The 57671-nt window shown below is 48.3% G+C and carries 27 protein-coding genes (2 of these 27 cut by a window edge); 3 read left to right on the forward strand and 24 right to left on the reverse strand.

Annotation, left to right across the window (positions count from 1 at the left end; all coding sequences use genetic code 11):
• From ABCW45_RS00540 to ABCW45_RS00580, 9 genes are all read right to left on the reverse strand, one after another.
• A protein-coding gene (locus ABCW45_RS00540) for a calcium-translocating P-type ATPase, PMCA-type (RefSeq protein WP_343219971.1) crosses the window boundary here: on the reverse strand, window positions 1-735 show its 5' end (the start). The gene continues 1863 nt to the left of window position 1, outside the view; the window shows 735 of its 2598 coding nt (coding positions 1-735); its start codon is at window positions 733-735; the stop codon falls past the left edge of the window.
• A gap of 112 nt (window positions 736-847) precedes the next feature.
• Entirely contained in the window at window positions 848-7399 is a 6552-nt protein-coding gene (locus ABCW45_RS00545) for a hypothetical protein (protein ID WP_343219972.1), read from the reverse strand.
• Between the two features lie 126 nt (window positions 7400-7525).
• Window positions 7526-12265 (reverse strand): MucBP domain-containing protein, encoded by a 4740-nt coding sequence (locus ABCW45_RS00550; RefSeq protein WP_343219973.1) that lies wholly within the window; start codon window positions 12263-12265, stop codon window positions 7526-7528.
• A 58-nt stretch (window positions 12266-12323) separates the two neighbouring features.
• Window positions 12324-12584 carry a hypothetical protein gene (locus ABCW45_RS00555; protein ID WP_343219974.1) on the reverse strand — a complete coding sequence of 87 codons (261 nt, stop codon included), beginning with the start codon at window positions 12582-12584 and terminating at the stop codon, window positions 12324-12326.
• The gene (locus tag ABCW45_RS00560) at window positions 12565-13350 is read right to left on the reverse strand and encodes a class B sortase (RefSeq protein ID WP_215630908.1); all 786 of its coding nucleotides are present in this window, start codon (window positions 13348-13350) and stop codon (window positions 12565-12567) included. The genes ABCW45_RS00555 and ABCW45_RS00560 overlap by 20 nt, the downstream gene beginning before the upstream one ends.
• Before the next feature lie 117 nt (window positions 13351-13467).
• Window positions 13468-15618, reverse strand: a complete 2151-nt coding sequence (locus ABCW45_RS00565; RefSeq protein WP_215630907.1) for a VirD4-like conjugal transfer protein, CD1115 family — start codon at window positions 15616-15618, stop codon at window positions 13468-13470.
• 56 nt (window positions 15619-15674) lie between these two features.
• Complete coding sequence (locus ABCW45_RS00570) at window positions 15675-17066, reverse strand: VirD4-like conjugal transfer protein, CD1115 family (protein ID WP_343219975.1); 1392 nt, start codon at window positions 17064-17066, stop codon at window positions 15675-15677.
• 47 nt (window positions 17067-17113) lie between these two features.
• Window positions 17114-17620, reverse strand: coding sequence for a signal peptidase I (gene lepB / locus ABCW45_RS00575; protein ID WP_343219976.1), 507 nt, complete (start codon window positions 17618-17620; stop codon window positions 17114-17116).
• A 133-nt stretch (window positions 17621-17753) separates the two neighbouring features.
• The gene (locus ABCW45_RS00580) at window positions 17754-19280 is read right to left on the reverse strand and encodes a hypothetical protein (protein WP_343219977.1); all 1527 of its coding nucleotides are present in this window, start codon (window positions 19278-19280) and stop codon (window positions 17754-17756) included.
• Window positions 19281-19568: 288 nt separating this feature from the next.
• Between ABCW45_RS00580 and ABCW45_RS00585 the strand changes: the two genes are divergently transcribed.
• The 3 genes from ABCW45_RS00585 to ABCW45_RS00595 all read left to right on the forward strand — a co-directional run bounded on the left by ABCW45_RS00585 (window position 19569) and on the right by ABCW45_RS00595 (window position 21313).
• Window positions 19569-20183: a hypothetical protein gene (locus ABCW45_RS00585; RefSeq protein ID WP_215630903.1), complete on the forward strand. Its 615-nt coding sequence runs from the start codon at window positions 19569-19571 to the stop codon at window positions 20181-20183.
• A 236-nt stretch (window positions 20184-20419) separates the two neighbouring features.
• On the forward strand, window positions 20420-20620 hold the full coding sequence (locus tag ABCW45_RS00590; protein ID WP_215630902.1) for a cold shock domain-containing protein: 201 nt from the start codon (window positions 20420-20422) through the stop codon (window positions 20618-20620).
• Between the two features lie 69 nt (window positions 20621-20689).
• The gene (locus ABCW45_RS00595) at window positions 20690-21313 is read left to right on the forward strand and encodes an ImmA/IrrE family metallo-endopeptidase (RefSeq protein WP_215630901.1); all 624 of its coding nucleotides are present in this window, start codon (window positions 20690-20692) and stop codon (window positions 21311-21313) included.
• Between the two features lie 69 nt (window positions 21314-21382).
• Here the strand turns inward: ABCW45_RS00595 and ABCW45_RS00600 are convergent, their stop codons facing one another.
• The 15 genes from ABCW45_RS00600 to ABCW45_RS00670 all read right to left on the reverse strand — a co-directional run.
• Entirely contained in the window at window positions 21383-22060 is a 678-nt protein-coding gene (locus tag ABCW45_RS00600) for a hypothetical protein (protein ID WP_343219978.1), read from the reverse strand.
• A 16-nt stretch (window positions 22061-22076) separates the two neighbouring features.
• A complete protein-coding gene (locus ABCW45_RS00605) occupies window positions 22077-23345 on the reverse strand; it encodes a hypothetical protein (protein WP_343219979.1) in 1269 nt (422 codons plus the stop codon).
• Between the two features lie 591 nt (window positions 23346-23936).
• Window positions 23937-24221 carry a hypothetical protein gene (locus ABCW45_RS00610; RefSeq protein WP_215630898.1) on the reverse strand — a complete coding sequence of 95 codons (285 nt, stop codon included), beginning with the start codon at window positions 24219-24221 and terminating at the stop codon, window positions 23937-23939.
• 25 nt (window positions 24222-24246) lie between these two features.
• Window positions 24247-25278, reverse strand: a complete 1032-nt coding sequence (locus ABCW45_RS00615) for a sigma-70 family RNA polymerase sigma factor (RefSeq protein WP_343219980.1) — start codon at window positions 25276-25278, stop codon at window positions 24247-24249.
• Window positions 25279-25489: 211 nt separating this feature from the next.
• Window positions 25490-26869 carry a hypothetical protein gene (locus ABCW45_RS00620; protein WP_343219981.1) on the reverse strand — a complete coding sequence of 460 codons (1380 nt, stop codon included), beginning with the start codon at window positions 26867-26869 and terminating at the stop codon, window positions 25490-25492.
• Window positions 26847-39443, reverse strand: coding sequence for a SpaA isopeptide-forming pilin-related protein (locus tag ABCW45_RS00625; RefSeq protein WP_343219982.1), 12597 nt, complete (start codon window positions 39441-39443; stop codon window positions 26847-26849). The genes ABCW45_RS00620 and ABCW45_RS00625 overlap by 23 nt, the downstream gene beginning before the upstream one ends.
• Window positions 39444-39545: 102 nt before the next feature.
• Complete coding sequence (locus ABCW45_RS00630; RefSeq protein WP_343219983.1) at window positions 39546-48224, reverse strand: zinc ribbon domain-containing protein; 8679 nt, start codon at window positions 48222-48224, stop codon at window positions 39546-39548.
• A 130-nt stretch (window positions 48225-48354) separates the two neighbouring features.
• Entirely contained in the window at window positions 48355-49740 is a 1386-nt protein-coding gene (locus ABCW45_RS00635; protein WP_343219984.1) for a hypothetical protein, read from the reverse strand.
• A 163-nt stretch (window positions 49741-49903) separates the two neighbouring features.
• On the reverse strand, window positions 49904-52552 hold the full coding sequence (locus ABCW45_RS00640; RefSeq protein WP_215705292.1) for a transglutaminase domain-containing protein: 2649 nt from the start codon (window positions 52550-52552) through the stop codon (window positions 49904-49906).
• Between the two features lie 374 nt (window positions 52553-52926).
• Complete coding sequence (locus tag ABCW45_RS00645) at window positions 52927-54447, reverse strand: HipA domain-containing protein (protein ID WP_343219985.1); 1521 nt, start codon at window positions 54445-54447, stop codon at window positions 52927-52929.
• A gap of 245 nt (window positions 54448-54692) precedes the next feature.
• A complete protein-coding gene (locus ABCW45_RS00650; RefSeq protein WP_343219986.1) occupies window positions 54693-55406 on the reverse strand; it encodes a hypothetical protein in 714 nt (237 codons plus the stop codon).
• Window positions 55407-55542: 136 nt separating this feature from the next.
• Window positions 55543-55941: a hypothetical protein gene (locus ABCW45_RS00655; RefSeq protein WP_215630889.1), complete on the reverse strand. Its 399-nt coding sequence runs from the start codon at window positions 55939-55941 to the stop codon at window positions 55543-55545.
• A gap of 9 nt (window positions 55942-55950) precedes the next feature.
• Complete coding sequence (locus tag ABCW45_RS00660; RefSeq protein ID WP_343219987.1) at window positions 55951-56226, reverse strand: hypothetical protein; 276 nt, start codon at window positions 56224-56226, stop codon at window positions 55951-55953.
• Between the two features lie 3 nt (window positions 56227-56229).
• Window positions 56230-56838, reverse strand: coding sequence for a hypothetical protein (locus tag ABCW45_RS00665; RefSeq protein WP_343219988.1), 609 nt, complete (start codon window positions 56836-56838; stop codon window positions 56230-56232).
• A gap of 185 nt (window positions 56839-57023) precedes the next feature.
• Window positions 57024-57671, reverse strand: partial view of an AAA family ATPase gene (locus tag ABCW45_RS00670; protein ID WP_343219989.1) — the final stretch only. 1443 nt of this gene lie beyond the right edge of the window; 648 of the gene's 2091 nt are visible here — the last part of the coding sequence; the start codon falls outside the window, past its right edge; it ends in the stop codon at window positions 57024-57026.

Here is a 57671-nt window from a genome sequence, read left to right on the forward strand (position 1 = left end):
ACCGCAGGCGCCAACATAACCAAACTGGGAAATCTGTTTTGCAAGTTTGGCCAGTTTTACCTGTAACGGAGTCTGCCGGCTCTCCTCCTGCACTTCCAGTGCCAGCTGTCCAAACAGTGTCTGGTCGCCGACAACCTGTACATACATGTGGGCTTCGCCGCCGCACACAACAGTACCGCGGTATGCGTAGTATTTGTTTAACAGGTCTTTGGTGTCAAAAGACTCCCCGTTTTTACGGGGTTCCTTGGTCGCTTCCTCGGTTTCTCCGTTTAAGGCGGCCTGATCCACTTTAATGCTGCCGTCAAGGATGATACCGTCGGCAGGAATTTTATCTCCGGCCTGCAGATATACGATATCTCCAGTCACCACATCGCTGACATGGATTTCCTTCATGCCGCCATCACGCAGTACCTTTGTTTTTTCCTTAGCAAGCTCTGCTTCCTTTAAGGCAGCTGCCTTTTTCTGCTGTTTGTTTTCACTGATGGATGAGACACCGTTGGAAAGAATGATGGCAATGACAATCCCAACCGGTTCATACCAGTCTGCCTCCCCCATGAAAAACATGACAGTTTCCACAGCCAGTGCCACCAAAAGGATCATGATCATCGGTTCCCTGAATCCTTCCATAATCTTTTTCCAGAGAGGCTCCGGCGGAATCTGAGTAAGGGCATTGCTGCCGTTCGTTTTCCGACTTTCTTCCACTTCTTTTTCTGTTAATCCTTTGAGATCTGACATATTGTTTTTTCCTTTCTTATTTTTGATGTAAGAATTATGGATGTGATTTTGCAAAAATTGGTCAGAACAGGAAAATCCCCTTCCGCGAGAGAAGGGGATCCTGTTGAATTGATTATTTCTTTGTCTGTACAACACCGTTTACGGTCCACTGACCCTTTTCATTGACGGTATAGCCGTCCGGGGTTGTGGTTCCCTTATACAGGCGTCCGCGTTTCCCGTCGGAAACTTCCTGGAAGTAATAGCATTCGGATACGCCGTCTCCGTTATCGTCAATCCAGTTCCAACCGGTGAACATACGTCCAAGGGTGTTATCGGATACCGGGTTCAGATAGAATACATCTCCGTTTGCGTCGGTGTACCAGCCGGTGGTCATGACGGAATCCTTTCCGAAATGGAACCAGTCAAACTGAGACTGTCCCTTGGAAGTATCCGCATACGGATTCAGGATTGCGCCCCACTCATCCGTGTAGGTATGGTCAGTGGAGAAGAACCAGCGTCCCACGTTATCGCGGAGCCATGTACCGCCCTTGACTACATAGCCAGGCAGATTCGGTCCGGTTGCGTTTTGGGTTCCACCCGGTGTGGTAGATTTGGTGGAACCGCCACCGCCGCCACCACCACTGTGGGAACCTCCGCCTCCGCCTCCGCCGGAAGTGGTATAGGTGTTATCCACGTACTTGATGTTTAATTTCACGTTGCACTGATCGGCCATGCGTCCGTCCATGGAAGAAGCGGAAATCACAATAGCGCCGGAAGTGATCGCGTTGTTTGTGCTAGTCCAAGCATGCTTTAAAGCTTCCTTGATAAGTGCATGTGCATCACTTGAGAACTTACTGCCCTGTGCCTGTACCACTTTGCCGTTTGTATCCTTATCGGTCGGCAGTACCAGGGTCAGATGTCCGTTCTGATCTACAGATAACAGACCTGCGTCAGAAGTTGTCCACTTGAGGCCGTTCTCATTCGGGTTCGCGGAGTTTAAGACTGCAGACAGATCCGCTGCGGTTGCTCCGGTCACAGTGTAAGTCGGGTAGCTGCGGTTTCCGGTTGCGGTAATGGTTACGTCCATGTTCTTCGTATTCTCGGACATTTCCACATCCTCGTACTGGAAGTTTACGGTTACATTGGCATGGTCTTTGGTTCCCATATCGCTGTTTGCCGCGATTGCTGCTACCTTCTTCTGGCCGCTGAACTGGTGTTTTGCAACGATATCAAGCTGCCACTGTGCGTCCACAACAGGCTGGATGTTTCCTGCGTCATCCACGGTCAGGATACCACTGTCTTCACTCTGCCAGGTTACCTTGTTGCTCTTTCCAGGCTCCACAAACGCTTTCGCATTAATCTTGCGGATATCGTTTCCGCTCCATACATAAGACGGATTGTTGGTTCTGGAAGTCTGGGTCATGATCAGGCTATAGGTTTCCGCAGTCTTATCCACGATGACCTTATCATAGCGGAAGTTTACCGTAATCTGGCATGTATCTGCAGTTGCTCCGGTGGTCGGGTGCTTTGCAGTTACGGTCACGGTTCTGCTGCCGGAATGAGTATCCTCATTGTAATCCTGTGCTTTTGCAATCATATCCGCAATCCAGGTATCCTTATTGACGCTGACGCGGCCGTCTGCATCCACAGTCACAATATCCGGATCGGAAGTTTCCCATACAGGAGTAACATCCAGGCCGCTTTCATCGGAAATGTGTGCTTTCAGCTGAATCTTATCATCTCCGGTCCAATGGGACTTCACACTGTTGGTGCGGGAATCATCTGTGTACACCACGTCAAAGGTTTCCTCGTTGGACTCCAGTACAGATTTATCGTAACGGAAGTTGATGGTTACCTTATAGCTGTCGGATGTGGTCTTGCCATCCACGGATTTGGTTGCGGTTACCACGCCGCTTACGCTGCCGTTTGTCTTGCCGGAGGCAATCACGTTATCCCACAGGCCCTTGATTGGCACCAGATATCCGTCCTTGTCTACCTTACAGTAGTCCTTGATGTCTCCGGAAAGCTCATATACAGCATCGTCCGCTTTGACGCCCTGGCTGGAATATGTGGTGTTGGAAAGCTTTGCGATACCATAGGACCATTTTCTGGTTCCCGGATTGTTAATGCTGTAGTTACCCTGAGTTGCCACAACACCGAGTGTGATCTGGCGATCCTTTACGGAAGCCTTTGCGGTATCGTAAGTATTTTCCGGTGTGGAAGCAGTGATCACATCCGGGGATGCCTCGTATCCTTCCGGCAGCGCGGAAACGGTTGCTGCGTCCATATCAACGCCGTCATAACGGAAGTTCACGGTTACCGGAACCTCGGAAACGGAAGAGCCGTTTGTGGTCTTTGCCTGTACCTTTACGGATACGCTTCCGCTGTTTCCGCTCTTGCGGTTTGTCATGATGTCCTTAATCCACTGTGCTCCCGTCTTGGCGGTAACGCTCTTGGTGTTCTTGTTGTCGGTATCTGACAGGGTAAGGATGGTGGTATTTACACTTCCGTCTTCATTCAGTACGGTAAAGCCTGGGACCTCACTGGTACCGGTTGCTGTTGCGGTTACGGTCTGCGGGTCTGTTCCACTCCATCCGCCTGTTTCACTCACGTCAGTTCCCGCCAGGCTGGTGCGTACGTTCTGGGTATAAACCAGATCAAAGTCCAGGTTCTCCTCGTCGCTGCTCATGGAGCCTGCGGTAAAGGTGACACGGATCGGCACGTAATCTACCTTGCTGTTGTCACGGGTAGAAGTTGCCACCGCATTCAAGGTGACAGTCACACCATTTAAGTTGCCTTTGGAGATCTGATCCTGAATCCACGGAGAGTATGCCATATCAGAAGAATCACTACTCTCTCCATATCCACGGACCGTAATCTGCCCGCTTACCGGATCGATATCAAGCACATCATACGGGTCAAGGTTCGGCTGTGCGGTAATATCGCCATTCTGTAAGGACCAGCGTACCTGGTTGTCGTACGGAGTATGCACACCGTCTGTCGGATCGTAAACCGGGGAAACGGTTGCAGACAGCACCTCGCCGATACCGCCGGAAAGCTTGCTGTTTAAACCGTTGGATACAGAATAGAGATTTCTTGCGGTTACGTCGGTTTTGGAATTACCCTTAAAAGTATAGATCACGCTGTAATCTTTGACATTACTCTTATTGTTGATTTCCACCTTTGCCGGCATGATCTCGGTCTCGTCCACGGTCTTAAAGTTGACGGTTACAAGGCAGGTGTCGGTTGCGGAGTTGTTGTTCGCATCCTTACCGGTTACCTTGATGAACTTCTGCATGGAATAATCCTTCTGCGGAATCTTTTTGTCTTCTTTTGTGTATTTGCTATCCTCGGTATCCGCGAGGTTCTTGATCCACGCGTTATCGCAGGAGGAATCATGCACACCCTTTAAGAAGACTGCAGCATCCTTATAAGCGTTATCGCCAGTTCCGGTTACGGATACCTGGAGAGTGCCGTCATCCTGTTTATCACGGTCACTGTCTACTGCGGATGCCTTTGCTTCTGCGGTCATCTCGCCGCTCTCATCCAGATCATCTTCCTTTACGGCAGTCATGTACCACGCCACATCCTGGTTGCTGAAATAGGACGGGTTGAAGGTAACGCCGAGTGCCGCGGTTGCCTCATCAGCGGAATCCGGACTTTCATTGTTGACCGTGTATTTGACGGTCGGATTTTTGCGGTCGCCGCTTAAAGTACGCACTACGTTGTAAGTGATCTTGTTTCTGGTCAGTGCCGCACCGGTGACGGATACGGAAGTCTGATCATCCACATTAAACTTAATGTCAACGTCAGTGTAGCCGATCGGAGGATTGGTTTTGTCCTCGGAATCATCGACCTGTGCTTTGGCACTGATAACGGAATGATACCAGTACGGAGATTTTGTGGACATATTGTCCTTGTAACCGCCGTCCTTCTGCTTATCCGCAAGCTCTTTTGCCTTATCTGCGATGGCGGAATCGGACAGGTTGAGGGTAAAATACGCTCTCTTTCCGTTGGTCAGTCCGCTTTCCACGGTCATGTTGGAAAGGATGTCGTTTGCTTCATCGTTGCTGGTGGACCAGCTTAAATTGAATTTATCGTTGTCCGCGCCGTTTACCAGGGAATTTAAGAAGAAACGGTCTTCCTGGTTTACATGCTCGGTGCCGTCCGGGTCCACGGTCATGATGACACGGTTCTCCCAGCGATTACCCTTTGCATCGGTAATGATGGAAGCGGAACCGTCTACGTCTTTGTTACCGTTATAAGCGGTTACCATGTACTTGATGGTCGGTTTTTCACGGCTTCCGGTACGCTGCTGGGTTACCTCGAACACGATTTTGGATGGGCTTAACGCAACGGCCTGCGATACCTGCTTATAGATAGCGCCAAGGGTTACGTCAGAATCCGGCATGGTGAAGTAATAGCCGGCGCCTTCGGTGATACCCTCTTTCACGGTATCGTCGGAATATACATAGAACTCGTCGTGCTTATGGTAATTGATGTACGGGTTATTTGCCTGGGTCTTATCCATCTGGAAGTATCCGGTGCCGTCTGACAGGGCCTGGAAAGATACATATACCTTATCGCCCGGTGCAAATGCACCCAGATCCTCGCTGGTCACATGCGGTTTATAGGAACCACTGATGTAAGCACTGATGTTCGCTGCCTTCGTGCCGCTTACGTGCGGGTCTTCGATCGTCAGAAGGAAACCTCTGGTCGGTTTACCCTGTGCATCCGCAGTAAAGTGGTTGATGGTATCAATGTTTCCATTCGGGTCTTCCTCACGGATCTTTAAGATTCCATCCTCCAACTCCTTATAGAAGTACTGTTCACCGCTGGTTACATTATCGCCGGACACGATAGTATAGTAATTGTCGCCCGTATGCCAATAACCGATATGGGCATCCTTTCCGAATTTGCCGTCATCCGCCACGCGGGAGCCGCAGATACCGGTATCGGCCTTTGTCTTGGTATCCGCGAACAGATACGCAAGATCGCCGTCAGCGCCATAGGTAAAGCCTGCGTTGTTGACGCGGGTTCCGATGAATGCTGCGGAATAGTTATTGGTGGAAGTCGGAATCAGTGCGGTTGCGGAGAAACAGGCTACCTTTACATGACCGTAGCAGTAACCGCCGACGATACCGCCGACTGCATAAGAGTTATTGGAGCCGATCTCGCCGTCGTGCACCTCGGTATTGTAAATATCGGAATGGTCGATTGCACCGGCAACGCCGCCGACGTACGCTCCGTTACCGTAAATATGGTTTCCGGAACCGGTATTGGTGCTGACGTAGGTATCGATAATGGAAGTGTTGGCTGCAAAACCGACAATACCACCCACACAGGAGTGGCCATTTAAAAACTCGGAGGTGAAAGTGACTGCTTCATTCGTGTAAGCCGCCACCTTATCCGCCTTACAATCCTCGATGATGGTGTTGCGATCGCCGGACTGCGTAGTGCTAGACTCCGCAAAGCCCACAAGACCGCCGACATAGCCCTTTCCTTTTACGACACCACTGACGGTACAGTTCTTAATGGTAGCATCCACCACATGTCCTGCAAGGATGCCTGCGTAGTCGCTGCCCTCAAGCGTATTGCGGCTGGTGTCGATGGACAGGTTGGTAATGGTTGCGCCGGAGCCAACTTCACCGAAGAAACCGACAGCTTCCTGTTCCTGGATTTCTGCTACCATGGATGATGTAATGCCAAGCGTGGTATTAGCTTTGAAACCAAGGTTCCTGATGTTTGCCCCGTCTTCCGCTGTAATATGGCCATGGAACGCCACGGCATCACCGCCGCTGTTTCTCTGGAAACCTACCGGGATCCAAGAACCGTTCAGATCATAAGTACCATGCTCGATACGGTAGAAAGTATCCTCATTATGCAGGTTCTGTGCAATATTTGCCGCAAAGAAGCGGAGGTCTTCCACGGAATCGATGATGTACGGGCTTTCCTCAGTACCGTTACCGTGCTGATACAGGTCTGCACCTGCTCCGTAGTTATCCGGCCAGAGAGAACCGATTGCGGACAGAGTGGAAACGCCGCGCAGCATGTAAAGATTTAACACGAAGTTGTATGCGTCCTCTGTGTCCGCATGCTCGATCCAGTCCTGGATGATGTCGTTCTTATAGGAACGAATCTCGCCGTCCTCATTTCTGACAACCGCATTTTCCTCAAACCAATCCCAGAACTCATCACTGCCCTCTTCGCCACCGAAGGCAACGTATTCTTTTTCTGCGTCTGAAGCAGTGGCTACGCTGCTTTTTGCGATTGTGGCGTGCCATGCGAGGATTGCAGCTTTTGCATCCTCAGAAGTAAGATCTACATTTCCCTCCTCATCTTTATCGGTAAACAGGGAATCCATCCATGCCCAGAATGCAGAGGTACCGAATACCGGATAATCCGATTTCTTCTGTGTGCTGTCCGCAATCTCAACGTCAGCTATGATCTCTTCCGCATCGGACGGAGTCGCTTCTTCCTCATCTGGAAGAATATCACCATCTGCGATCAGGACATCTTCATCGTCCGGGTCCGCATCGCTTGGTGTTGCTTTTCCGGAGTCTGTCACATCTGCCGCTTCGCTCAGCTCCTTTGCAAAGACCTGAACAGCAGGTGCTGCCGCTGGCGCGGCCATGGACGCACTTAATGCTGCGGCCACGTAACGGCTGATTGCTCTCTTTCTCATAATAAATTCTCCTTTCACAGGCCTTTACCAGCCCGAATCTTTTTGACAGCGTAATTATGGAATTCTTTTTTGTAAAATTGGTAATAAAAAAGTACCGGCAGGATGATTCCTACCGGCACTTACAAGTCAGCTTCCCTGATACATTGCATACATCGGACGGATGCCGATATCACATAAATCATTGTTTTTGGTTGCTTTTACGGATCTCGGCTCAATGGCTCCGGTCTTTAAGTTGACGGTATAAACCATATCGTCTGTTCTGTATTCCGGAGTTCTCAGCCAATAAGAGCCGCAGTATTTTGTGATAATGCTTTCTGCATTATTTTCATTGGAATGATCCACTTTCCAAAGGTAATCTTTCATGGAAAGTGCCTCTTCCAGGGATGGGATGAAAAATCCCGAATAGAGTACCTGTGGGTTGGAACGGGTGTAACGTGAGAATGACTTCGCCGTCACACTGTCAAACAACCCTGTCGCGGAACTTCCGGTGTATTCATTCTTGATTCCGATATTCATGCGTACCAGATTATCTGTATCCGGGTTATTGGCTGTCAGCCATTCATGGATTGCGGAGTATTTATAGTTGTTCGTGCTTCCGAAGAATCTAGTTGACTGTGTGCCATCCGCTTCGTCAAACCCGAGTCCTTCATTGGACGGAATCACGGTGTCACAGAGGAACAGTGCCATGCTCTTGTCCGTAGAGGACTTATCCATATAGTTTTCATCCACGCAGCGGAACAGATAAAGTTTTCCGTTGATTTCACGTGCCTGCAGGTCGCCGACATTCCAGTGTTCCTCTTCCGCTTTCTGGTTTTCACCGGAACGATTCAGGAGGATGACCGGATGTGCTTCATAAGCAGATGCTTTTTCTTTGGAAACGGTTGTGCCATTTGTCAGGATTACTTCCGTATCTGAGTCTCCCTTTGTTAAGTAAATGCCTTCTGGGAAATCAAACTTGTTTTCTGCCTCTTCCCGGTAGTGATCATATTCTTCTTTGGTAAGAATGGAAACCGCATTCCCGTCGATCGAATTTAAGTTCAGACGGTTGGAAAGGCCATCCGCAAAGGCATCATCCAGGAACTGCTGAAGCATTGAGGATGTGTATGCTGCACTGTCGGCTGTTGTATAAGTTCCATACAGGTCGCTTCCGACTCCTTCGGATGCGATGAAGAGCATTTTCCCTGTACCGTTATAATCTGTGTCGATACAGGTAAAAGTATATTTCTTTGTGCCGAAGCCAAGAGAACCGGAATCCCAGGTTACCGCAATCGCATCTCCCAGGTTCTGCGATAACTGGACACTGCATACGTCGCAACGTCCGTCATGGTCCTTATCTTTGTGCCCGGTGGCTGGGACCAGCACGGTCACTTCCTCGCCGCATTTGGTACATCGTACTGTATGGGAGGCTGTCGTTAAACAGTTGCCGCTCAGATCTTCCACGGCTTCCCAGTCATGCGTGCAGGCATTCTGTTCCCACTTACGGTAATAACGCACACGTGAAACGGTATAGGTTACGCCATCCAGTGTAAAGGTATCCACGACCTCATTGGAATATCCAGCGAGCCGGTATGCTGACATGGTGGCGCTGACTTCCGCCGTGGAGGTGTCGTATCCACGTCCGATTACATAGTATTCATGCTGGGAAGAATCATTGGTATGGGAAGCGAAATCATTTAAAATGCGGTTGAAACCCGTATTGTCTTCCACAATAAATTCTTCCTTTTTATTTACGTATGTTTTGTGGTAACGGACTGTCAGCTCATTTGCATCCATGGCACTCAGGACAAAATTCTTCGGGGATGTTTCGTCCGCTTCCCAACGGTTTCCGTCCGAATCCTGGAAAGATGACGGGAAATATACCGGGAAGTCAATACTTGAATTTCCCTTTACAAAAGCCGCATATCCGCTGTACGGATCAAACAGGTCATTGTCATCCTCGTCTACGATCCTGACTGTATATCCGCGCTTATTGTAATCCGATGATGTACCGTCGTTCGGTTTTTCATACTGGGCTGTTTGCGTTTTTCCGTCCGCATCCAGGGTAAAGGAACCAAGGTTTTCGGACGGAATATTCCATCCAGGGATATCCAGTGCCCCAATTTCTACCGTGGAATCTTTCGCTCCCATGCCGAACTGCAGTCCAATATCATTCCAGGAATTCTTTTCACGGTATGCGACAAAGAAATGGTACGGGGTCGTGCCGTAAAAGGCATCCTTCTTTTCCTGTGCCTTTGTTGTCCACTCATCCAGTTTGGTTTCAGATGTTTCTCCTGCCACATAGCGGATCACATACTGCTGGTATGTAGTCTGATCCGTATACTCGATATACGGTGACTGTGTCACGGCGCGGTATGTTACACCGTCTTTTTCAATGGTATCCGGATAGTCAAAACGCAGACGGTCTCCTTTTACGGTAAAACCGCTGACGTTCGGCAGCAGCTGATTTCCATTATCATCCACAAAAAGGGCCAGCCATTCATATCCGTCATATTTCCCGGTGCTCGGATTTTTCTCCGGTCCCGGGAATTTGTTTCTTTTTAAAATCACTTCCACGGTGTTGCCGTCATCGGAAATTACATGATAGTTTCCGGATGTCTGTGCAAATCCATAGCTGTCCGAAGTATTCATATACGGGATCTGATCTCCTACATGCCCGATTCCAGTCGTGATTCCGAGCACGGAGCCGGTGTCTTCCGCCACGTATTTGATCGTGTATTTCCTTTCCGTATTGATCTCTTCCTGCTGTCCGGTCAGTTTGAATTCGATCGTAAAAATATTTGCTGCGCGGTCACTGACCGTAAAGATCTGCGGGCTGTCACCGATAGCGGTCCAGGTTCTCCCCTGGGCATCGTTGTAGACTTTGGCAAAATAATAAGGAAGTTTTTCACCCAATGTCCATGTTCCGGTCACATCGTTCATGACCATAGCATCGTTATCCCCATACGCACGGAACCGGATCGTATACGGAACCTCTTTTTTTACATCCGGCTTTTCCACAATTTTTTTATAATAAAGATAGATTGTGTTGTTGGATTCATTGGAAGAGATTGTGGCACTTTCTGGCAGTTCCCCGGCGGCTTCGTATCCGTCCGGGCAGATCCCGGCAAGGCTTACACTTTCTCCGGTATTTCCAGGAATTGTCTTCGTTTCAATGTCCGCCATTGTGTCGATGTCACGGCACACAACAGTCAGAGAACTGTTTGCGGTTTTCTTGTAACGGAGCGTAAAATTGTTTGCGCCATCCCTGGTTACGGTAATCTCCGCATCATCATCCAGTTCATAACCTTCCACATCGTAAGCAGTCCTTACTGTCACCGGATCATCTCCAACGGTGACGGTGCCGTGGAACACTTTCAATTCTGTCCCGTTTTCATCCACACAGGTCACGGTATATTTCACATCCTCGAAGTCCTCGTCTTCTCCTGTACGGATGAGATAGACCTTGAACATATTTTTACCGGTCCCCACTGTAAAGTGATAGCTGTCTGCATAACGGTATCCGTCAAAGTCCACGGACGGGATAATTTCTTCGTCCTCCTTAGCGGTACCGGTTTCCTTCATCAGGATTTCCCCAGTGTCGCGGTCGATATAGGATACGGTGTAAGAGAATTCTTTCTTGTCCGCATTACTGTCTGTTGCTTTATGGTCGTCATCCGCTTTATTTTTCCGGAACCGGATTACTGCTTCCACACCGTTTTTGTCCACTTTCAGAGCGGAACGGTCCGTGATGCATGTATATCCGTCAAATGTTTTCTTTGGAATGGTGACGGAAGAACCTTTAACAGCGTTTCCGGATACAAGCTCCAGAATATTACCCTCTTCATCTTCATATCGGATCGTATAGGAACAGCTCTCTTCCTTCCGGTTAAAATAAAGCCGGATTACCATGCCGTCTCCGGTTACCGCGAAAGTCGGAGTATTGCCGGCAGCAGCCGTATATCCTTCCACGGAATTTTCTACGGATACTGTTTTTCCTTTTTTTTCACGTCCGGTGACGGCATTTAACGTATGGCCATCCTCGCTATCAATATAAAGGACAGTGTATGCGCATTCACTGCTTTCATCCGTGTTTCCGTTGTCTTTGTCACCATGATCCGGCTGCCCTGCTGATTTTTTATAGATCATCAGGAATGTAGCACCATCCTGTGTGACTTTCTGTGATCCGAGCTGGCCTTCGATGAACTCATATCCGTCAAACTGACGGGTGGCTACGGTAATGAAGGAATTGCGGACCGTTTCCCCTTCCGTGGTGGCCAGAAGGTTACCTTCTGTATCCACATAACGTACCACATAGGAATAATATACAGTTTTTGAAGAGGACCCGCCGCCGGAACTGCTTCCGCCGCCACCGCCACCTCCACCGCCGGAGCTGCGCTTAACTGTTGCTGTCTGACCGGTTGCACTTCCGCCGGGTGATTTTGTGATGATGCCCTTTCCGGATACATATACTGCTTTCCCGTTTTCCATCCACTGTCCGTCGGCGTTTACAACGAAGCCGTCCGGAGTCGTGGTATTCGCATACATCTTTCCCTCCGCATCGAACAGATAGCAGTATCCATCAATCCACTGCCATTTTGATACCAGGGCACCTCCGAACGTGCCATCATGGACGGTATTAAAAAAATACCAGATGCCGTTAATCTGTTTCCAGCCGGAAAAGATCATTCCGTCATCATTAATATAGTATTTTTTCTTATCCGCAGGATCCGTGAACCATCCGCCCGGCTGTTTGGTACCGTCATCACGGACGTAGGACCACTGATTTTGCGGGGTTGAGACCCATGTACCTGCAAAAGATGTCATACACTGACTGGCGGCCAGCGCCAGCACCAGCGGTTTCACCATCTTTTTCTTTCTGATTCGCATTTTCCTTTCTCCTTTCTGTGATTTTTTTAATTATGTGTGCGGAACGCACATTTTTGGTTTAGCCAAGAAACCCAGCTTCCATAAAGAATGCGTGGAGCAGGTTCACAAAGACCTGCCTGAGCCCTGGATGAAGCATGGTCAAAAGCCCGATGGCTGCCAGAATACAGCACAGGGCCGTCCGCAGGATTCCGAGCACCGTCAGTATGGTCACGATCGGTCTTCGTTCCACAACCAGTTCTTCTTCCTGTTTCTTTTCATAACGGTCTTTTAAGCTCAGTCCGCTTTTTTGCAGCGCGGAACTAATCTGTTTTTGTGCCATCGGCAATTCCTCCTTTGATTTCTTGATATTTTTTGCACATCACATACAGGCGTTTATTTTTATCGCTTCCGGTACAGGTGGACAGCACCAGGAGTTTATCATCCCAGGTGAAATCTTCTCGGATCGCCCCGTTTTCCGTAATGTAAGTTTTCAGCTGATCAAATTCTTCCTGTGTGTACGGAATGGTACACTTCATCAGATCCAGATTCCGAACGGAACCATCATACACAGCACATACCTGGTAAATCTCCATGCCGTCCTTTGTGGTATACCGGACATTTTCATGGGAATTTGCGTATTCCGGGTCACGGTAGCGTTTTAAGCTTCCGAACATGGTACCGTTTTTCATGTTGTGTCCGTGCAGCAAAGTAACCGGCCCATTCTCATAACAGGCAGCGTCCACATAAATGCTGCCATAAACGGATCTGGTACCGTCAAAATCACGGGTCAGATAATATCCCGGTTCATCCGAGTGCATGACCGGATAGGAAACGGCGGTGTCCGGAATCTGTAAATAAGCAGCAACATCCGGATTTACCCGCTGCAGACCTGCGATGTCTACAAGGTTTTCTGTATCAACAGAATACTGTACCTCATCGGACGATATCGGAACCGTGTAGGTATATTCTGCAATGACGGAATCCGCGTGTTTTAGCCCTTTGTCCGCTTTGGTATATCGCAACATTCCAAATGTCAGGCCAGCCGCAGAGACCACGATCAGTGCAATGGAAGCTGCGGATAACAAAATTCGGTATTTTTTCTGCAAAACTCTTTTCTCCTTTATCCACCAAAAAAGACCGCACCTGCCAGGACAGATACGGTCAATACAGGTTTCCCTGCAATTATGGAAATTTTTCTTTTGCAATTTGCCTATGTTTTGTCATTAGAACTCCACGTTGCTGAAGCGGTCAATCGCACTGCGGGCTCCCTCCATGCCGGACTGCGGCGGCGCAGCCGGTTTTGTGGCTGTATGTCCCACAACGGTACTTTTTCTGGAACTGGATGAATTTCTTTTTGCGACAGAAGCAATACCGTTCTTCACAGTCGTGATCGTAGCGCCTTTCGCGAGGGTGCTTTCCTTATCATACGCCATGGACGCGGTCTGTGCGGCAATCTGTTTTGCTTTTTCCGCCTGTTCCTCTGGTGTTGGCGGTTTGGTTTCCGGACGGGTTTCCCGACCGACGATTGGTTTTGCCCCCGGACGTTTTTCCTGCTCCGCTTTCTTCACGGCAGCTTCCTGCTTTGCTTTCAGTTTCCGTTCTTTGTCTGCTACGTTTTCCGGTCTGGTGTTACACTGATCAAATTGATACAGACCCACTCCACTTCCCAGATCTCCTAATAATTTTGCCTTTGGGTGTTCAAAGGTGAAGTATTTTTCATCATAGAACGGATCCTCACCTTTAATTACCACGATGCAACAGCCCTTTTCCAGTCTTCTGATCTCATCCACAGTAAGCAGTTCTCGCTTGGTATACTTTATGGAATGGGAATCTGAACCGCCCTTGCCGCTCTTGGTATGGGAACTATCACGGACGCGGATCGTCTGCTGCCCAAGTTTCTTACTCAGGTCCTCCATGGAGGATAACTCGTTACCGCCGAGATAAACCAGTGTATCGCAGGCACCCATCAGGGTCTCCCAGTCATCCTCGTAGAGGTTTTTAATCTGGCCGACTGCCTGAATGAAGATCATAACGGAAAGGCCATATTTTCTCATGGTGGTAAGTTTTACCTGGAAGTCCGGGATTACGCCGATGTTGGCAAACTCATCCAGGATGAAACGCACATCGTATTTCAGTCTCAGACCTTCACAGTCTGCTGCGGCATGGCTGTACAGGGAATCGAACATTTGACTGTACATCATGTTAACCAGGAACGCATAAGGGTTATTACCCTGAGGCACGATGATATAAGTGATCGTTTTTTTGTCGCCAAGGCCGGACAAATCCATTTCATCCTTACATGTCAAGTCCTCCACGGCACTGACATTGAACGGCGCCAGTCTTACGGCTGCCGTGATCAGGATGGACTGCGCGGTTTTTTCGGAAGCCTGTTTGAAGATATCATACTGTTTCAGACAAATGTCATTCTTATTATAAGCACGTACCTCGTCAAAAATCTTATCCAGCTGGGAGGAAGTTGCCTGTGGGTCTGTTTTTGCCTGGCGCAGCAGTTTTGATACCATGGCAAAATTCTGCTTGTCTTTTTTCTGATAACGGATCAGGTAAAAGATGATCGCCTGTAAAAGCGCCGTCTCTGCTTTTTCCCAGAACGGATCCCCGCTCTTTCCTTTTCCCTCCGTGTTCTTAATCAGACAGGAAATCAGGGTCAGAACATCCTCTTCGCCGCGCAGATATTCAAACGGGTTATAGCAATTGGAATGCGGCATGTCGCACAGGTTGAAAACCTTGATCTCATATCCGGCATCTTCAAACATCCTTCCCGTGGTTGCCATCAGTTCTCCGGAAGGGTCCGTAATGACATAAGAACCATACATCTGCATCAGGTTCGGACGTACAATGTTTAATGATTTACCGGAGCCGGGGCCGCCGATGATCATGGAGTTGTTATTCAGTCCGGTCTGTCGGGTGTTCATGGTCACAAAACAATTCTTGGAGTAGATGGTATTCTCATCTCCATCAGCAATCGGTTTCCCATAAGGGGCATTAAACTTTCGGTTAAACATTTTGATGGAACGCGGATTTTGCCACTTTGCCGTACCACACTGTTCTCCATCTTTGTAATGTGCGTTTAGGACTTTATGGTCGCGTGCCACCTGCGCAAGGATCACGATAACGATCAACCCAAGTCCAAACACACTGAAAAAAGTTTTGTTAAATGCCAAGGCAAACGGATTTTCCGACAAAGTCGGAATAACATAAACCATGGCAAGGAACATACTGGTCTGTCCGGTGGCATCCATGTAGTACGCGGTCCTCGCACACAGATATGTAAAGAAAATGAATCCGATACCGATCATGATGTACTGCAATTTGCGGTCGGATTCCTCTTTTTTTACGTTAAGATGTACTGCCAAACAGTTTCCTCCTTTCAGAAAACGGCCGGTTTTTATGCCGGCCGCTTAATATTTCGTTATTCCAGATATCCGCAGAATTTTTCATCCAATGTTGCCGGCATACCTTTCATGCATACCAGGCACATATCGTCCGGGATCTGGCAGATTCCCTCCTGCAAAACCAGCTTCGGCGCAGACTCATGGGCTGTCCTTGCGTTTTCCTCTTCAGGGTCAGATGACTGCGATTCTGTTCCTGTAATGGTGGCGCTGCCAAGTTTGTTTTTAATCCAGTTCCTAGTATTCTCATCGGCTGCCTGACATGATCCGCCCATATATACAACTGCTTCGCACGAAGCCAGGATCGTTTCTGTCTGCTTGTGATACAGACGTTTGATCTGCTCGACGCTCTGCGCCGCCATGACTACAGAAATCCAGGCCGTCCCACAGGCAAGACGGCTGCTCAGTTCAGGGACATAGCCGATATTGGGGAACTCATCCAAAAGCAAAGTCACATGTTCCTTCAGTTCACCTTCATCATATTCAAATGCCGCATGGTAGACCAGCGTATTGAACAACTGCGCGATAAGCATCGGGATCAGGACTTTCTGTTTTTCAGCTGCGTGGAATCCCGTCAGGAATAACGCTGTTTTCGCATCACCAAGTTCATCTAATGCGATGGTGTCGCAATAGCTGATATCTTCTAACGGTTTCCCGTTGAAGGCAGCCAAGCGTTCTGCTGCGGATGCACATACAGCTTTTGCGGTTTTCTCAGGCACAAGCCGGAACACATCATAGCTTAAAACGGCTGGGTCATTTGGTTTCCTTTTGCGCGCTTCCTCAAACAAGGCATCAAATTCCCCTCCGCGCTCTGCTGCAATGGAAACCAGACGGTGCGCTTCATGCAGTGTACACTTTTCGCCTTGACGACGGCGCACCAGAAAGGCAAATACAGCATTAAATAAGGCTGTTTCGCTCTTTTCCCAAAACGGGTCGTTTACCCTGTTTCCCGGTTCCGTATTCTCAAGCAGACAACGGGTCAGATTCAGTGTATCTTCCGCATCTACGCTATACAGAAGTGGATTGTAGCCGTCAGAGGCCGCTGGATTTGCAAAATCCAGAACACGGATTGCATAGCCCTTTTGTCTAAGAGCTGCGCGGCTGCGTTTTAACAGTTCTCCGCTTGGATCCGCTACAACGTATGATCCGGAAGCATGCATCAGGTTCGGCAGTATGACGCAGGAGGTTTTTCCAGAAGCTGTGCTTCCAAGAACCAAAATATCGCTTCTACGTCTTGCCATGCTGTCATTCCATGAAAGGAAAATGTTTTTTGATACGAGCAGGTTATCTTCTCCCTGTGCATAGTCTTCTCCAAACGGGGAATTGTGGGTGCGGTTAAATTCTTTGATTTCATCTTCCGTCCAGCAGAGAGCTTCTGCGGACTGGCATACTTTTTCAATTTCTTTTTTCATGATTCCTTTTGCGGGAGATATGATTATCTCCCTCTCCTCCTTTTCTTTTAACTCACCGGCCCAAAAGACGGTACCGGCCAGTAACGCAGAACCGCCTTTCCGGTAATATTCTCTTCGTATACGATCTTGTTTTCCCAGTATCTTGCATCAAACGAATCATTCCGGTTATCGCCCATCATGAAATATCCGCCGTCTGGGACAGTAATGGAAAAGGTCTCATCTTTTCTCATTGTCTCCTTCAGGTATGGTTCCTCAAGTGGGGTGCCGTTTATGGATATGTTTCCGCCTTGAATGGTTACGGTATCGCCCGGCAGGCCGATGATCCGTTTAATCAGGTAATAGCCGCCGCCGTCCGGATCCGGGAAGATCACGATATCGCCGCGGTTATAATGTCTTATAAAACGCAGACCGATCACCCGGTCGCCGGTCATGATTGTGTTTTCCATGGAGCCGGACGGGATATAGGCATTGATCAGGACGTAATTCATCAGGAATGTCGTGACCAGGAAAATCAGCAGCATAAAACGAAGTGATTTGAAATTTTTTGAAAACATAAAAGATTCCTCCCTGTATGGTTCTCAGGGAGGCGACGCTTCCCTGTATGCCGGTTTGAGTTTCTATGTTTCTATACAGACCCGCGCATAAGGCGGGTCTACCAATCGACTACGAAAACTGTCGGTGGATGCTTTAGCGCTCCTCCTCCATCTCGTGGTCGTTGATTACTGCGGTAATGGTCTGTTCTTTCTCCAGATCAATCAGGATATCCTTCGGCCCGGCTTCCTCCAGCTCATATTTGATCTGTCTGGTTTCTTCCACGCTTTCCTCAATTTCCTGAATGAAAGCAATTTTGACGGAACGGTCTTCTGCGGCAAGTGCGATCATAACTGGGTCTTTATCTGCTTCTTCCAGCATGGCCTGCAGGGCTACCGGATCTTCCAGGGTGGCGTAGCCAAGCGCACGCATACAGAATGCATGGATGAATTCCGAATCCCGCATATCCGCAAGATCCACGGTATTCACATCCCTCTTGCCGAACAGGGATTCCATGTTGTCGCTGCGGTCGGATTTTAAACGCATCTCCAGGTCGGAATTGCCGGACTGGATCGCATGCCAGATGCTGTTATCCAGTCGTACCTGGTTATCTTTTGCCTGTGCTTTTTGTTCCAGATCCATGTTGTCCAGACGGAATTCCATGTGTTCCACAAGCTCGCGTTTGTACATTTCGATCCGTTTCTCTGCATCCAGAACCGGGACTTCCTGTTTAAAGTTTTCAGGTTTCCCTGCTTCGCGGTTTTTTGTAAGATCATCAACCAGATGAATTTTTCCGTATCCGCGGAGAATCTCATAAAGCCGGTCATCCCACCCCTGGTCCATGCGAGAGATCAGTTCCTCCTGTTTGCCGATGTGCAGATGGATTCCTTTTGAGTCGGAAGTGACATAGTGGTCCGGCGCATATGCGTCGTATACCACGCAGGACGCATGGGTATCCCCAAGCTTTGCAATGACATTTTCTATCTGTTTACCCCAGCTCTCGTCCCGTTCTATAATATTGGCACGTGCACTGGCGGAAAGGATTAAAGTCGCATACTTTAATTCACTCATTACCTTGTCTGCATTGGCGGTTTCAAAATACAGCCTGCAGTTGTTGTTTTCCAGCGGAACACTGCAATACGGCACCCGCAGGTCCCCGCGCTTTTCCATATACTCCAGTTTTTCCTGTTCCATGTCCACGGATGAAATACTGATGTTCTGCTCATTGCACCGGATGGCAAATGCCTTTGCATCCGTACGCATAATGGATTCCCGGGTGTTGAGTTTTTCCACGATTTCCCGGGCAAGTTCCTTATCCCTGGCGTCGATTACAAAATGACAAAGATTGGTCAAATGTCCATTCCGGTTGATACACTCTTCCGTCTGGACACGGCTAACCCGGTTGCGGTCAAGCTCTGCGATCACGCGGTCTTTCATGTAAGCACCGCAGGTGATCACCATACCGACGTTACGCTCCAGAATGTCTTTGTTGATATGTCCGTCTTCCCCACGGGAGCGTTCCACAAAACTTAAACCACCAACATCTTCCAGCCGATCCTCAAATTTTACATCGTCATAGGACACACTGTATTTGCTCATGGCGTCATCCGCCATTTCAAACATGAGCTGTAATGTGCCCATCAGATACATGCCGACGTCTTTCATCGAAGCTTCCTTAGCCATAAAATGTTTACCTCCTTATTTTTTCTCGTGGTAATTATGGAAAGGGAAGGCATGGTTCCCGCGGATACGGTTTAAGCAACAATTTAGGTTGCGCCCGGTATCTGCCATATATATAGGGCAGATTAAAATATGGCATTTTTTGTTATCCGCAGAAATCCACTTGCAGATTTTCAGGACCATAATTATAATGAAAATAGATATCCGCAGAAACGAAGTGAAAATTTCAGTTCGGCTTTATCCGCAAAAAAAATGAAACCGCTGATGTTTTTCAATGGGAGGAAAATATATATGGAAGATAAAAGAAAAATTGCTGCCAAATCCGGACAGCTGCGTTATTATACAGAAAGAAAATATGAGGAGAGCCCGATCTTAAAGTCTATGGACCCATACCGTCAGGATCTGCCGATCGGTTATGCAAAAAACTGCACGCGCAGAATGGATGTGCGTGAAAGCACCAAGGACTGTAAGGATGATCTCGGTTTTGGTATCATTCATGCCAGATATCTGGATATGCCTGCTGTCATGGACGGTGTGGATCATTACAATGCTTTCGCACTTCTTGATCTGATGGCAAACGTCTATGATGAGAATGACGCAAAGGCTCCGCAGAACAGTACGGTTCTTGATGCACTTGCGTATCTGGAGACCAGACCTGGTTATACCGTGGAAATGCTGCGCCGTTTTTATCCGAGCAACGCAAACTGGATGGACAGCCAGAGCGGCGAGGGGCCGAACAACAACCGCATCCTTGATCCGGTACAGCATTCCGTTATGATGAAACACCTGCAGGAACGTCCGGAAGTAAGACAATCCATCCTTTGCGGCTCCCGTCATCATCAGTATTATAAAGATTACGAAAAAGATACGACATCCCAGGGATATGAACCGGCGTTTGATGAATAATTATATGTAAATGACCTACCTTATGTGTGGGTCTGTATAGAAACTTTGACAGAATTAATCGCCACATGCTTGTGACTTCAGTCGCGAGAGATGGTTTCATGAGTAATTTAGTGTAAAACCAATTTTCTCTGTTTTTGTTCCATAATTACTGTGTCGATGAGGATGGCTCCGATACACTGTCCTTGGACAATTGCATTACAAGTATAAAAATCAGAAACGAAAAGGAGACACAAGTTATGAATGGAACAGTAAAGTGGTTTGACACCCGCAAGGGATACGGATTTATCGTTGGTGATGACGGACAGGATTATTTTGTCCATTACAGTCAGATCCAGGCAGATGGCTACAAGACCCTGCACACTGATGAGCGTGTAAGCTTTACCGCTGGCAGCGATGCTTCCGGTCGTCCGGTTGCTACCTGTGTATCCGCAATCTAATCACAAAAAGATCCGGAACACCCGCCCTGTTATCAGGGCGGGTCTTTTGGTATCGAGAGGAGAATGTTTATGACAAACGAAGAGCTTATGCAGTTGTTTTTAAAACAGCAGGCAGAAGAACTGGCTGAGATCAGACAGATCCAAAAAATTGCCGAGGGCGTCCTGGATGAATATCACATCACCATCCCGATCAAGGATATTGGTTCTGTTGTTGCAACGCTTGGTGGAAAAATTGAAGAGGCAAAAGACGCCTTTGATCATGGCGTCATCAAAACCGGAGACCACTCTTTTATCCTGAGCCTCTGGCAGTACAAAGTTCCCACTGATGATCCAGTCGCTTATTATAACTATGCAGCCACTAAGCTGCTGGGGCTGTTATTTATCGGTATGGGATTCCAAACGGATGAGGACTTGTGGCAGAGGCAACCGCTTGGACAAATTATCCATTTTCATGACCTTGGTCCTGGAAGTGATCCGGAGTGCCGGGCGCAGGCCTTTGCCAGGGCATTCATGATGCCGCGCAAACAGTTTCTGGACTTTGTGAAGAAGTCCAAAAATCAGAAAAAGCACCGGCTTAACGGTATGTTCAAGATTGATCGCGGCTGCAAATATTTTCATGTACCGCAGATTTGCATTGAGCAACGATACGGTATTGACCGGATTGCAGAACCAAAACAAAGATCGCCAAAATAACCATGCATAGAATTTGGCACAAGAAAAGCTTCCCCCGCAAATCGAGGAAGCTTTTTCTTGCTGCGATGTTTATTGTAAATCTCGACGGATTTTTCGTACAATCATGGAAATTCTGACAGTGTACAACACAGCTGTTATGGCATCTCCTGCTAACGCAAAGCCAACTGCCTCCATAGCCGATTTCCACAAAACGAATGGTGTGCCACTATACCGGTCCCATACAAAACTAATGGCAATCCATAACAATGCCAGCGTGCACTCCGGCGACAGATATTTATGCATTTTTGTTTCGCCATTTGGGAATGTGAATATATCCATAATTTCCAGCAAATGAGCGTTGATATGCGGTATCGGGATACCGTGCGAACTTCTCAGGCCAAAACTAAAAGTAAAGAAGGCGACGCTATGGCTTCGACGATATTCCCCATAATTATTCGGTTCCGTAATACGCTCCGGCGCATAAAATACACGGTACAGCAGATCATACAGTTCCTCTTCCGTTTCTTTACGAATGGAGATTTGCCGCCCGTCCTGCAGAGTTGCGGCTACTACATAGTATTCTGGAAATGTTACACCAAATGCAACACACTGAGATTCGTTCTGCTTTTCTGCATAGTACAGAGTACCACTCACACAACCGGGAAAATGCTCCGCCTGTTCTTTTGGGATCGGGGATGAACCGATTTCCATTCCTTTCTGTACCAGCGGTATGGTCTGAAACATGTTTTCGAATGTACTTTTAGTCATGTCAGAGCGCCCCTTCCTACTCTTTGATTTCATCCGGGATTATTTTCCGGTAAATGTCCGGTCGTTTCCCAAGCAGTTTTTTCACATCTTTCTTTTCCATGGTCACCAGCTCATCACTCCGCCCCATGATACTTAGGATCTTAAAGAAATAACCTGCCGGCATCCGATAATAAAATACTTTCATCTTCCCGTCGCGGATATCCTTCTCTTCTGCCAGATACTGTTCCGCTTTCTCTGTGTCATACAGAATATCATTCATAATAACACTGATTTTCGGTACGTGGGTGTTTAAATAGTAACGCTCCTTCTGCTGCTTGGAAGCAAAGCGGTTGAACCATGCTGTAAAACGCTTCGGATGATGTTCAAACATATAGGCGATCCATTCATCGGAGAGTACAGGCTTTCCCTTGACTTCTGTAAACATTTTCGGGACCTTTTCCGGCTCCTGTGCGTATCTCTCTTCGGCCTCTTCTTTCTGGCCACTTTCGTCTTTGGTGTCTGTCTGGTCCAAAGTGTCCTGGGCCGATTTTATCGTTTCGGATGCGGCGGTCTCTTCTTTGGAAATTTCCTGTTTCCCGTTATCGTTTCTATACGTTTCGTTGTGTTTGGTTGGAACTTCATGCTCCGTCACACTCGAATTTTTGGGCTGCTTTGATTCTGCTTCTTCCGCTGGCACATTCCTACCAGGCTTCTCCTCGTTTTCCCTTGAGTCTTCTTTAGCGGCACCCTCTTCTTTCTTCGGTTTGGTTTTCTGAACATCCTTTTTCTGAAGCCCTACTCCCCCATTGGTTTTGACGCTATCCACATCGTCAGGTTTCCCATCTTCGCCTGTTTGTTTTGGGCGGAACTCTTGAAGCTCCTCGGGGTCTGTATCCAGATTTACTTCCGGTACTTCTTTTTCCTGTTCCGGTTCATCGGCTTTATCAGGTTGTAAGGTTTCTTCTTCTGTTTCCTTTTCTTCCTCTTTCTGTTCTCCTGCGGCGCCCTGGAACGCTTTCTTTACTCGCGACGCTACATGTGCAAAAAAGCTCTGCTTGTTATCCGCAGGCATTTTCTCTAGCTGTCCCTCTTTTTCTTTTTCAGATTCTTCTGAAAGAATGCCGGGTGCATTTGGTCTTCCCGTTTCCTGATTACCGGATGTGTCAGGAGTGTCATCTTCCCAGAACTGTACCATGCAGGTTCCAAGTTTTTCGTAACCGCAGTACGGACAACGATATGATACTGCTTCTCCGTGGTAACGGTAAATACCCCACATAAATTCGTGCAGGCCTTCTTCTCTGGCCATTTCGGCGCCGCAGATCTCACATAATTTTTTTTCAGTTTCTATGATGGTTTCCTCCCTTCTGATCTCTATTTTTTAGTTTCTAATTTCGAGTTTCGAGTCTCTATACAGACCCGCACATAAGGCGGGTCGCACCGTGCAGGTCCCAAGTTTTTCGTAACCACGTTTCTATACAGACCCATGTTTAAGGCGGATCTTCCTTACCCACCACATGTGCCGGATCATAATAGTTTCTATACAGCCCCACGCACAAGGTGGGTCCCTCACTATCTGGTGTTTTCTGATAAACCTATCAGGTTTCTATACAGACCCACGCCTAAGGTGGGTCTACCGGCTTGCCGCATCTCTTCCAGAGACTGCGTTTCTATACAGACCCACGTCTAAGGTGGGTCTTTGGTAAGGTGATGATCCATCCGCAACCAGTAAAACTAGAGTCTGGGCGATTGGAATATAAGTATAGTGAAACCGTTTCTCATGACTGAAGTCACGAGCTCCCAGTATCCGGGTGAACTGCCCGCCACTTAGGCTTATGCCTTGAAGTGTGGGCTTCGGCTCCGAAGAACCTCTGTTTTTCTCGCCTACGAGGAGTCAAGTTTACTTTCCCGAATCTTCCGCTGTATAACCGATGGACTGATTGAAGTCGTCCATGAACTCATAAAACATCTGCTTCGTTTTGTCGTGTGCAGCAGGCGCCTCAACAGAATCAACGCCTTTCTGCATTTCTTCCATCGTATCAATATCCGCCAAGGTATCCGGATCATCCTTGTAAATATCACGCAGATACTCGAAGTATCTATGCCGTCCGTTTTCCTCTCCCTTGAAGCTGCGCAGGACAAATACCTGCTGGCGATTCAACTGTTTTCTCATCTTCTTTGTCATTTTTTTCTTCTCCTTTCTATGCTACCTACCGCAGGTTAATCTGCAGTCTGTATTTCGGGTTTTTCATTTTTTTGAGTGCCTTCGCTTCGATCTGGCGGACGCGCTCACGGGTGACGTGCATGATCAATCCGACTTCTTCCAGCGTCAGTGGTTTGGAACCATCCAGACCAAATCGGTAATTCACTACCTTTCGCTCCCGATCAGTCAGGCAAGAATCCATGCAATCCATGATTGTTTCGTGGATATTGGCACGAATTGCTGCTTCTTCTGGAGAAATACCGACAGAATCTGGAACAAAATCTCCAAGAGTGCTGTCCGAATCTCCATCATCATTACCGATTGGAGTATCAAGAGAAACAGTATCCTGCCGATACGCCATAAGTTCCAATACTCTTTCCCTGGTAAATCCGGTATATTCACAGATAAACTGCATCTCTGCCTCTGCACCGAGCATCTGCTGTTTTGCCTGCGCTTCCGCCTTTCTTAATCGGCTAAGGCTTTCATGCAAATGTACCGGGATGCGGATTGTCCGGCTCTGATCGGCAATCGCCCTTGTGATCTTCTGACGGATCCACCAGGTTGCATAGGTTGTAAACCGATAACCCTTCGTATAATCAAATCGTTCTGCTGCCATCATCAGACCCATGGCTCCTTCCTGGGCAATATCATCCTGAGTCAGGCCGGTACTGGTAAAATGATGTGCAATCTTTAATACGTAACGCATGTTATGTTCAATTAATTTGGTCTTGCCGAGTTTCCGTTCCTCTTCATTTTTTCCATCTTTTGCAAGCTTCGCCCAGTACAGTTCCTCTTCTACCGAAAGAATCGGAATACTGCGGATCATACGTGTGTAATAATCATTGATTTCAATTTTGCCGTCATCCATGAGTTCTCTATCCGGCTCGCGTTCCAGTTCCTTATCCAGTTCCGCTTCGGTGTCCGGATCAAATTCTGTATCTGTTTGTAATTCCTGAAAAGCCTGTTCTTCCCGGTCTTTGTTTTCTGCCTGGAAAACGGTGTTTGCACATTCCTGCCAAATGCTTTTATTCTTCAACATCTATCTCATTCCTTTTTCTGCTCGTCTTATTGCTGCACCAATTATGGAATTTTTTCCCCGTCTTTCGGTATGAATAGGTCATCGATGCACGACATTTTTCGGCTAACCGCAATACGCGGTTGAAAATCGGCCACATGGAATAAAAAACGGCCACAGATATTTCTGCGACCGTTGTATGAAAACATCATCATTTTTTTGTCAAGTTCTTTTGTCAGACACTGTTTCTTTGTCTGTAATGTGGACAACTCTTGCAGATATCCTTGTTGTGTTTCTTATACAGACACTTCATTTCTCCGTTGTAAATGCAGCGGTTCCGTACTTTCCTTGTGATCAGGAAAGCAATAAATGCTGCTGCCAGGATCACCGGAATGGATGTAATGACCGGATGTTCCTCAAACGCTGCAGCTGCTGCCTGGTACGCTGCCGTAATGAAACCGACAACCGCATCTTTGACCCGTTCAAACAGACTTTTTGACTGGGCCGTGCCATCCCCCTTTTCATAGGAAACCGTCACGGACATCGTATAGATAGTCTGTTCCTCGTCCGGGATTTTTTCTTCATATAAGCAACTCCATGTTTTTCCGGAAATGGATGGGAGCGTCACAGTGCCACTATAAACTGCATCAATGTCCCTGACCAGTTTGCTTCCATACGCAGTTGCGGTACTGGTATCGCTTTCTCCTTCAACCGGTTGCAGGTCGATGGAGCTGATCCGGTATGCAGACGGATCCAGATGCAGGATGGCAAGAAGATCGTCCTTATAGTCCATCAGATCAGAATCCTTTGGAATTTCTTTTCCGTTTAACACCAGGATATCCGCATCGTAGCCGTGGATCGTGATATCGAACTGGAACGTGTCATCCCAATACTCTTTTTTGACTGTCTGGCTCACAAGATTCAGAGGTGCCTTTACGGTCTGGCCTGTGTCCGTGTCCTGGAATTCGATTTCTTTTTTGTCCTGAATCTGTACACCTGCCTCAACACCTTTATAGGACACTGTGGTTTCCTTGTATTCCGACCGTTCTTTTGTAGTCTGCATATTCAGCGTTTTGGATTGCAACACATAGTTAAGTCCATCTTCTCCGGTCACTTCCTGTTCCGGCATATGTTCCGCTTCGTCCCCGGTAAACACTTCGCTTTCATAGGACATGGTTCTTGGCCGCGTCGCTTCCTTGGAAACAACCAGCGGCGTCTTCCATTCCAGCACATGATAGGTTTCTCCATTGACTTCCACGGTTTCCGGGAGGTGCGCCGCGGCATTCTCGTCCGGATCATAGGTCTGGTAAGTCACTTTTGTACTAAACTGATCCGCGCCAGCTTCCACACCGTCCGTTTTTACTGCTGCGATGCCATCGTTTTCAAGTCTTGTCAAGGCGATATTTTCCAGGGTCTCACCCCCTGATTCTTTCGTTGTTTCTCCGGTTCCGTCCGTTTCCATCACCGGGGCTGGTTCCACCACAGCAGCCCTTTCAGTACCGGTCATGGGAAACGGTTCTGCCATATCTGCCCAGGCGGTTCCAGCCTGGCACCCTGCAATGAGGGTGCCGGCCAGGATGACCGCGCAGGTTCTATTTTTCAGTGTTCTGCGCATGCTTTTCTCCTTTCTTTCTTCTGGACATTGTAAATCCAATCAGGCCAAGTGCCAGCATTGCGGACAAAGTCATGAACGGGAAATAATCACCGGTCTTATCTTTTCCCGCAAACGGGTGCCAGTTGCCGTCACGGTCGAACCAGCCGTTTCCATAACCGTTGGCATCATTGTTGTAGGTTGCATCAATGAAGCCTTTCTTGCCTGGCTCCGGAAGTTTCGGTTTGTCCTTTTTGGTGTTATAGAAGGTGGTTTCACCTTCCACGCCGCTTGCCTTCACGGTAAATGTGATGTATCCATCAGAAATTTCGTATTCATCCGGTACTTTGTTTTCTCTTACTGCATATGCGCCGTACTGTCCCGGTTTGAAGCTGATCAAGCCATATTCATCGGTTGTTCCTTTGTATACAACCTTGCCGGATTCATCCGTGATCTCGAACCGTACGCCCTTAATGCCTTCTCCTGTCTCCGCATCCGCTTTCTTGATCGTTACGGTACGCGGTGTTTCGTAGTTTGCCATGTTTTCCATGCGGTTTGTGGAAGAAGTGATTTCCAGTTCGTAAACGGTTTCATTTGCCTCGTATCCGTCCGGAGCTTTGGTTTCCTTGTAAGTGTATTTTCCGGTCTTCCCGAACGATACAGCAGCGTATCCGCTCTGTCCGGTCTTCACTGTCTTGTAAACCTTTCCGTCCGCATCGTAAATGGTAAATTCCGCGCCCTCCAGGGCTTTTAAGGTCATTCCGTCATATTTATGGAAGGTAACGGTCGGCGTGGATGATTTTCCGCCGCCACCGCCGCCATGGCTGCCGCCGCCACCCGGTTTCTTATGGTCCACCATGGTTACGGTAAGGATATTGCCAGGCTTTGTGGCCGGCACGGTAAATTCCATATCCGAAGAGATCTGGTATCCGCTCGGCGCCTCAATCTCATGGAAGAGGTAGGTGACGCCAGCTTCCAGTCTTTCCGTAAACTGCAGGGAACCATCCAGACTGAATTCCGGCACGGCAATTTCTCCGTTATCCTTGCGGATGATTGAGAATTTACCACCGCTTAATTCCTTGCCGTTTTCATCCGTCTTCACTACTTTGATTTCTGTCGGTTCATCGACCATACGGATTACCTGTGTTTTCGGCGAATTGGTAACAGTAAAGGTTACAGGGTCTGCCTTATAATATCCGGCCGGTGCAACCTCCTCTTCCAGCGTATAGGTCTTTCCGACATCCAGAACACCTTCCACGTCATGCGGGTTTCCATTGGTCTCCCATGCATCGATCACGTCACCGTTTTCTGCGCGAAGTACCAATTTTGCACCTGTAACAGCGGTTCCATTGCGATCTACCTTCAAGAAGCGCATCTTGGTCGGTGCATCCTTCATATGGATCGCGTTATCCGTAACCGGAATGTCTTTCTGTACGCCTTTGGCAAGTACGGTTCCATCCGGAAGTACAGCATTGCCGTTTCCGTCAATGGTCACGGTTGTCTCGCCGTTTCTCAGGGTGCCGTCCGGTTTTACGGTAATGGATGTGGTATAACCGTTTTCATCATACAGTAAGGTGTTGCCGTTCTTATCCACGTAGTGAGCATCCGATACAGTACCGTCCTTTCCAACAGTAAACTCAATGTCCTCGGAGTAATTGTAACCCTTCGGCGCATTTTCCTCGTGGAAGCGGTATGTTTCCCCAGCAACCAGTTTTTCCTGTAATACATGCGGTACATCCGTGCTTCTCCATGCATCCACTGTAGTCAGTTCGCCGTTTTTGCCCACTTTCTTTAATTCGCAGTAAGCACCAGGCACTTCCTGTCCGGCAAAATTCTCTTTGGTCAGTGTTACTTTGGTTCCTTCATCGTTCATCGGAACTTCCATGCTTTCGCCGTAGTGGCTGACGGTAAATTTCACGTCTTCCGCAGCAGTATAACCATCCGGCGGGGTTACTTCATGCAGCCAGTAAGTATGGTCTGCTTTCAGTACCACATTCCACTCCTTCCAGATGCCTTCCATCTCAAAGGTGTCGATCAGCACTTCGCTCTTATCCTCTGACAGGATCTGGAACTTGCCACCCGTCAGGATATGGTCCGGATCGCCGACACTGTGCTTTAACAGCCAGATGATCGGGTAATCCGGCGTCTCATGTTCCGGCTTATCGCCCTGCACCGGGGTATGTGCATCATCTTCCTTATCCCCGATTCCCGGATACTCCTTGGAATCTCCTGTGGTGCCGTCCGGTTTTTCAGCCTTTACACCGTATGTACGCGCGGTATTCAAGTAACCAAGTCCATCATCCTTTGCTGCGTTGGACAAACGTTCCGCTGCATCTTTGGTAATAACTGCCTGGAAGACAACAACCGCTTCTGCATCCGGTTCGATTCGGATCTTCGCAACTTGGTATCCGACTCCTTCGCCGTATTCCGACAGGTCTTCGCCGCGGATTTCGGAAATCTTCAAATCCTTGAAGTATTTGCTGATCTCCGGTGCATAGGCATCGGTTACATACATGGTTAACGGCATGGTGCCGGTGTTTTTGATGCGGGTCTCATAGCTTACGGTCGTGCCAGGCTTAAATCCGAATTTTCCAGTATCGCCCTTGGCAGGTGCATCCTCTGCTCTTCTCTTATCCATACTGTAGGAAGGGTATTCCTTATCCGGTTTCTGCACCGGAGTATTTGCATCGTCTTTCTTGTCTCCAAGTTCATCCGGATAATCTTTTTTCGTTACAGTTACCTCGGTCTTTTCATCTCCCTTGCCATCGCCGTCATGGTCTTCCCCGCTGTATTCGTAGTATTTACCGATGACGTTGGTGGTGGTTGCGGTATTTAAGTAGCCCAGTCCGTCATCCGGTGCGGAATTGGACAGGTTCTCTTTATCGGTCAGTACAGTGGCTTTATAAGTTACCACTGCATAGGAACCGGCTTTCAGTGTGATATTGGCTTTGGAACCGTTCACGCTATTTAAGGTACCCATGGAGCTGTTTAAACGTCCACTGGTCAGACCATAGAAACGTACTGCGTCAACTTCCGGAGTTGTGAAACGCTCCGGTTCTTCAAAGGCATCATCCACATCCATGGTCAGAGTCGTGGAACCGGTATTCTTAATGGTAACGTCGTAGGTTACGATATCGCCCTTAAAGAAACCGAACTTGTCTGTTCCGGTTTTCTCCGGAGCTTCCGTTACACGCTCTTTTTCCATCTCGTATTTCGGTTCCTTGCCTTCCGGTACGTGATCCGGCGGGTTCTCATCCGGCGGATTGACCACAACGATCGGTCGGTTTTTCATGGTAACGGTCTGACGGTCTCCGTTTTCATTGACGGTGAATTTCACGTCATAGCTGTAGTAGTATCCGTCAATGGTCTCTACCTCATGGAGCGTATATTCTTCGCCTGCGATCAGTTCTCCGCTTACGATGAACTCGCCGCCTGCGTCCGTTGTCCACTCCTTAACGACCTGGTTGTTTCTGTCAATGATCTGCAGCAGGACTCCGGCCAGAGGTTTCTTTGTGACAGCGTCCACCTTGCGGATATCAACATCGGTCGGTTTATCCGTCATGGCCGCTTCCACCTGCTCTCCGTAATGGCCGACGGTGAATTTTACGTCCTCGGCTTTTGAGTAGCCTGCCGGAGGAGTCACTTCATGCAGCCAGTAAGTATGGTCTGCTTTCAGCACCACATCCCATTCCTGCCATGTGCCGTCCATAGTAAAGTTGTCGATTAGGACTTCTGATTTATCCTCGGAAAGTACCTGGAAAGTTCCGCCCGGAAGGATGTGTTCCGGATCATCAACGCTGTCTTTTAACAGCCAGATGATCGGATATACTTTCTTATCCGGCTCCGGTGTATCCGGTTTCTCGTCCGGCTTATCCGGTGTACCAGGTTTATCCGGGTTCTCCGGTGTCTGTACCGGGGTATGCGCGTCATCTTCCTTATCCGGAATCTGCGGATATTCATCTTTGCCACCTTCCGTTCCGTCCGGTTTTTCGGCAATAACATTATAGGTTCTGGCGGTATTCAGATATCCTCTTCCGTCATCCGCTTCTGTCCAGGAAAGGCGCTCCGGTGCTGTATCTGATACAGTTGCCTGATAGGTAATAACCGCTTCCTTACCCGGTTCAATACGGATTCGTGCAGTCCGCGTTCCAATGCCGTGTCCTGCAGCGGAAATATTCTCTCCTTCAATGGCAGTGATCACCGGCGTTGTAAAGTATTTGCTTACGGACGGCGCATAGGCATCCGTTACGAACATCTTTAACGGGAGATCACCGGTGTTTACGATCCGTACCTGGTAGGTAACGGTGTCTCCGCGGTGGAAGCCGAATTTATCGGTCTCTGCCTTTGGTGCTGCAGGGCTGATTCTGGTCTTGTCCATCTGGTAGGATGGATTTTCCGGTGTATTCGGTTTTTGTACCGGAGTGTTCGCATCGTCTTTTTTATCTTCCAGTTCTTTCGGGAAGTCTTCTTTGGTTACGGTTACCTCGGTCTTTTCATCTCCCTTGCCATCGCCGTCATGGTCTTCCCCACTGTATTCGTAGTATTTACCGATGACGTTGGTGGTGGTTGCGGTATTTAAGTAGCCCAGTCCGTCATCCGGGGCGGAATTGGACAGGTTCTCTTCATCCGTCAGCACATATGCTTCGTAGGTTACCACAGCATAGCCGCCGGTGCGGATCGTGATGTTAGCCACGGAACTGTTCATACTGTTGATGCTGCCGCACTCCATATTCTGGCGCACGCTGCCGTTTAAGTAGAATTTCACGGCTTTCACCTGCGGGGTACTGAACAGCTCCGGCTTCTCAAATGTATCATTCACATCCATGGTCAGATCCATGGAACCGGTATTTACAATGGTTACGTCATATTCCACACGGTCTCCCTTAAAGAAGCCAAATTTCTTTGTTCCTTCTTTTGCCGGTGCCGGTGTAGTGCGTTCCTTTTCCATGGTGTAATCCGGGTTCGGTGTTTCCGGTGTCGGCGGCTCTACCTTTGGATATTCATCCGGCGGTGTTACCACCTTGATCTCGCGGTTGCGCATCTGTACTGTCTGCGGTTTTCCGTCGCGGTTGACGGTAAAGGTTACGTCATAGCTGTAATAATAGCCATCCACGGTTTCTTTCTCATGCAGGGTATAGGATTCTCCTGCAACCAGGGTTGCCTTTAAATCAAATGCGCCTGTTTCATCGGTTGTCCATTCGGAAACAACCGCTCCGTTCTTATCAATGACCTGAAGCACGGCGCCTGCCAGACTCTTTCCAGTTGTGGAATCCACTTTGTCAAAATGGATATCGGTCGGTGCATCTTTCATGATGATCACGTTATCCTTGATCTGCATGTCGGATTTTACTCCGCACGCAAGCAGGGTTCCGTTTTCATCCACTGCGTCGCCGTTTTCATTTACAGTGACCGGTTTGCCGTCTTTTTCAAATGTACCGTCTTCCTTCACGATGATATCGGTCTGGTATCCTTCCTTATCATACAGAAGTTTGTTACCATCTTTGTCCACATAATGAGCACTTTCAATGTGACCGTTGCGGTCAATCGTAAACTCGATATCTTGGGAGAATCCGTATCCATCAGGAGCTTTTTCCTCATGGTAGCGGTAAGTCGCTCCTGCAGACAGCTTTTCTCCTATCTCGTGATCTTTTCCTTCTTCGGAAACCCAGCGGTCGATCTGGGTGGTTGTTCCGTCCTTATTGACACGGGAAATCACACAGAGGGCTCCAGGCAGTTCTTTTCCAGCAAAGTCTTCCTTACGTAAGGCGGTATCAAACGGAGCATCTTTCATTTTCAGAATATTGTCAGCAACTTCGATTTCTTTTTTTGCACCTTTTACAAGGATTTCCCCGTTATTTCCAACGATGTTGTCTCCCTGGCGGGTTACCTGTACTTCCCCGTTCCAGTAAGTTTCCATGCCACTCTCATCGGTTCTTACGACGATATCGGAAGGATTACCATCCTCATCATAAACCACGGTCTCGCCGTTTTCATTGACATAGTGGGCATTTTTGACATTTCCGTCACGGTCCAGGGTAAACACGATGTCAAGACAGTAGGTGTATCCATCCGGCGCGCCTTCCTCATGGAATGCGTAGGTCTTTTCCGGTGTCAGCTTTCCCTCAATGGTATACGGTGTTGTACCGGATACCCAGGCGTCGATCAGCTTGCTGCTTCCGTCTTCTTTTAATTCCTTCAGTTCACAGGATGCGCCTGGGATTTCCGCTCCGGCAAAGTCTTCCTTGGAGAAGGAAACAACGGTCGGCTTATCCTGCATGACAACCTTATCAATGGTTCCGTCTTCGGAAACCGTAAAAGTCACATCTTCGGAATATCCGTAGCCGTCCGGAGCCTTTTCCTCATGGAAACGGTAGGTTTTGCCGGCTTCCAGCACACCGGTGAATTTTTTCGGTTCTTTTGCGGATACCCATTCCATTGGGTTTCCGAGTTCATCAATCAGAACATTTCCGTCCTCATCCGTGATGCGGCAGGTTGCCCCTTCCAGTTCTTCGCAGTCTGTCCAATCTGTTTTGGTGAACCATACCTCTGTTTTCTTATTCAGCATGGTCACGTTCTTGACCTGGCATTTTTCGCCGAAGCTGAACTCGTACTGGTTCAGGACCATTGGCTCAGCTTTTGCAAACAGCAGGTTCTCCTTTAATGTGTAGTCCGTATTCTTCTGGAATACAGTACGTTTGCTGGTCTCATTTCTTGTATTGGTAAAAAGTACATTGGTTACGGCATTTTTGGAAGTTTTTCCTTCTGTATTGCGACTTGCAACCGTAAACGGATCATTATCTGCCACGATGCGTGTTACTGTGTACTTCGTATTGTACGGCAGGTCATTGATCAGAAGGAAATCATTGCCGCTTAAGGTTACGGTAAAATCCGTCTCTTTTCCCGCTGCACGGAACACGCCGTCAGAGTAACGCGTGCGATAATCGTATAATCCATCCAGTGCTTCCCCATTTTCTCCAGTCAGAGTCACATGGTATGTAAACTCCGCATTCTCATTTTCCAGATGGGTACCGGAAACAACGTTTGTCAGCACCAGTTTGGAAGTATTCTCAAACAGACCGCTACCCTTATTGACAGCAACCACGTTCAGATAAGAATAGCTTCTTTCTCCGATGAAGATCTTCTGATTGATATAGCCGGATGCATTGTCATCGATTTCAGCAACAATGGTATAGCTTCCATCTTCTTTTTCTGTCGTTGCCTTATAATAGCCGGAGCCGTCCTTTTTTAAGTCATCCGTGCTTAAATAAGTCAGTCCGTCTGCAGGAACCAGAATCACATCCTGGCCTGCGCCGTGATAGGTGATACGGTAACGGATCTGTTTTCCCGGCTGCGCCGCCGCATGGTCTACGCCGTTTGTGCTGGTCAGGCTGCGCACAACCGTCAGTTCATTTGGGTCAGCCTCCAGCGGATTGGCAACGGTATAAGTGCCATTCCCGTCCGGGGCGTAGGTTACAACCGGGTTTCCGTCTGCATCCATGACATCCACGTTCAGCCCGGTCACTGTGTCGTTCAGATCAATCTGCATCCAGTCATGATACAGTTTGGCATTGAATGTTGTGGTGCTTAATCGGTCCGTCGCTCCATTTGTGTATTTTACATACTCGGATGCGCGGTAGCGGTTTCCGTCCATTACATTATCGGAAGAAAGGTTTAAAACGCCGGTCTTTAAGGTACCGAGGTTTTTCTCCGTGCCGTCCGTCAAATCCTCAAGCACGACATAGGTTCCGAGTACTGAATGGGTTGTAAAGGTCACGCTTTCCACAGCGCCTGTATTGTCTGCCGTAAAGTCGATCATGTTCTGTTCTTTCGGATCATACCAGGTCTTGCTAATTCCGGTTCCATCCGCGGAGATCTGGAAGAACATATCATTGGATTTCGTGTAGCCCGCCGGAGCCTCTTCCTCACGCAGGACATAAGTTCCGCCAGCGGTCAGTCCAGTGACTGCATGGGTTTTTTCGTTTTCTTTTACATTCCAGGTCCAGTCTTCTTTTATGGATTTTCCATTGCTCTTCCAGGTTCCGTTTTCCTGTACTGCTTCATAAATGACCAGTTTTGCCCCAGGTACCGCGGTGCCGTCTTTAAAATCAGCCTTTGAAATTGTCAGCTGGGACTCTTCATCCGTTACGGTCAGGATACCGTCCTTGATTGCGGCATCTTTCGCGTTGACCATAATGGCTGCGGAACCGCCGTCCACTTTTTTGGTGTCCATGGTAAATTCATGGATGGTCGGGTCCAACGTGTACCCGGCCGGAGCGCTGACCTCTGTGATCGTAAAGATATATGGGTCGAGTTTTCCATCTGCTGCAAAGCGTGCTGTATCGGTAATGTTTAACGCTGCGTTGCCGTCTGCGTCTGTGGTCATTGTACCCACTTCGATGCCACCAAGGGTTTTATTCTTCACAGAAAAAGTCGCGCCGGCCAGCGGGCTTCCTTCTTTGTTTTTCTTCACAACCTTTACGGCAACCGGGAGCGGTTTATCCACAACGCGGATTCCGGTCAGAGCATCCGCTGTGCTTAAATCCGTCACATGGATTTCCTGTACCGGCGCTGTTTCATAATATGCCGGAGCGGAAACCTCCACGAGATAATAATAGCCGTTCTTTAAGTCCGTTACCGTGTGCGGGCGGTAGTCGCCGATCTGGTCCTTCCGGATCAGTTCCGCTTTATATTCCGCTTCCGTATAAACGCCATCCTTGCCGGTTTCAAAACTTTCCGCCAGGACTGCACCGCCGGGGACATTACCGTCTGCAAAAGCGGTTTCATAATCCGCAATCTCGGTTTCGCTGTAATAAAGGTTCATGGAAGCTCCCGGGATGACTGCGGCATGCTGTGCATCTTCCTCGTTGAGCGCGGAACCATTCTGGGTCCCGGTGTAGTATGTCTGATCTTTCTGTCCGATTTTTGCAACGGACAGCTGTTTCTCTTTATTCTCTAAGGTATATCTCTGAACGGCATCCATGTTTTCAACCGTTACCTGCTTATCGGCGGCGGTCACATAGCCGGATGGAGTTTCGGTCTCGCGGAGGATATAGTTGCCTTCCGGGATGTAATCAAAGCGGTGCATACCGTCAACCGTATCATAGGTCACCATATTGGCATATTTTCCTGTATATCCGTCGGTGTAGTTAAAACCGAAGGAAACGCCGTATGCCTGGCTGCCGGATTCATTTCCGTCATTAAGCGGATAGATACTGATGTGCATTCTGGTGCCGTTGCTGACATTCCATACCTGGTCGGACAGGGTTCTGGAGGCAGCTTCGTCCTTTTCCGCTGACATGGTTTCCTGATAGGTAAAGCTTCCTTCTTCCTGGTTTCTCTTTGCATATGCCTCACGGAATGCCTCCGGCGCATCGTCCGGCGCATTCCCTGACAGGCAGGTGATTCTTGTGCCGTCGGAAATGATCCAGATCTCCTTTTCAGCAGTGGAAGCGCCGGAGCGCACTGCTTCCCTGGTTACTTCCCAGGAAAACTGCGTCATGTCCGTATTTCCATTCTGAACCTGTTCCGTAAAACTTTCCACAAAACTTGTCTTTGCGGATTTGCCGGTGAAGAAATTCGCAATGCGTGTCCACACAGATGTGGATGTTTTCTTTTCCGTGTTGTTGGTATAATCGGAAAGATCATCCGTTTTCCATTCCGCCACGGTATTGCCGTCCTGGTCGATCAGGGACAGGCCTGCTCGGTTGGTATTCGGCATATGACGGTTCTGCATACCATCATAATAGAACTTCTCGATTTCCAGTCTGGTATGCTCATCGGTCATGCCGAAGATCTGCACGCCGCTTTCCCCGGTAATGGTCAGATTCTGCGGTTCCATGGTTACGTAGCCATCTGGGGTTTTAACCTCGGTTACGGTGTAGTTTCCGGCCGGGATGCCCTCTAAGAACAGCGGGGATGAGGTATCGAATTCCAGATACCAGGAACCGTTTTCTTCTTTTTTCGTAATCTCTTTATTGCCGGTTACCTTGACCCAGTCGCTGAAACTTTTCTTTGTTTTGGTATCCGCAGCTTTTAATGCGAGAACCGCACCGTTCACGTGCTTAAAATACCACTGTCCCTTTGTTTCCTTTACGGTTACGGCCGCACCGGCATCGTTCTTTTCCTGCTCGCCGTTTACATACAGATCTTTTTCGTAACCATCCGGGGCATCCACTTTGATGAACTCTGTTTTGACGGTGGTATCGGTCATTTCTGCCGTCTGTACATCCGTGCTTTCATTGACTGTCACGCCGACCGGCAGCCCTTTTGCGTAGCCGTCCGGGGCTTTACGCTCTTCCATGATGTAGGTGCCCTGGTTGACACGCTTTAACATGTCAGCCTGTCCGCCGGATTTGGTATCGGAATATACATCATTTCCGGTTTTCCCGTCAGCACTGATGGTGTTCTTTCCATCCGCAGTGTTTTCCACGGTATCCACTTTCTGGGTGTCAAACGGGTCATTCGGAGTATTTTCTCCAGTTGTCCATACGTTTTCCATCAGATAGGCGTCGCCGAGTCTGCGGTAAAGCAGATTATCCGTGGAATGGATGTCACCGGAACCACTCTTAAACTCACCGGCGTTTGCGTCAAAGGTCACGGTAACGGTCTCCGTTTTTCCGGTTGCTGCGCGGTCGGAATACCACTGGGCATTCTCGGTTTCATCCATGCCGCTTCCATCCGCATTCTGCCAGCGCGCTACTGCTGTTTTTTTCGCGGTCAGGCGGTTCGGTTCAATCAGCCATCCGGCAAACACATGGTTTTCCCTTACCGGGACAGGAACGGTATTCTTTCCGTTTACGATATAGTTTCCATCCATGTCGATGGTTACTTTCACATTCTGTTTGTCCGAATACTGGTAATGGGTACTCTGGTCAAACGGATTATCATCATCCCCGTTGTACAGGGTTTTATGGTCATTGATTTTATAAGCGTTCTCATTTTCGGTATCAAGGGAGTCTTTGTAGGTATACCCGATGTACTCATCACCGTCATAGTCATAGCGGTCTTCGCCCTTGACGTAGGTTTTATCGGATTTCCGGTAGTAGACCGGATGCCCGTAAATATCCAGAACCGGGTTCATGCTCTTCTCAAAAGAAGCGCCATTCAATGTTCCGGTGGTATATTCCTGCGCGGTATCCGCATTTATGGTAGCGATTCTGGTGGTCAGGATCTTCTGGAAGGTGCGGGAACCGGACTGATTGCCCTGGCTCGCACCGGAACCGTCATAAAAGACATTGACCGGCCAGACGAATAACTTGGTATTTTCCGTACTGTCCGTATCGTTGACATCATGGATATTGTCGTGGCCTGCCTGCGGTTCGATCTTTTCCTCAATATACGCAATACCGGTCTGCGGATCTACCATGGCGTCACGGTTGCCGTCCTCGTCCAGGTGGTACATGACGGTGTCTTTGCCGACCCGGATGGTCTTATTCGGCAGGCTGTATCTGATCTCGTTAAAATCGCCGCCGACAAATTCATAGACCGGGCGTGCACTTCCAGCTTCATACGCATAAATGGAAAAATCACGCTCGTCCTTCTGATCAATGTTTACCACGTTTCCGTCTTTGTCAAAACCATACAGCGCATTCGCTTTATTGTATCGTTCCGCGCCGTATACTTCGTCCACTTTGGAAGTATTGGTCAGTCCAATGGATGTGTATTCATCATTGGAAGTCACATGAAGGTTATCCAGGCTGTAAAACAGGATCGGGGTGTCCTCGCGTTCGATGGTTTTTGCGATCCATACGCCGTCGCCGGAGTCATTGATCTCGTCCTGGTAGTTGTAGTTATCGTCCACTACTTTACCGGTACTGTCGATCTCGACCTTGCTTCCATCCTCTTTCTGAAGGACGTACATAGTCTGGTTTCCGGCATGTCCCTTATTCACGTAAACACTGGTGACGTTATTGGAACCGGAGTCGCGGACAACGGTTACGCCGGTGAAACGATCATCTTCCCCATAGTATTCCCCGTCCCTGGTTACTTCCGGATTACGGAAGATCTCCACGGCATCATACAGTGCCATTTCGGCACCGGCAACGTAGCGGTTGGCATCGTCTGCGGTTTCCAATGTCCGTGTTACATAGGCATAGCCTTCGAACACGCCTTGGGCATTATACATGATCTGCATGGTCTCATTGAGCCCCTGTGCCTTCCGGTTCATGAGATATTCCAGGGTACCCTTGAGCCATCCGTAACCCAGATAGGCATTGTTTGAAGAATAAGCCAGCTCGATGTGGTCTGCGCCGTAATCCCGCAGCAGATCTGCGGCCGCACCTTCCACACGACCGGAAATTTTATAGGTGACTGTGTTTTTCTGTGGTGCGTCCGTCTTATCCGGAGCGATGCCTTCATGGCCGCCCACTTCTGTTTTTACCTTAGATACCTGCAGGCGCGCAGGGGTATCATTGATGTATGTTCCCTCCGTGTTGATGGTATCCTGTGGTTTGTTTCCGTTCGGCGTTGTTCCGTCCGGATTGACGGGCCTTTGCGCATCCACGGCATAGGCAGTCATGCTTGGCGCGATGTTACCAAATATCAGAGCTGTGGATAACAAAAGCCCTGTCACTCGTCTGATCCCTGTTTTGAACAACATGATCGTTCCTCCTTTAATTTTGATGTCCTAATTATGGATGGAAATTCCAGGATTTTGGTATGGAAAACCGCCCGACATGTTTCCACGCCGGACGGTTTTTCTTTAATGCTTATAATTGATGTCTGTCAGTAAATTTCCTTCGTAGCGTACCGCGTCGGTCTTGCTGTACATATCGCCGTCCACGTAATAGCTGGTTTTATCGGAATATACCTCGTATGCGACCGGTTTGCTTCTGACGTAGCCCGCCGGTGCCTTGATTTCGGCCAGAACGTATACGCCTGCCCCGATCGGCTGCGGTGTTACAAAATAACCGGTATTCTGGTTTACATACTCTTTTGCATCTGCATTTTCTTCCGTTGTCACTTCCACGTCGTTCATGGTGGAGTAGACGGTCATCTGACCGGTACGGTTTCCGATTTTATCCGTCAGCATGATGCGTTCGCTCTCCACACAGATCGGAGTTCCTTTCGGAACGATACCAGTATAGGTCTCGCCGGCCCCAGTGGAGGTTTCCACGATACTTCTTCCTCTTGCTGCTGCCTTGATGTCATGGGCACCCATGGCTTTTAAGAACTCCATACTGCCTTCGATCATGGTATCCTGCAGATAGAACTTTGCATCGCCTGGTTTGAACTGTGCCAGGAACTTCTCCCGCTCCGTTGTGTCCGTGATAAGCTTCGCATCTTCCTCGATCTCCTCAAAACTCTGGTAGCGGCTTCCTGCGTAGAGTGCGAAAATCGCATCATCGTGCAGAATGTATTCGCCGGTCTCGGAGTCCGTCTTGTTGATCCGCAGGAAAGTGGTGAAGAAACCATTCCGTTCATTGATGTCCGCATAACCGTTGAATTTGGAAGCATCATAGGCTTTTGCATCTGCCGGTTCCGTTACGGTCCACGGTACAAGCATCTGGGCATAGCGTCCGGAATAAGCAGTCAGCTCGCCGGTCATGGAAACCACACCGTCTTTCCACTGCATACCGGATGCATTGTTGTCATCCGTCTGTCCACCCTTGTACATGACATCATTGGCGGCACCACGGTCTTCGGATATGCCCGCGTAGAAGAAACGATCCTGCAGCACTTTCCCGTCATAGTTCGTTCCGTTTGCGGTGTCCGCTCCGTCCGTACGGTCAATGGCCATATAATCGGAAGCGTTATTCCCACCGTTCTCCGTGCCAATCTTTGCGGTTCCTGCTTCGCCGCGGTGTTCCGTGTCGTAATAGTCCTTTAATGGATCAGTCTCTTCCTGGGTGCATTTCCAGCCGTTATGCAGGAATGAATCCCCATAATGAATGCCATCATAACCGCGTTCCCCACTGTTTAACAGGTCAATATCAAGACCGTACTTATAAATCTCGTAATCACCGTAATAGTTGTGGGCACGGATGACGTAGTGGCGTTCATCCTGTCCGGCATTCGCCGCTTCATCAGACCATTCCTCGCCGAAACGGATCATGTAATTGGCCGCCCTTGCCTGTTCTTCGGTCGGCATGGTCTCATCGTAGCTGTAATGTGCGTTGTAGTTATCCGTGGTATCATTGCTTTCTCCTGCGTCATACAGGCTCGGTACCAGGACTTCCTTCGGTTTCTCGATGCTGTAGCTTCTGTTCTCCCAGTCATTTACGGAACCGTCCCGTCTTGCAGGCTGCTGTTCCACGATTACATAGGTACCATACGGCAGATATGCGGATATCGCGCTGTGCTCATCTCCATCATCAAAATCAATGGACAAGGTCGTTACATCGGAATCAGAACCACCGTTTTCCGCACTGTCCCACTCAACACTGTAAATGGTGTCAAGGTCGTAGGTGTAGAACGGCTTTAAGTAGTTGTAGGATTTCGCAATCGCCTCAAACAAAGCGTGGTCGTAAACTTCCTCATCATATTTAATGGTTCCGTCGTTATCCGCAGAAATATTCTCGTCGTTTCCATTATTGGTCATCAACTTCGCGGCTTCCTGTTTTAAATACCATTTGGTTGCGAACTGACGTACCGCATCGGATGCTTCGGCATTGGCCCTTGCGTAATCGGAAGTGCTCATCACAGTCTCTATGTTGACACCGTTCTGCTCTGCCGGATACTTTTCATAATCCGCGCGGTCACCGAAGACTTTCTCGCGGATCCAGCGGAACGGCTTGAAAGAGGTATCATGGTCTCCGCCCGCTGTGCCGTCCTGATCAGTACCGTCCGTATTTTCCATGGTATGTCCCGGTTCTGTGTCATCCTTCTGGTACTTCTCATAGAATGTCTCAAACCAGTGCTGTTCCGGATAGTTTGCCATGCCATTGCCCGTAAAGGTGGAATGCATGTCGTCATCCCAGATGTCGGTATTGGCTGCCTGTACGGCGTCGAAAAATTTCTCGTAGTTATATTCTTCCACATCCCTGGTTCCGGTTCCGTCTTCTACGGTATGGAGCGTGGTTTCCAGGAGTCTGGTCGGGCTGTTTGCGGCATTCTCCGTATCGTGGATACGGTCACTTTCTGCCACATCGGTATTCTTTCCGGTGTACTGGTACAGGGAAGCTCCCGTTCTTACTGCCTCGCCGGAAGCATCACCAGGGTTGCCTGCCGCATCCGTACGCTCTGATGTGGAGAATTCTTCTTTTTCGCCCATCTCATAGGAACCGCCAGTCTGCGGGTTTCCGTACTCGGCCCACACGTTGTTTGCCCTTGCGGAAGTGGTCTTTGAACCTTCCTTATGCGGAATCTCCGTGTAGATCTTCTGGACGTTGGCTGAATCCAACGCCGTACCGTTTGTCTTGTCCTTTTCCGGGAAATTCACGGTCTTTCCAGTGTAGGCATCCGCATATTTCCAGGTAAAGGTGTCGTAATTTCCATCGCCGTTTGTATCCTCGTACTGCGGAGTCATGACATTGCCGTTGCGGTCCATCCAGACGATGTTTCCATCTTCATCGCGGTAGAGGCGTTCCAGGTTACTCTTTAAGTATGCCTTGAAGCGGAAGTTCGGGATATCTGTTGCGGATTCCCCGTCCACTTCGCCGCCCATCAATTTCGTCAGCCAGTCTTTTACGGTGTCGTAAAGTCCGGCATCCCTCTTTGCGGAAATGTTTTCCAAATGCACGGCGGAATAGGTATCATGTGCATACTTGATGGTTTTTGTCTCTTCCGTAGTACGCTCATGGCCGCATGTTTCACAGGTATCCCTACCGTCCTCGTTCTCGGTGCCGCAGTTTAAGCAGTACCATACGTTCTTCGGCTCTGCCAGGGTCTGGATATCCTTGAATACTTTGACTTTCTGGCGGATCGGACGCTCCTGTACCGGGATCGGGGTCTCAATAGTGCCATGCCCCGGTGTGCCGGTTCCATCCTGGAAGGTCTTATCCTGCCCCGGATAGGTCAGCTCGGCCTCAACCACGTACGTGCCTTTTTTTGCTTCCTGTTTCTTTGCATAGTCCAGATATACGGAAGCCTTGGCATTTAATGCTTCCACTTCATAAAATCCGCTGGATACCTGATCGCCCGGCTGCAGGCGTTCCTGGTCATCCCTGGAAAGCGCCTCCCAGTCATCCTGGGTCAGTATATGTTTGGTTTTCGGGCATACCGCCTTCAGTGCGATGTCCAGTGTTTTATCTGCATCGGTCTGTACGTTTCCGTAGGAATCTGTGTACGGCATGTCGATGTGGATCACATAGTTTCCGGTTGCTGCATCATAAGCGGCGTCCAGTTTGGCCCACTGGGTTTTTAATACATTGGATGTCACATCGCCGTATTTCGGTACACGTTCGGTCTCCGGAACCTTGTTGCCATCCTTATCATATACGAATTCGCCTTTCTTGTAATACTTCGGTCTGGTTGCATATTTGGTCATGATGCTTCCATCCCCGTTCACAACGGAGTCCGGTGTACACATGGCATTTAAGTAGGTGTAGGAGCTGGATGTCGCGGTCTTTAAGTTGGTGTAGTAACCGAACGCATCATCTTCGTTTCCATCCTCGGTATATTTCACATAAACATAGTACGGCTCAAAGTTTGTGTCATCCGGAACAAATTCTTTCCGTACATAGATGTCGTATCCATTGCCGTCATCCGATACGGTTGCGAATGCACCATCCGTTGTGTAGAGATCGGATGCGTACAGATAGAGATCCACACGGTCAGAATGCTCTTTGTAGCTGTCAAGTCCGCCGAAATTATACTGCGGATTGTCAATGTAGTACTGGATCAGGTTACGGATCATATCTTCCGTGGTCAGAGCCTGTCCGTTTGCCGCTTTACTAATGGTGACCTTTACGATCTGCGGACCATATGCCGTCGTCTTTGCAATTTCGCCCGGGTTTACGCCGGAAACACCGTAAATATCCACTTCGCCCTTGCGGACACCGCGGGAGTAAACGGAATAGTTTTCCGATGAAAAGGTTTTCTTGCCGTTTACATAGGTAGATGGTGTTGTGACGCTTCCGCCGCCGCGGATCGCAGTCTCCAGTTTGGCTTTCATGAGTCCCCAGTCATTGGAGCTCCATACCCTGGAAAGACGTACCTGATCCGGATAATACACAGTCCCGTCTGGATTTACTGCGGAATTTCCACGGAGGAAGTTATCAATCTTCTCCTGGCTGAAGGTTCTCTTTTTCTTCACGGCCACATTATTTGCTCCGATCGTTGCCGGAATCTTTTCGGTCAGTGTCGTGTAGGTTCCATCGCCGACATAGATCGGGTCAGATGTATCGGAGGACGCCCTCTTATAAATAATGTTACCGTTGGCATCCGTCTTATTGACTACTTCCCATCCGATCTGCTGCTTGGTTGTTTCCTGCGTAGACAGGGAATCCTGGCGATAGAATTCGGTGCCCTGCGGCATTTTGGAAACCACAATATCGAATCCTCCATTTGCTACGGTTCCATCGGATGTCACATTAAAGAATGGCTCATTTTCCGCGCCGATTGCTTCTTGTCCGTTGATATAAAGGTTTCTGGATACGGAAACGGTTCCCTTGCCATCTTCCGCGCGGTTGACTTCATAAACGGAATCTGGATTTTCCGGATCATAGTTGGTATAGGCATTTGCCTTGCCGTTTACGGACAGCTCGTATCCTTCGGAACGGGAAAGTTCCTTAATATAATACTTACCGAGAATCAGCGGTCTACCAATCCAACTGTTGCCGTTATTCTCCTCGTTGGCGTCATACACGCGCTCCGTGCGGCCGGCGATAATGTGTTCTCCTTTGTCATCTGTGTAGTCATCCACTGTCCAGCTGGTGTCATGGAAGTCGTTGACCACTGCGTGGTTTTCTTCTTCGATCGGCTTTGCATCTTCACGGAAACGGTTCTTTGGCGCGCTGTCGTACCAGGCAGTTTTTTCGATCTTACCGGTCTTGTAGTTGTACACCACTCCCGGCGCTTCCGTATAGGCCATGAAGGAACCATCGCCGTTGCGGTCGGTTGTTGCAACCGCCACAAGATCGCCCTCTTTATAGACCGTGCCAGTCTTGCCGTCCGGATGCACAATATCTTCATCCGCAAACAGACCGTATACGGCGCCCTCCAGGGAACCGTCACCGTTTTCCTGGGCGTAGGAATCGAACTGCTCAGACTGTGCATTGTCAAGGTTCAGGTCACGTTTATTGAAGTGAATCTCACCTTCCGTACGATGGTCGTAAACGCGCCATGCGTTTCCTTCGCCGTCGCGGTCGTCACAATGGGACCAGTTATCTTCCGGTCCAAGTTCCACTGCAAAATCATCGGTCTGTGCATCGGTAAATGCTTTTTCAAATACAGACTCAAAATCTGCAGAACCGTCCGAACCGCCGTCTCCATCGCCGTCATCATCGTCATCGGATGCGAGGCTGATGCTGTCCTCTGCGGAAAGGCCGCGGAAGTTCAGAATGGAAGCGAGGAAGGATTTCTTTTCCGATGTTTTGTTTTCTGCACTCTCTTCAGTCGGCGCCTGTGTTTCCGCAGATGCGAAAGTTTCTTTTTCCACAGCAACGGTTGTTTCGCTGCTTACCGATGCTTCTGTCTGTTTTTCTTTTTCGGTTTCTTTGCTTTCTGTCTCTGCTTCTGTTTCTGTTCCTTCAGCAGTTTCCGTCTCGGTTTCTGCAGATACGATCTCTTCTGTTTCTGCTGAAGTCCCTTCTGCCGCATATGCCTTGATTGTCAGCAGGTCGGAAACACCGTCTTTGATTGCTGTGCCGACATTCTCTGCTTTTCCAAACAGGTCGAGATCCGGGACGGTGATGTTGTCGTCCTCATCCTCTTCTGCTTCGGAATCCGTTGCGTTGGAAGGGGTGGCAAAGGAACCGGTCAGGAATTTGACTGCGTCGAGGATCTTCTCCTTAAAAGCACTGAAGCCGGTCTTTTCAAAACCGTAATCTTCGCGGATATACGGCTCCAGCATGTACGCACTGTTATCATCGGTTTCATCCGTATCCACCGCGAATGCGGAAGACAACAGGGAAAGCATGGTAGTGCTGCCTTCATCATCTCCACCCGCGCTGACAGGTGCATTCACGCTGTCATTGATGGTGATGAACTTGTCGTATTTCTCATCGCCGATCGCGAACGTGGAATTTGCGCCGTTCTGGGAAGAATCGGTGGTGATCGCTTCGATCAGAACATCATCCGTATGGGTGTCATGGACGATATATCCCTCTCTGGCTTTTTCCTCTTTCCATGTGTAGGTATATTTTAAGGAAATGAACTTGTCATAGGTGTCCTCAGTATCCTGCTTACAGCCGGAACCTTCATAGGACGCTTCTTTATCAAAGCATTCGGTCGGTCCGCCGTTCGGTGTGGTGTCTTCGTCTCCGCCGCTTCCGGCAATCTCGCGGATCTTGCTTTCGTCCACACCATCACCGAGCCAGTGGAAATGAACACCGTCGCGCTCTTCTGCTTTTTCCTGGCAACCTTCATAGTAACCGATCCATTTTTTAGCTGCAGCACGGTTCTGTTCTTTTGCTGCTTTCACTTCGTCGCTGTTATCCTCTCCGGTTTCCGGATCGGATTCCAGTTCCGGAACCGCCGTGAATTTCGGTGCCGGGTGACCATCGCAGTATGTCTTTTCATAATGATAGTTTTTTGGTACATCCGTCTCGATATGGCCGTTTCCATCCGTGGTGTAGGAGTTTACTTTGCGGAAATCATCCCACAGAACCGGTGACGAGGTATACCCGGACTGCCAGTCATTGTCCGGATATTCGCCGGACTCAGATCCTTCGTAAAGCTGAACAGCGCCGTCATTGTCTGTATTAATCTCGTCCTGATCGTCGAATTTCTCGTACAGGTTGAACACGGAACCTTCCAGCGGCTCGCCTGTCTCATAATCCTTTTTATCCAGCTGCACGTTGTAGTCGGTCTGCCAGTCTTCCTGGTGACGGAATACACAGAAATGCAGATCGGTTTCCACTGGAACTGGGTCCGTGCTTGCGCCAAGGACGAAACACGGGTAGGTGTTTGTTAATGGGAGTGAATGTATTTTAATAAATGTCTGGTGTTTATCGGTTGGTCTGCGGTTTGTCGGGCAAAGCGCACATTTATACACTTCCATGATATCCGCAGCAAAATCCAACGGAGAATCCCAGGTTGTGTCCTCAACGGATACAAACGATCCTTTTGGAATCTCAAAATAACCATAAAGTGCCGGCGCCGCTCCGCTACCGTTATAGGTTGCTTCGAAATACGGGGCCGTGTCTCCGGATGCCGGGTGTCCTTGTATGGTCCAGCTGCCGATCTGCACAGGTGTCTGATCCAGGACAGAAAGGTTCTGCCACATTTGTCCGTTCCACAATTTTAATGATGCGGCATTATTATAGAACCATTCGGACATATTGATGTAATAAGTGTTCTGGCCGGTTTTTTTGATGTTTGAGGAACCGGAATCATCGGAATCGTTAGAGTCATCCACGTCATTGTCGAGATCTTCATCCCCATCATCCCTTCCAGGCTTACTGGAAGAATCGCCGGAACTGTTTTTGATCAGGTTCTTTTTGCTATCCAGTTTACCGGTTGTGTAATATGCCGCGTTATCCTTGATAGCGAGAGCGTTTTGCTGTACCATTTCAAGGGTTACTTCCTGACCGTCCGGAACAGAAACGATGTGCTTCTGCATATCAACCGGCCACTGGGCATAACCACCCTCACCGTATTCGTCAGCTGTGTAGGATTGACGCCAGCCGGTACCCATTCGTGGCAGGAGCCAACGAGTGCCGCGATCGTTGATGTAACTTTGACCGTTTCCAGGAAACAGGTAATCGTAATCGCACAATGCTGCTAAAAGTGGATCTCTCTGAATAATCGCTTCGCCCGCTGCACCATGGCGAACGATACCAAGTTCCGTTTCGGTCAGCGGCGAAAAACTGGTTGGGATATTATCCCAATAATTATGCCTAATAGAATCTCCTACGTTTTTCTCAATCTCATTTGCCCAGAACTTTGCTTCTGCAATAGCATCATCACTTAACCCGCCAGTTCCGGTTGTTGTTGCTGCTGCGATAGCGGCCCACAAGGTTTTTAAAACAATACGTTCATCGCCATTTCCAATCGTTTCCAGTAACTTCTGCTTATTAAACTCGATCGCTTTTTTCCAGTCATCCGATCCATGCGTAAGACCTTGGGTGAGGGTTGTTACGCACACGTACTGGTCTGCTTTACAGTTAGCACCTGCATCGCTGTACAGATGATTGTCTGTACAAATACCATAATCCTTGCTGTAGGCATATGATGTTAGTGATGCAAACTGGCTGATGTCAATCGTACCGGCCGCGAGTAATACCGCAAGTAGTCCGGCAACTGGACGCTTCCAGTTCCTTTTTTTATGTTTTTGCATAGATTCTCCTTCCTTTCTTTTTTATAGGCTAATTATGGAAGGAAAACATACGAATTCGGTTTTATATTAGTGTTTTTGTTTGTATACAAAAAAAGAACCTTCCCAATTAGGAAGGCTCTTTAAAAAGGTTCTATTCGTAATGGATGTATTCGCCGAAATTGTAGTTGTACGATTGTCTGGTTCCCAGTTTCGATGTTTCACGCCAGTCATCGGTCAGATTAATGCCACCATTTTCGGCCATGTGAGGTACACCGTCTACCTGTACAATCCAACATGCATGTACAGTGTCGCCGACAATGGCACATTTTAAACCAAGCAGTGTTGCAAGTAAGTGTCCGGTATTGGCATAATCAATGCAGACTCCTTTTTTATTGAGTAATACCTGATGGTATGCATTATATGTATGCAGGCTTGGATTATTCTTTACTTCATTATCATACTGAGAACCCCTTAAAAGTTCCTGGATCTTTGCAAGTCTTTCCGGTTCCGTAGCGTGCTCGAAATCAAAACTGTTCAGCCAGTTTTTCAACACTTCACAAACATCGTTAAGAGCTTTTCTTTCTTCTTCTGAATACCAGCTGTCGTCATGCATGGTATTGGTCTGCCCAGTTAATTTGCTGATAATGTATGCATTATTAGGGGACACGATAAAACTATTATGCCCACGTAAATCATGATGACTCTTCTCATCTGTATACCAGTTGTCTGCATTAAGATTTTCAATATTTAACGCATACAGATCCACCACCCTTTTCAATGGGTAATTCGCATCATACGTCACATCACGTACCGTGCCGCCAGCATAGGTGGCGCCGATTTCTTCCGCTGTTGCGGTCTTGATTTTTCCATTATCATCCAGAACACGTCCAAGATAATCAATGGTTACACCGGCCGGCGTGGTCCAGGAATCAAACGTCGGATAGACCTGTGCATTCATATACATTTTGTCTGTATATCCGGCAGATTTATAATCACCTCTTGGACCATAATAATATAAAATATATTCACTACCGCCGCTTGTATTTTCCCACCAAAGATTGTCCCCTGCCTGTACTTTCTGTGTTGGATATACCAGTCCTGTTCCAACTGGATTTACTTTTGTGGTATTTTCAAGTTTATCGACATCCCTCATATAGCTTACAAGACTGTGCTGCTTCGCGTTGGATTTTGCCGGGGTACCGCTATTTCCGGAATTTCCAGAATTTTTTACAGCCCCCTGTGTTTTTACCACACCGTTTTCTACCCACTGTCCGTCTGCATTTACGGTATAGCCGTCCGGGGTTGTGGTGTTGGTTAAGAGGTAACCGTCTGCACCGAAATAATAACTCTCGGAAATGCCGTCCCCATTACCATCCAGCCATTTCCATTCATTCTTCGGGTAGCTGCCGTTTTCATCCCACCTGTATCCGGTCGCATCCTGTTTCCATTGTCCTGCAAATGCAGTTGTCGCGGAACCGGCTGCCATAGCTGTTGCCATTGCAAGAGCCGTTGCTCTTTTTAAAAATCGTTTTCTCATTTTGCATCCTCCCATGTAAGAATTATTACTTTCTTATTTATGCATTCATTATAGCGTGTGGCAATCATTCTGGCAAGCTATTTGATTTCTGCGGATATCCAAATATGCGTTATTTTCATGTGCGTGTGATAACGATGGAGAAGGAATACGGATCAAAAGATATCTACATGTTCTCCACAATATCGACTACACCACTTTCTTCTTGCATATCATCCGTCTCAAGCTCTTCTGTTTTTTCAGATGTTTCCTTGACATTTTCTTCCTCAGCATCCGCATCTGTGTCTACGTCTACTGACTTATCTACAGCCTCATCATTGTTCGCTTCATCTATCAGAGCTGCCGCGGTCTGCTCCACCTCGTCATCCTGTTCCTGCATGGTTGTCTCGATCTCAAAGACCATATTGTTCTTTGTCAGCTTTGCAACGTAGCAGCCCGCAGTTCCGTTTCCGACCGGAATGTATACTTTACCGTCCATGGTCTCGAACTGGCGGATGTAGATGGTCGCATTCGGTTTGCCGGTGCCGTTCAGCTCCGCAATCAGCTGACCGTTATACATGTATCTGGTGGTGTAACAGTATTCCTCTGCCGCATCATCCAGGCGGTACAATTCTACGGTAAAGACAACACCGCTCTGGTACAGAATGAACTGTGTGCCATTACCGCTTCCCTTAGCGGAATCCACGGACATTTCCTTGTACTTATATCCTTCCGGGATCCCATATTCTACCCAGGTATTCGGTTTTGCATAGCCGGTCTTTTCCTCTCCGACCTGCGTTCCGTTGCATACGAACCGAATGGTGTAGTTCGGCTCGGTTACCGGAGTATCATCCTTTTTGGAATCATCGGTTCCGGATTTTTTCAGGGTTACGGTAAAGACCGTTCCGTCCTCGCTTGCGCTGAGAATGGTGCCGCCGCTTAAAACAGAACCACTTCCGCTTGTTACTTCCACTTTATCCATTTCATAACCGTCCGGGATATTCCAGTCCTCAATCACCTGGTTCTTTGTGGTTGTTCCGGTTACGGAACTGATCTCTGATCCATCATATACGAACCGGATGGTATATCCGACTGCATTTTTTCCGTAAGGAATGGTGCCATTCGTATATGCCAGTTTCTTTGTGGTGTAGTAATTTTCTTCCGGCAGCGTAAATTTCATGCCGGATGCCCAGCTGATGTCTTTGCTGCTGTATTTTGCATTGATCTGCTTATTGACCTTGGAAGCAATGTTGGATGCGTTCTTTGCGTCTGCTTCATTCGCAAAGACCACGCAGATACCGTAATTAGCCTGCTTATGGTCGATCCGGTCAGACAGGTATGCCACGATCTTCGCAACGGTTTCATCCACGGTTGTGTAATCCACAGCCAGCTTCCCATCTGCTTTATAGGAGGCAATCGTGGTTTCTACTGCCGCATCCGCCTCTGCGATTTTCTGGTCATTGTGTCCAGGGATAAGGCCGTATTTGTAATAGTCATATACCGCATTTCTGTCATATGTGGTTGCTGTTGCGCTGAGACTTACACTGTATTTATCCCGGCTGCCTTCTACGTTTTTCACCTGGTCATCCGTCATATTGACAGCGCCGCACTCAATGAAGGTCGCTCCTACCGGGATGGAACCGGTTGCGGAGCCTCCAGGAACTGAGTTTCCTGCATGTTCTTTATCTGCAAATGTCACATCCACCCAGTACCAATGACCATCCAGCTTGATTGCGTTGAAGGAATGTCCCGGTCTCTCCACAAACTTTACGGTCAACCCGCAAAGCTTTGCAGTCTGCAGGAAAGCGTCCGCATAGCCATCACACATGGCTTTGCCGCTGATGATACAGCTGTAAGCGGTTGCCATGGTCCAGTCTTCCGACTGTTCGTATACGCAGTTCTCAGAAAGCCACTGGATGATCTTCATTTCTTTCTCGAAGTCAGTCATGTCATCCGCGATGTTCTCATCCTTGAATGTAAGAATGGCCGCTTTGGTTTCCGCCCATTCGGAAGCAGTCATCTTGCCAAGATTTCCATAATTTTCATCATGGACATAGCTGGTGTTCGTGTTTGATCCAGATGAAGAACCACCGGAACCGCTGCCGCCTGAATTACCGCCGGAGGAGCTGCTTCCGGAAGATGAACTTCCTCCAGAGGATGAACCACCGCCACTGCCATGTGAGGAACCGCCGCCTCCGCCGCCACTGGAACCCTTGCTTGCGGTGCTTGTACCAGTGCCACCACCCGGGCCTCCTGCAGAGCCGTGTTTGGCTGGTCTTTTGACTGCAGTGCCGCCCACCATCCATGCGCCATCCGCGTTTACGGTGAAGCCGTCAGGTGTGGTTCCGTTTAAAACACACCAACCGTCTGCATCAAAGTAATAGCATTCGGCAATACCATCATTGTTTCCGTCCAGCCATTTCCATTCGCTTTTTGGATAGGAACCATCAGAGTTCTTCCACCACCACCGGCCGGCATTTGCGCCTTCACCGCAAATCCACGTTCCATTCGGTACCGCGATCCGGTCATCGCGGGTTTTCACAACACCGTTCTCCGTCCACGCACCGTCTGCATTTACGGTATATCCGTCGGGGGTCGTGGTTGCCGCAGCCATATAACCGTCCGAGCCGAAGTAATAGCATTCAGAAATGCCGTCCCCGTTTCCGTCCAGCCACTGCCAGCCGTTTGTATGGTATGCATTTACACCGGTCTGAAATCTCCATCCTTTTGTATCCTGCTGCCACTGCCCTGCGAATGCGGTGGTGGCGGAACCGGCTGTCATTGCCGCTGCCAGCGACATGATCATCGCCCGCTTGTACAGTTGTCTTTTTCTCATAAAAACCTCCCATTTGTTTTGCTTCTATTTTTCTGTTCATGTGTATATTATAACCTTTCCCATCATTTCAGGATTGTTTGGTGAATCTGCGGATATGAAAATTTGCATTATTTCCCAAAACAGCAAATCAGCGCGGCTCTTCCTGTGACTGGTATCATGGGAATCCTCGCGCTGATTAAATAAAAAGAAAGGATAAAGAGTAGTAAAGAACGCGCCATATTTTTTATATAGGGGTGGTGGTATGAAGTAGATGGAATGTTCATTGCTACGTTATAATTATGGAAGAAAAAATGTGAAAAACCGCAAACATAGAGCGTATTAATGTTTTTGAGTGAAAAAGAATATTTACAGAGAAATTTTATGGTTACTGCAAATTATTCCTGTTCCTGTGCCTGTATTTTTTCCTGTTCTGTCCGTTCAGGTTCCAGTTCCCGTCCATATGCAATTTCGGCCTTGGTTGCGGCTGCACAGAGTTCCTCGTGCTCATCTGCTGCTTCAAACGCATTAATCGGTTCCTCGTCCACGAACAGGGTTGTTTCGCCGGTTGAAAGATCGAGATGCACTTCTTCCCGTGGGTTTTGTGCAGAGTATAAAATCATTTCTGTTTTTCTGTCGGAATCCTCCAAAAGATACCCGGAAAACCACTGATCCAGGTGCTGATTTTTCCATAGAGTTTCCGCCAGGATTTCCTTATCTGCCGACTGCCGCTCCGGTTCTGTTTTCGTTGACGGTTTCTCCTGTTCCTCGCTCAGACTATGTTCCGGTACAAAAACATCTTTGGTGTATAACACTTCTCGGCTCAAAAGCGCTTCAATCTGTTTGTGAATCATCTGCTCCATCAGTTTTACACGTTCCGGCTCAAATTTTTCATCTCCACGGAAAGAAAACTGAAACGATTTCATGCCAATGAGGATCGCCCTGATTTCAGATGTCATTGCCTGCTGTCCAATTCTGGTAAAATCTTCGCCGATTCTTGGTCCGTAATCTCTCATTTTAGTTCCGATATGTTCCCAATCGCTTCTTTCGATGTATGGGAGCATGGATAAATTGAGATCAAATACCGGAGCCATACGGATCGGCTTTTGCGTATCGTTTTCTACCAGGACGCCATGATTGCCTGCATGTCGGTCTACGTTGAATGTCAGGGAATCCAGTACGATCATTTTCCGGAATAACGTTTCCGACCCAAGCTCCGCATAGAAACGCATCAGGGATTCCGGAGAGCTGTGGTTAATCGGAAATCTGGAAATTGGAACATAGCCATACGTTTCATTTGTGAACAACGGGCATTTCGAGGCCAGTTCCCCGTGCAGACGCACAAGCTGGTATGGAATGGCATCTTGTCCTAAAATTCGTTGTGCAACCTCCGATGCCATAACCTCACAATACGGTTCCAATCCGGCGTTCCTTGCCCCATCACTGCCACGCTTATACAGAAAGATCTGTCCATTATCTTCCCGCATCCAGCATTTCCGAAAGCTCCCGTCTGTGGAAAGTTCTGGGCTGGTTTCGCTCATTTTGATTCCATACAGCCCCATTCCCTCAAACGCCATTTTTGAAATTGTTTCGTCAAATGGGTTTCGGTAAAATGAAATCCGTTCCCATGAAACATTTTCGTGTTCCGATTTGATCCAAAATGTATCGTTGATGGAAGCAGCGTGAGTGATTTTGATAAATCCTTCGGTTTTATCGCAGCCGCAGTCCGCCATAATCTGCTTTAAATGGGCATTGTGTTTCGATGCTTTTCTGTTCTCAATCCATTTTTCGATATAATCAAACCCGATTGGCAAAGGAGATTTTCCGGTGTGCTCGAATCGGAATTCATCCCCGAATGTTCCGTGGCGCAGTTCAAAGGTTCCTACTTCCGCATTCTTATTCATCAAGTAATATTTCACGATCTCGCCTCCTTTCGATATGATACAGTATACCATACAGAATTGGAAAATTATAGTCTGATTATGTAAATCACTCTTTTCGTAACAGGTGATATGGCAAAGCACAGAACAAAACCGTGTGCCTTGTTTTGTTCCCTGATTTTCTTAATCACAACTTCCTTTCTTGTCATTGGATCGACATTTGATGCCATGCAGCATGTGCGTTTTGTAGTTACATTTTGAGAAACCATCCCGGCTCATTCGCATCACGCAATGAAAATACCGGCTTTTTTCATTTCTTTCTTGGTTTTTTCATTCTTCAGGCGGAAATGGTTCTTGTGATAATACAGATCATCCCGTTCCGATACCGGCAATGACTGATGGAGAAAAGTAATAGGAATATCATACAGATCTCTCACTGCTGAGCCTAGTTTGAATTTCCCCAGCAACTTGTTTCCTTTTGTACTTGAGAACAGATCATAAAGCTGATGCACATCCGTAAATGGCCCAATCATCTGTAACATCCGACGAAAACAGATCTCAGCGCGCCTTCTGCTGCCCTCATCCCCTCGGGCAAAGAATCCCTTCTTAAACCGGGTAATCTCGCCGCTTAAAACGCGGTCATAATAATCTTCTACGGCTCTGTTTTCATCATAGTAATAACGATCCGGATAAAGCTTATGTACCAGATACTGGAGGCTTTCCATCGGTTCCAGTTCCACCGGGAACTTGATGCGCTGGCGGACCATGCTGTCCACTTTCAGACGCTTTAAGATCGCGGGATCAATGTTTGCATGTACCTGTTCCGGGGTCCAGCCCAGGTAGTACTCGAAGGCATAGCGGATGATTTTTAAGGCTCTGGCCTCATCTACCGGATTATATTCCTTCTTGCCATTCATGGTTGATTCAAACAACTCCTTGCCACAGGTTTCTTTCTGACCTATCATCACAAGGTCATATAAATGAAGTTCTGCGTCCATGTTACTCATCCTCCCTTTTCCCGGAATGCTGCCGTCTGGCTATCCCTTCTTCAATCCAGTCGAAAATTTTGTAAGAATTGATGCGGGGACCGACAAAAAATGTCAGTCCTGCACATACCAGAAATGCTGTCATGCTCTACCTCCCGTCTGTAAATTTCAGCTCTTCGTTGATCTCCTGTTTCACCGTGATCATTCTGGAGGCTGCCTGATATGCGGCTTTCATGATTTCCGCATAGTTCGTAAAAATTTCTTCTCTGGTCAGCGCATCTTCCACCGTAAACTTGTCCGCGCCGGAACGCTTCAGGGCGCGTTTGCGCATGCGTGCAATCTGCGCCATGTTAATAAGGTAGGAGTATTCCGAAATACTCTTACTCATGAGTTTTGCCAGTTTGTTTAAGTTATCCACCGTGTCAATGGACGGCGGCAGATCCAGTTTAAACCGGTTGGATGCTGCAGCCATCAGTTCTTCCGGCGGCATGGAAAGCAGTTCTTCCATGGAATAATCATCAAAGCGTCTGATACCGTCTTTCCCCATAGTTCTCTCCTATCTCCCCGCAATCTGCAGAATCATATTAAACAGCATGCTTCTGGACCCCGGATTGATGAGGGTCACCAATCCGATGAACACCAGAACCGTAAACAGAACATAGATAATACCACGCAGAAAGCCAAACAAATAATCTTTTGCATTCTTTTCACGTACCTGCATTCCGTTCCCGTCTTCCGGGATTCCGTTCTGTTTCTTTAATGTTTCCTGTTTCTTTTTTGCCTGTTCCTCTGCTTCCGTTAACAGCGCAAGTCGTTTCTTAAATCTTCCCATTACTTACCTCCCGGATGACCGGTACTTGACTGCGGACATCACTTTTTTGAAACACTCATCCGCTTCTTCGGTCCCGGTGTCCGCTGGTTCAAAAGGATCCGGAAGAAATGGCAGGAACGATGTGAATTTTCCTTTGGTACCCATCAGATCAAGGATTTCATCGTGATCCTTTGTGCGGACAAAGTTAAAAATCCATACACTCCTGTCATATGTTTTGTCACGGAGCAGTTCTTCGCAGGCAAATATTTCATTGGCTTTCATTCCGCCTACCAGAATAGAAGCACTGCAGTTTAAAAATTTTTCCCGGTCAAACCCGTCTCCCATCACATTTCCAAAGTCACATACCAGATAGTCATAGTGAGTGCCGCCTTCCGTCAACTCCTGCAGCTTCTCCTCGTGGTAAGTCTCAATGCCGCATACTTCCAGTTTCCCGGATTCCGTTTCCCTGCAGTCCTCATACATGGAACGACAGCTCCAGAGATAGTCCTGTCCGTTTACTTCCACATATGCCGCGTTGTAGCCATAGCGTTTTAAAAATGCGACCAGTTGGATCGCTGCCGTGGTTGTGCCGATCCGCGGCATCACTCCGGCAATATGAATGATTCCTTCCATACCAATGCCTCCATTTCCCAGTTTTTCTTTAATTGTAATAATTATGGAAGATTTGATACAATCATCGGTTTCTGCGGATATGAAAAATGTCAGTATTTCTCATTTCTTGCACACATAACAACACACATGGGAAACTTAGAACCCGTGTGTGGTACGAATAGTGTTGGTTTGGATGGTTACAGTTTTCAGATTGGTTTTGCGTGGCACAGTAGAGTTTTCAGATTACTTTCCCGCTCCCCGCGCTTTGTGGCATTTAAGAATTTCTCCACCATCCCCGGAACCGCTGTGATTACAACTTCCTTTTTTGCTCTCGTAATCGCCGTATAGAGCAGTTCTCTGGACGCCATGACTCCGCTTTCTTCCGGAAGAAGCAGGTGTACCCGGTCGCACTCAGCACCCTGTGATTTGTGCACCGTCAGCGCGTAGGAAAGCGTCATGCCGTCGCAATCGCGCACCGGCAGGCACAACGACTTGTCCCGAAATTCAAGCTGCAGCTGACCGTCATGAATCGCTGTCAGTATACCTACATCCCCGTTCATATAGCCGCACGGATAGTTGTTATGATTCATAATAATCCGGTCATTCTCGTAAAAGGTGATATTTCCAACCCTTACGCATGGCCCATGCCCCGTAACCATTTCCTGCAAAAGCCGGTTTACGGCATTGCCTCCGGCTTTCCCTGGTTTAACCGGTATCATATACTGAGTGTCCTTACGCACTCCTTCCCTGCGGATCACGTTTAAGATGGCATCATCATCCCGTACAACATGAATCTGGAAATCCGCTCCCTGCACAAGCTGCTCGCCCCTGCGCATGGCAATGGCATTCTTGAT

It is taken from the genome of Pilosibacter fragilis (assembly GCF_032490495.1).
In the GTDB taxonomy this organism is placed as follows: domain Bacteria; phylum Bacillota; class Clostridia; order Lachnospirales; family Lachnospiraceae; genus Pilosibacter; species Pilosibacter fragilis.

Coding starts and splice junctions, on each gene's coding strand:
- ABCW45_RS00555 (WP_343219974.1), bottom strand. CDS start 12,584: ATGGCACAAAAACAGATTAGTTCCGCGCTGCAAAAAAGCGGACTGAGC.
- ABCW45_RS00610 (WP_215630898.1), bottom strand. CDS start 24,221: ATGACAAAGAAGATGAGAAAACAGTTGAATCGCCAGCAGGTATTTGTC.
- ABCW45_RS00650 (WP_343219986.1), bottom strand. CDS start 55,406: ATGGACGCAGAACTTCATTTATATGACCTTGTGATGATAGGTCAGAAA.
- ABCW45_RS00580 (WP_343219977.1), bottom strand. CDS start 19,280: ATGGCTAAGGAAGCTTCGATGAAAGACGTCGGCATGTATCTGATGGGC.
- ABCW45_RS00585 (WP_215630903.1), top strand. CDS start 19,569: ATGGAAGATAAAAGAAAAATTGCTGCCAAATCCGGACAGCTGCGTTAT.
- ABCW45_RS00605 (WP_343219979.1), bottom strand. CDS start 23,345: ATGGCCAGAGAAGAAGGCCTGCACGAATTTATGTGGGGTATTTACCGT.
- ABCW45_RS00545 (WP_343219972.1), bottom strand. CDS start 7,399: ATGAGAAAGAGAGCAATCAGCCGTTACGTGGCCGCAGCATTAAGTGCG.
- ABCW45_RS00615 (WP_343219980.1), bottom strand. CDS start 25,278: ATGTTGAAGAATAAAAGCATTTGGCAGGAATGTGCAAACACCGTTTTC.
- ABCW45_RS00600 (WP_343219978.1), bottom strand. CDS start 22,060: ATGACTAAAAGTACATTCGAAAACATGTTTCAGACCATACCGCTGGTA.
- ABCW45_RS00640 (WP_215705292.1), bottom strand. CDS start 52,552: ATGAGAAAAAGACAACTGTACAAGCGGGCGATGATCATGTCGCTGGCA.
- ABCW45_RS00655 (WP_215630889.1), bottom strand. CDS start 55,941: ATGGGGAAAGACGGTATCAGACGCTTTGATGATTATTCCATGGAAGAA.
- ABCW45_RS00550 (WP_343219973.1), bottom strand. CDS start 12,265: ATGCGAATCAGAAAGAAAAAGATGGTGAAACCGCTGGTGCTGGCGCTG.
- ABCW45_RS00660 (WP_343219987.1), bottom strand. CDS start 56,226: ATGGGAAGATTTAAGAAACGACTTGCGCTGTTAACGGAAGCAGAGGAA.
- ABCW45_RS00590 (WP_215630902.1), top strand. CDS start 20,420: ATGAATGGAACAGTAAAGTGGTTTGACACCCGCAAGGGATACGGATTT.
- ABCW45_RS00620 (WP_343219981.1), bottom strand. CDS start 26,869: ATGCGCAGAACACTGAAAAATAGAACCTGCGCGGTCATCCTGGCCGGC.
- ABCW45_RS00570 (WP_343219975.1), bottom strand. CDS start 17,066: ATGAAAAAAGAAATTGAAAAAGTATGCCAGTCCGCAGAAGCTCTCTGC.
- ABCW45_RS00630 (WP_343219983.1), bottom strand. CDS start 48,224: ATGCAAAAACATAAAAAAAGGAACTGGAAGCGTCCAGTTGCCGGACTA.
- ABCW45_RS00595 (WP_215630901.1), top strand. CDS start 20,690: ATGACAAACGAAGAGCTTATGCAGTTGTTTTTAAAACAGCAGGCAGAA.
- ABCW45_RS00665 (WP_343219988.1), bottom strand. CDS start 56,838: ATGGAAGGAATCATTCATATTGCCGGAGTGATGCCGCGGATCGGCACA.
- ABCW45_RS00625 (WP_343219982.1), bottom strand. CDS start 39,443: ATGTTGTTCAAAACAGGGATCAGACGAGTGACAGGGCTTTTGTTATCC.
- ABCW45_RS00635 (WP_343219984.1), bottom strand. CDS start 49,740: ATGAGAAAACGATTTTTAAAAAGAGCAACGGCTCTTGCAATGGCAACA.
- lepB (WP_343219976.1), bottom strand. CDS start 17,620: ATGTTTTCAAAAAATTTCAAATCACTTCGTTTTATGCTGCTGATTTTC.